The organism is Candidatus Nitronauta litoralis (assembly GCA_015698285.1).
Lineage (GTDB): Bacteria > Nitrospinota > Nitrospinia > Nitrospinales > Nitrospinaceae > Nitronauta > Nitronauta litoralis.
The window spans coordinates 1384116-1441786 of sequence record CP048685.1 but is presented as its reverse complement, the minus strand read 5'-3'; the positions used below and the strand labels follow the sequence as shown (position 1 = coordinate 1441786).

General features: G+C 47.2%; 53 protein-coding genes and 1 tRNA gene (2 of these 54 cut by a window edge). 29 read left to right on the top strand and 25 right to left on the bottom strand.

Annotation, left to right across the window (positions count from 1 at the left end; all coding sequences use genetic code 11):
• Positions 1–1741, bottom strand: the beginning of a protein-coding gene (smc, locus tag G3M70_06495) for a chromosome segregation protein SMC (protein ID QPJ61553.1). It extends 1820 nt beyond the left edge of the window; only the first 1741 of its 3561 coding nucleotides appear in the window; its start codon is at positions 1739–1741; its stop codon lies off the left edge, out of view.
• Between the two features lie 821 nt (positions 1742–2562).
• Here smc and G3M70_06490 point away from each other — a divergent pair.
• From G3M70_06490 to G3M70_06455, 8 genes are all read left to right on the top strand, one after another.
• Entirely contained in the window at positions 2563–3126 is a 564-nt protein-coding gene (locus G3M70_06490) for a hypothetical protein (protein ID QPJ61552.1), read from the top strand.
• A 2-nt stretch (positions 3127–3128) separates the two neighbouring features.
• Positions 3129–3473: an arsenate reductase family protein gene (locus tag G3M70_06485; GenBank protein QPJ63731.1), complete on the top strand. Its 345-nt coding sequence runs from the start codon at positions 3129–3131 to the stop codon at positions 3471–3473.
• Positions 3474–3630: 157 nt separating this feature from the next.
• The gene (locus G3M70_06480; GenBank protein ID QPJ61551.1) at positions 3631–4179 is read left to right on the top strand and encodes a CoA pyrophosphatase; all 549 of its coding nucleotides are present in this window, start codon (positions 3631–3633) and stop codon (positions 4177–4179) included.
• Positions 4180–4187: 8 nt separating this feature from the next.
• Positions 4188–5138 (top strand): ATP-grasp domain-containing protein, encoded by a 951-nt coding sequence (locus tag G3M70_06475; protein ID QPJ61550.1) that lies wholly within the window; start codon positions 4188–4190, stop codon positions 5136–5138.
• Positions 5139–5204: 66 nt separating this feature from the next.
• The gene (gene pyrF, locus G3M70_06470; protein ID QPJ61549.1) at positions 5205–5933 is read left to right on the top strand and encodes an orotidine-5'-phosphate decarboxylase; all 729 of its coding nucleotides are present in this window, start codon (positions 5205–5207) and stop codon (positions 5931–5933) included.
• Positions 5934–5939: 6 nt separating this feature from the next.
• Positions 5940–6395, top strand: coding sequence for a DUF4149 domain-containing protein (locus tag G3M70_06465; protein QPJ61548.1), 456 nt, complete (start codon positions 5940–5942; stop codon positions 6393–6395).
• Between the two features lie 112 nt (positions 6396–6507).
• Positions 6508–7698 (top strand): phosphonate ABC transporter, permease protein PhnE, encoded by a 1191-nt coding sequence (gene phnE, locus G3M70_06460; protein QPJ61547.1) that lies wholly within the window; start codon positions 6508–6510, stop codon positions 7696–7698.
• 37 nt (positions 7699–7735) lie between these two features.
• Positions 7736–8770: a hypothetical protein gene (locus G3M70_06455; protein ID QPJ61546.1), complete on the top strand. Its 1035-nt coding sequence runs from the start codon at positions 7736–7738 to the stop codon at positions 8768–8770.
• Positions 8771–8825: 55 nt separating this feature from the next.
• Here G3M70_06455 and G3M70_06450 read toward each other — a convergent pair whose 3' ends face one another.
• The gene (locus tag G3M70_06450; GenBank protein QPJ61545.1) at positions 8826–9170 is read right to left on the bottom strand and encodes a HupE/UreJ family protein; all 345 of its coding nucleotides are present in this window, start codon (positions 9168–9170) and stop codon (positions 8826–8828) included.
• 334 nt (positions 9171–9504) lie between these two features.
• On the bottom strand, positions 9505–10377 hold the full coding sequence (locus G3M70_06445) for a lipid-binding SYLF domain-containing protein (GenBank protein QPJ63730.1): 873 nt from the start codon (positions 10375–10377) through the stop codon (positions 9505–9507).
• Between the two features lie 274 nt (positions 10378–10651).
• Here G3M70_06445 and G3M70_06440 point away from each other — a divergent pair, with 274 nt between their 5' ends.
• From G3M70_06440 to G3M70_06400, 9 genes are all read left to right on the top strand, one after another.
• A complete protein-coding gene (locus tag G3M70_06440) occupies positions 10652–12637 on the top strand; it encodes an ATP-dependent DNA helicase (GenBank protein QPJ63729.1) in 1986 nt (661 codons plus the stop codon).
• Between the two features lie 459 nt (positions 12638–13096).
• Entirely contained in the window at positions 13097–13948 is an 852-nt protein-coding gene (locus tag G3M70_06435; GenBank protein QPJ61544.1) for an endonuclease/exonuclease/phosphatase family protein, read from the top strand.
• 41 nt (positions 13949–13989) lie between these two features.
• Positions 13990–14853: a M23 family metallopeptidase gene (locus G3M70_06430; GenBank protein QPJ61543.1), complete on the top strand. Its 864-nt coding sequence runs from the start codon at positions 13990–13992 to the stop codon at positions 14851–14853.
• A 139-nt stretch (positions 14854–14992) separates the two neighbouring features.
• On the top strand, positions 14993–16171 hold the full coding sequence (locus G3M70_06425) for a hypothetical protein (protein QPJ61542.1): 1179 nt from the start codon (positions 14993–14995) through the stop codon (positions 16169–16171).
• Positions 16172–16311: 140 nt separating this feature from the next.
• Entirely contained in the window at positions 16312–18525 is a 2214-nt protein-coding gene (locus G3M70_06420) for an FdhF/YdeP family oxidoreductase (GenBank protein ID QPJ61541.1), read from the top strand.
• Between the two features lie 296 nt (positions 18526–18821).
• Positions 18822–19535, top strand: coding sequence for a hypothetical protein (locus G3M70_06415; GenBank protein QPJ61540.1), 714 nt, complete (start codon positions 18822–18824; stop codon positions 19533–19535).
• 217 nt (positions 19536–19752) lie between these two features.
• Positions 19753–20064 carry a DUF4258 domain-containing protein gene (locus tag G3M70_06410; GenBank protein ID QPJ61539.1) on the top strand — a complete coding sequence of 104 codons (312 nt, stop codon included), beginning with the start codon at positions 19753–19755 and terminating at the stop codon, positions 20062–20064.
• A 67-nt stretch (positions 20065–20131) separates the two neighbouring features.
• Positions 20132–20581: a transcriptional regulator gene (locus G3M70_06405; protein QPJ61538.1), complete on the top strand. Its 450-nt coding sequence runs from the start codon at positions 20132–20134 to the stop codon at positions 20579–20581.
• A 691-nt stretch (positions 20582–21272) separates the two neighbouring features.
• The gene (locus tag G3M70_06400) at positions 21273–21761 is read left to right on the top strand and encodes a YcxB family protein (protein QPJ61537.1); all 489 of its coding nucleotides are present in this window, start codon (positions 21273–21275) and stop codon (positions 21759–21761) included.
• Between the two features lie 59 nt (positions 21762–21820).
• Here the strand turns inward: G3M70_06400 and G3M70_06395 are convergent, their stop codons facing one another.
• The 9 genes from G3M70_06395 to G3M70_06355 form a co-directional block, all read right to left on the bottom strand.
• Positions 21821–22627 carry a class I SAM-dependent methyltransferase gene (locus G3M70_06395; GenBank protein QPJ61536.1) on the bottom strand — a complete coding sequence of 269 codons (807 nt, stop codon included), beginning with the start codon at positions 22625–22627 and terminating at the stop codon, positions 21821–21823.
• Complete coding sequence (locus tag G3M70_06390) at positions 22624–23472, bottom strand: radical SAM protein (GenBank protein ID QPJ61535.1); 849 nt, start codon at positions 23470–23472, stop codon at positions 22624–22626. Before G3M70_06390 ends, G3M70_06395 begins: the two co-directional genes overlap by 4 nt.
• Positions 23472–24440, bottom strand: coding sequence for a glycosyltransferase (locus G3M70_06385; protein QPJ61534.1), 969 nt, complete (start codon positions 24438–24440; stop codon positions 23472–23474). The genes G3M70_06390 and G3M70_06385 overlap by 1 nt, the downstream gene beginning before the upstream one ends.
• Positions 24441–24461: 21 nt before the next feature.
• On the bottom strand, positions 24462–25904 hold the full coding sequence (locus tag G3M70_06380) for a B12-binding domain-containing radical SAM protein (protein QPJ61533.1): 1443 nt from the start codon (positions 25902–25904) through the stop codon (positions 24462–24464).
• 50 nt (positions 25905–25954) lie between these two features.
• Positions 25955–27052, bottom strand: coding sequence for a radical SAM protein (locus G3M70_06375; protein ID QPJ63728.1), 1098 nt, complete (start codon positions 27050–27052; stop codon positions 25955–25957).
• Positions 27052–27768: a WbqC family protein gene (locus G3M70_06370; protein ID QPJ61532.1), complete on the bottom strand. Its 717-nt coding sequence runs from the start codon at positions 27766–27768 to the stop codon at positions 27052–27054. The genes G3M70_06375 and G3M70_06370 overlap by 1 nt, the downstream gene beginning before the upstream one ends.
• 4 nt (positions 27769–27772) lie before the next feature.
• Positions 27773–28798, bottom strand: a complete 1026-nt coding sequence (locus tag G3M70_06365) for an NAD-dependent epimerase/dehydratase family protein (protein QPJ61531.1) — start codon at positions 28796–28798, stop codon at positions 27773–27775.
• A 249-nt stretch (positions 28799–29047) separates the two neighbouring features.
• On the bottom strand, positions 29048–29710 hold the full coding sequence (gene elbB, locus G3M70_06360; protein ID QPJ61530.1) for an isoprenoid biosynthesis glyoxalase ElbB: 663 nt from the start codon (positions 29708–29710) through the stop codon (positions 29048–29050).
• 135 nt (positions 29711–29845) lie between these two features.
• Positions 29846–30604, bottom strand: a complete 759-nt coding sequence (locus G3M70_06355; GenBank protein QPJ63727.1) for an FKBP-type peptidyl-prolyl cis-trans isomerase — start codon at positions 30602–30604, stop codon at positions 29846–29848.
• Between the two features lie 222 nt (positions 30605–30826).
• On the opposite strand from G3M70_06355, the gene G3M70_06350 reads away from it, so the two are divergent.
• The 7 genes from G3M70_06350 (at position 30827) to G3M70_06320 (ending at position 36244) form a co-directional block, all read left to right on the top strand.
• Positions 30827–31309 (top strand): hypothetical protein, encoded by a 483-nt coding sequence (locus G3M70_06350; protein ID QPJ61529.1) that lies wholly within the window; start codon positions 30827–30829, stop codon positions 31307–31309.
• Positions 31310–31331: 22 nt separating this feature from the next.
• Entirely contained in the window at positions 31332–31781 is a 450-nt protein-coding gene (locus tag G3M70_06345) for a CBS domain-containing protein (protein QPJ61528.1), read from the top strand.
• Between the two features lie 82 nt (positions 31782–31863).
• Positions 31864–32718, top strand: a complete 855-nt coding sequence (locus G3M70_06340; GenBank protein QPJ61527.1) for a hypothetical protein — start codon at positions 31864–31866, stop codon at positions 32716–32718.
• 96 nt (positions 32719–32814) lie between these two features.
• A complete protein-coding gene (locus tag G3M70_06335; GenBank protein ID QPJ61526.1) occupies positions 32815–33015 on the top strand; it encodes a hypothetical protein in 201 nt (66 codons plus the stop codon).
• 132 nt (positions 33016–33147) lie between these two features.
• Positions 33148–35268 (top strand): hypothetical protein, encoded by a 2121-nt coding sequence (locus G3M70_06330; protein QPJ61525.1) that lies wholly within the window; start codon positions 33148–33150, stop codon positions 35266–35268.
• 36 nt (positions 35269–35304) lie between these two features.
• The gene (locus tag G3M70_06325) at positions 35305–36102 is read left to right on the top strand and encodes a UDP-N-acetylglucosamine diphosphorylase (GenBank protein ID QPJ61524.1); all 798 of its coding nucleotides are present in this window, start codon (positions 35305–35307) and stop codon (positions 36100–36102) included.
• A 62-nt stretch (positions 36103–36164) separates the two neighbouring features.
• A tRNA-Leu gene (locus G3M70_06320) sits at positions 36165–36244 on the top strand.
• 282 nt (positions 36245–36526) lie between these two features.
• On the opposite strand, the gene G3M70_06315 is transcribed toward G3M70_06320, so the two are convergent.
• The 5 genes from G3M70_06315 to G3M70_06295 all read right to left on the bottom strand — a co-directional run bounded on the left by G3M70_06315 (position 36527) and on the right by G3M70_06295 (position 43510).
• Complete coding sequence (locus G3M70_06315; protein QPJ61523.1) at positions 36527–36982, bottom strand: hypothetical protein; 456 nt, start codon at positions 36980–36982, stop codon at positions 36527–36529.
• A 13-nt stretch (positions 36983–36995) separates the two neighbouring features.
• Positions 36996–37775 (bottom strand): hypothetical protein, encoded by a 780-nt coding sequence (locus tag G3M70_06310; protein ID QPJ61522.1) that lies wholly within the window; start codon positions 37773–37775, stop codon positions 36996–36998.
• 116 nt (positions 37776–37891) lie between these two features.
• On the bottom strand, positions 37892–42256 hold the full coding sequence (locus G3M70_06305; protein ID QPJ61521.1) for a hypothetical protein: 4365 nt from the start codon (positions 42254–42256) through the stop codon (positions 37892–37894).
• 285 nt (positions 42257–42541) lie between these two features.
• Positions 42542–43030 carry a hypothetical protein gene (locus G3M70_06300; protein QPJ61520.1) on the bottom strand — a complete coding sequence of 163 codons (489 nt, stop codon included), beginning with the start codon at positions 43028–43030 and terminating at the stop codon, positions 42542–42544.
• Positions 43031–43321: 291 nt separating this feature from the next.
• On the bottom strand, positions 43322–43510 hold the full coding sequence (locus G3M70_06295) for a hypothetical protein (protein ID QPJ61519.1): 189 nt from the start codon (positions 43508–43510) through the stop codon (positions 43322–43324).
• Positions 43511–43769: 259 nt separating this feature from the next.
• On the opposite strand from G3M70_06295, the gene tig reads away from it, so the two are divergent.
• The 5 genes from tig (at position 43770) to G3M70_06270 (ending at position 51311) form a co-directional block, all read left to right on the top strand.
• The gene (gene tig / locus G3M70_06290; protein QPJ61518.1) at positions 43770–45122 is read left to right on the top strand and encodes a trigger factor; all 1353 of its coding nucleotides are present in this window, start codon (positions 43770–43772) and stop codon (positions 45120–45122) included.
• A gap of 118 nt (positions 45123–45240) precedes the next feature.
• Positions 45241–45891 (top strand): ATP-dependent Clp endopeptidase proteolytic subunit ClpP, encoded by a 651-nt coding sequence (gene clpP, locus G3M70_06285; GenBank protein ID QPJ61517.1) that lies wholly within the window; start codon positions 45241–45243, stop codon positions 45889–45891.
• A 34-nt stretch (positions 45892–45925) separates the two neighbouring features.
• Entirely contained in the window at positions 45926–47173 is a 1248-nt protein-coding gene (gene clpX / locus G3M70_06280) for an ATP-dependent Clp protease ATP-binding subunit ClpX (GenBank protein QPJ61516.1), read from the top strand.
• A gap of 2 nt (positions 47174–47175) precedes the next feature.
• Complete coding sequence (gene lon, locus G3M70_06275; GenBank protein QPJ61515.1) at positions 47176–49590, top strand: endopeptidase La; 2415 nt, start codon at positions 47176–47178, stop codon at positions 49588–49590.
• A 422-nt stretch (positions 49591–50012) separates the two neighbouring features.
• Entirely contained in the window at positions 50013–51311 is a 1299-nt protein-coding gene (locus tag G3M70_06270) for a hypothetical protein (GenBank protein QPJ61514.1), read from the top strand.
• Positions 51312–51407: 96 nt separating this feature from the next.
• Here G3M70_06270 and G3M70_06265 read toward each other — a convergent pair whose 3' ends face one another.
• The 8 genes from G3M70_06265 to G3M70_06230 form a co-directional block, all read right to left on the bottom strand.
• On the bottom strand, positions 51408–51779 hold the full coding sequence (locus tag G3M70_06265) for a hypothetical protein (GenBank protein QPJ61513.1): 372 nt from the start codon (positions 51777–51779) through the stop codon (positions 51408–51410).
• A gap of 141 nt (positions 51780–51920) precedes the next feature.
• The gene (locus G3M70_06260; GenBank protein QPJ61512.1) at positions 51921–52631 is read right to left on the bottom strand and encodes a porin family protein; all 711 of its coding nucleotides are present in this window, start codon (positions 52629–52631) and stop codon (positions 51921–51923) included.
• 17 nt (positions 52632–52648) lie between these two features.
• Positions 52649–53605 (bottom strand): curlin, encoded by a 957-nt coding sequence (locus G3M70_06255; protein ID QPJ61511.1) that lies wholly within the window; start codon positions 53603–53605, stop codon positions 52649–52651.
• A 23-nt stretch (positions 53606–53628) separates the two neighbouring features.
• Positions 53629–54048 carry a curli production assembly protein CsgF gene (locus G3M70_06250; protein QPJ61510.1) on the bottom strand — a complete coding sequence of 140 codons (420 nt, stop codon included), beginning with the start codon at positions 54046–54048 and terminating at the stop codon, positions 53629–53631.
• A 38-nt stretch (positions 54049–54086) separates the two neighbouring features.
• Positions 54087–54494 (bottom strand): hypothetical protein, encoded by a 408-nt coding sequence (locus G3M70_06245; GenBank protein QPJ61509.1) that lies wholly within the window; start codon positions 54492–54494, stop codon positions 54087–54089.
• Positions 54495–54772: 278 nt separating this feature from the next.
• Positions 54773–55465, bottom strand: a complete 693-nt coding sequence (locus tag G3M70_06240) for a hypothetical protein (GenBank protein QPJ61508.1) — start codon at positions 55463–55465, stop codon at positions 54773–54775.
• 18 nt (positions 55466–55483) lie between these two features.
• Positions 55484–56185 (bottom strand): hypothetical protein, encoded by a 702-nt coding sequence (locus G3M70_06235; GenBank protein QPJ61507.1) that lies wholly within the window; start codon positions 56183–56185, stop codon positions 55484–55486.
• Positions 56186–56470: 285 nt separating this feature from the next.
• Positions 56471–57671: the 3' portion of a hypothetical protein gene (locus tag G3M70_06230; protein ID QPJ61506.1), read on the bottom strand. The gene runs 68 nt beyond the window's last position; 1201 of the gene's 1269 nt are visible here — the last part of the coding sequence; the start codon falls outside the window, past its right edge; its stop codon occupies positions 56471–56473.

The following is a 57671-nucleotide window of genomic DNA, read 5'->3' as shown; positions in this document are numbered from 1 at the left end:
GCCCCGATTTGTTTTCACTGAGATAGCGAATCGCTTCGGCACTGTCGTTGTAGGAATCGACGATCACGCTGTTGAGCCGGTTACCCAGAACCGCTTCAACGGCCGACTCGTACTCTGCCGGCGCCTTGAGCACATTGCCCAGCACTTCGCGCAATCCCTGCATGCGGTCGCCGTTGCCATTGCCCATTAACGATTGGACACCTTCACCAAAACCCTCGAATTTTTTCCTGAGTTCCGTCAGCGAAGTGAACAACGACTGCTTGCCCATATACGCTTCTTTGGATTGCATCGCCTGGTTGCGCTTTTCCTTGGCGATTTCTTTTTCTTCAACCAACCGCTGTTGTGCCGCTTCATGCTGTTGCTTTAATTGATCAAACGCAGCTTCCTTACTCTGGTTGGAAATACGCGCCTCACCTTCCTGACTTATGGCATCTTCATTCAAAAGACGGGTGTCACTCTCCTCTTTCTCAAGGCTGGCCTCACGGCTTTCCAGGTTTTCCTGCCGCGTGACCAGTGCCGTCACTTCATTTTTCTTTTGCGATGTCCGGTGCCAGAGGTCGAGAACTTTCTTCTCCACTTCTTTTAGCTGCACTTCCGTCACTTGAAGTTTTTCTTTTTGCGCCGATTGCTCCTGGGTACGCGACTCCAGTTGTGTTTCCCGTTCGTTGATCTGCTCGCCAATGGCAGTCAGTTCGTTGCGCTGGGCAATCGTTTCCTGCTCATGCACCTCAATCTCCGTCAACATCTCAGTGATCTCGCGCTTGCCCGATTCAATATCCGTTCGGGCCTGCTCGATCTGCTGCTTCTTTAATTCGATGCGGTGTTCGTTCTTTCCAATAGCCTCGGACAATTCATGTCGTGTTTCTTTTTTGGCGTTGAGTTCGCCAACAAGAGTATCGATGTCGAACTTGAGTTGTTCAATGCGAGTTTCCAGTTCCGACAGCCTGGCCTGTTTGACCGTTTTGGTTTCAGTTTTCTGCTCTACCTCTACACCAATTTCTTCCAGTTCTTTCTGGAACCGGCGGATCTTCTGCGAGAACAGGCGCAGGGAAAGATCCTTCATCTCAATGTGGAATTGCTTATAGCGTTCGGCCTTGGAAGCCTGGCGTTTGAGCGATTCCACCTGCCGCTCCAACTCCTGCACGATATCTGAAATGCGGTCGAGATTCTGGCCCGCGGTGTCGAGTTTGCGCAGGGCTTCGTTTTTTCGCACCTTGAACTTGAGAACGCCCGCCGCCTCTTCAATCCAGATACGCCGGTCTTCCGGCTTGGATGTGACGATGTCCTGAACGTGGTTCTGCTCGATAACCGTCAGTACCTTGGGGCTGATACCCACGTCGAGAAACAGGTCGGTGATGTCTTTCAGTCGGCACGGAACATTATTGATGTAGAACTCACTCTCACCCGAGCGATGGTAGCAGCGCGTTACCTTGATTTCTTCAGAAGCGTTGGGAATGGTGGCAATCCGCAATCCTTCCGGCACATCCGAAAGGGTCATCGTCACTTCAGCCCGATTGACCGGTTTGCGGTGGGCGGTTCCATTGAAAATCAGATCGGCCACGCGGGTGCCGCGCAACTGCTTGGAACTCTGCTCACCAATGACCCAGCGAATGGCGTCCGAAATATTGCTCTTGCCGCAACCATTGGGCCCAACCACAGCGGTGAAGCCCTGGGTGAAATCGAGATGGGTGCCGTCGACGAAGGATTTGAAGCCTGCCAGCTCCAGGTTCTTTAAAATCATAAGGTTAACTCGGTGTGATGGAGGGTGAAAAACGCGCTCAGGTAGCTCTTGCGAGATTATCGCAACCGCAATCCCAAGTAAAGCAAATTATACCATGTGTTGTGGATTTATGAGAACGTACCACTATATATAGGGCTATCTGGGGTATACGAGGCGGCAAAACCCACTACTAATTGATTAATAAGGCGCTAACCCCACAGATGACAAAAACACTGCGGCCGGCCAACAAAAAAATTACAAATCCTCCGTGCTCGGGCCACGAAATTTCTGCGGGATGCAAACCTTGTGGGTTAGCAGTGGGGGTTTTGAAGTCAGCTTTTCCGCTGTCACCCTGAGCTTAGAGGCTGTCCTGAGTTTGCCGAAGGGAAGGGGGCAGTGGATGCTCATCTCGCCTGAGGACCTTGAAAACCCCACGCCAGGGACATTCTGGTCTTTAAAAAACGGCAAATTTTGGATGTCATTCTGAACGCCACTGAAGAATCTCGCCTTTGCTTTATTAAATAATGCCACACTGAGCTTAAAGCCTGTCTTGAGCTTGTTGAGAATGCGGCTGTGGAGATTTGGTAAAAATAACCACCTTGCGCAAACGAAGCGTTACAATCTCCCTGCTTCGCGTCCCTCTTTAAAAGAGGGAATATTAAATCCCCCTTATAAAGAGTCTGTCTTGAGCGCAGTCAAAGGAGGGCTGGGGGATTTTCTTTTAGTTGTTTAAAGGGAGGTGTGGCATTGGGAAAGCCTTTTTCCACCTGTCCCCTATCCAGTTTTTTAATATATAATCAATTCCGTTTTGGGAAAAATGGTGACCGCGAAAAGGGATTCCCATGGATGAAAATTTCAGTCGTGAAGAGTGTATCCTGCTCAAACAGTACGAGGTTTCCATTGAGGATGAGCAGCATTACCGGACCCTGTTCCAGACCCGGGTCCATTTTTTCACTACCATTATTCTGGCTTTTTTCGGTGCCATCTTCCTGGCGGTGGGCCGGGCCGATAAAAATCATATGGTCTACGTGGGCCTGACTCTTGCCAGCGGCCTGTTGGTGATGGTGAGTCGTAACGCCAGCGTGGCCACCTACCGGATCAGTCAGCATTTTATGGAAAGCCTGGATGTTCGAGAAAAAATAGAAGCCATGCTGAAATTGAGACAAGCTGAACCGGAAAAAGGTCAACTGGGCCAATTACCTCAATTGGACTATTGGCAATGGGACCCCTTGTACTCCAAAAAATGGTCGGTGAAGGATCCCAAAAAAACCGGACCGGATGCCCCCTATGCTTCACAATATTATGAACACAGTCGCACGATCTTTAATGCGTTCATGGTCGCAGGGGTGTTCATCTTCCTCGCGATTGTCGTCGACTGGTTAAATTTCTACCGAGGAATTCCATGAGTATAAAGTTCTACGGTTACAATAAGTGCGGCACTTGCCGCAAGGCGAAGAAAGTTCTCGAAGGCACGGGCGTGAAATTCCAGGATATCGACATCACGGAAACACCGCCGCCCAAGACAGTTTTGAAAAAGGCGATGAAGACCCGTGGCATGAAAAAGCTGTTCAACACCAGTGGCGTGCAATACAAGGAACTGAACATGAAGGACAAGATCAAAACGATGACCGAGGCCCAGGCGATCGACCTGCTGGCAGGCAACGGTCGGCTGATCAAGCGTCCCATCACGGTAGACGGCGACCGCATCACGGTCGGGTTCGACGAAAGCGAATTCACTTCCACCTGGGGTTGATCGGTATTCATAGACCCTCTGTTAATTTTAAAAGAGGTGGTGGTTTGGCGAGCCCTCTTACAAGTTCAGAACAGGCTCCACGCCTGCACCTGGCCCGCACCTGTTTTCTTGGCCATGCGCAGGCACTGGCCAGTAATATTTTTTGTGATGTCCTTTTATGAACCTTGAGCTCATCATGTCGCGCCTGGTTTCCGAGCATCCGGTGGAAATCGAGAATTCGGTCACTCCCCACCCGCAACTGGCGGCGGTGCTGGTCACCCTGTTTCATAAGAGCGGTAAACCACACGTGCTGTTGATCCGCCGTTCGGGGAACCTGCGGTCCCACGCTGGAGAAATTTCCTTCCCCGGTGGCGTTTATGAAAATGCCGACGAGTCTTTGCTGAACACGGCTTTGCGCGAAACCCATGAGGAGGTCGGGCTGGAGTTGCAAGAGGAGAATGTGGTCGGGCGTCTGCCAACGGTTTTCACCCTGACCGAGTTTAATGTGTCACCCTTTCTCACGTTCCAGGTTTCACTGCCAAGACTCAAGCCCAACCCCGGGGAGGTCGATGAAATAATTGAAGCCCCGCTCGCGCCTTTGTTCTCGACCATGCAACGCGATGTCGGTTTCAGACCTGAACAGGATATGTGGGAGTGCTGGTTCCGGGAACACCGGATATGGGGCGCAACGGCCCGCATCCTGCGTCACATCTCAGGATACATTTAAGGGCAACTATGAACGAAATCAATATATTGTTTCTGGCTCCGCACTGGCGCGTTACCTTGATGCGTGCGTTTCAGGATTCCTGGTCCAAACGTCAACTTCCGGGCCGACTGCTCGGTGCCGACAGCGACGAACAGGCCGGTGCCTTGCAGGTGCTGACTGAGTCTTTCACGCTACCTGAATTTTCCGATTCCACCTGCCTGGATGAATTACGCGATTTGTGCAAACGGGAAGCGGTGAGCGTTATTTTTCCACTGACCAACAAGGCGGTGGATTTTCTTGACACCAATCGAAAGGTACTAGGAGATTACATCAGCTATATGCCTCCTGCTGAAACGGTTGCCGTCTGTCACGACAAATTCGAAATGGCGGAACGTTTTCAGGAAGCTTCATTAAATGTTCCCCCCACTTTCCTGGCCGATGCCCTCCCGGATGATATTCCTTTTCCCTTGATCACAAAACCACGCCATGGCGAAGGCAGCCAGAATGTTCATCGGGTGGAGTCTGCGGAGGATCTCGAATATTTCCGACAGAAATTTCCGCAACATGTTTTTCAAAAGTTTATCGAAGGAACCGAATTCAGTATCGACTGGTTTGCGAATCGCAAAGGGATACCCCGTTTGATATCCCCGCGTGAACGTCTGACGGTGCGGGGCGGAGAAGTGATGAAAAGCAGAATCGTTCTGCTTCCAAAAATCATTGAGGTCGCACGTGCACTGGGCGATACCCTGTCACTGACCGGCCCGGCTACCCTTCAAGGCATCCTCGACGATGAAGGACGTTTCTGGCTGACCGATATCAACCTGCGTTTTGGGAGTGGATACGTGCATTCCATCCTTGCTGGGGCAGACATCCCGGCGTTGATCCACGGTGAGCTCTCCGGAGTCCCCGATTCAGCCGGAGAATACAGCGTCCGCGATGGGTCGATCATGGTGCGCTATCCCGGCCACCTCATTCTGTGACTCGCGCTTTACAAACCTGACAAGCCATCCTATAGTGGCAGCATACAAATCCCCGGAACACATCTTATGGAACCAAAGGATCGTTTGATTTTTGCTCTGGACGTGCCCGACCTGAACGAAGCGGTGCGCTATGCGAAATTGCTCAATGGAGCGGTGGGATGTTTCAAGGTTGGCCTGCAATTGTTCGTGAGTGAAGGGCCTGCAGTGTTGAAAGCCATTCGCGACCATTCCGATATCGACATATTTCTCGACCTCAAACTGCATGACATCCCCGCGACGGTTCGGTCCGCCGTGAAATCGGCTACCAAGCACAACGTTCAATACCTCACGGTGCATTGTGGAAGCGGCCTCGACATGTTACGCGCCGCGGCCCATGGCGCAACCGGCAGTTCTCTAAAATTGCTGGCAGTGACCGTATTGACCAGTTCAGGCTCGGTTGATGTTTCCGGTCAGGATCCTTCGATCAAGGATATGCAACTTGCCAACCTCGTGCTGGACCGCGCCAGGCAGGCTCAATCCGCAGGGTGCCACGGTGTTGTTTGTTCCGGGCAGGAAGTATCCCATGTTAAAAGCGCCGTGCAGAATAAAATCATTGCCGTGGTTCCAGGCATCAGGCCTGATTGGGTCCATATTTCAAAAGACGACCAGAGCCGTATCACGACCCCGGCACAAGCCATATCCAGCGGAGCCGACATGATCGTTGTAGGCCGCCCCATCCGCGATGCGGACGACCCGAAAGAGGCTGCCTGCCGGATTGTCGATGAAATCGCCGAAGCCAACACACCTGCGAGCTAAATTTCGATGACCACTTTCGCCCAGTTTATTTACCTGCTCTCGTTAGTGATGTGGATTGGTTCGATTATTTTCTTTTCGTTCTTCACAGCTCCCGTCGTGTTCAAACAATTAGAGCGACCCCAGGCCGGCGAACTCATCAGTGCCATTTTCCCCCGGTATTACAAACTTCAGTACGTCTGCGGCATTCTCATGTTTATCTGCCTGTTTATTCTCCAGAGAGGTTCCCTGAATCCGAACTGGTTTTTCCTGGCCATCATGCTGGTCTGTTCGCTTTACGCCGGACAGGTGGTCAATCCCCAGGCCCGCCAATTAAAAGAAAAAATAAAGGCGGCTGGTGGAGAGGATGAAGCTCTTGAGGCAAAGTTTAAATCCCTGCATTCCCTGTCAGTGAAGTTGAACAGCACCGTATTGTTCATGGGACTCGGCATGTTGTGGATTACGGCCATGCATTTAAAAATGTGATCACCAGCCATGACAGGCTAACCGCTAGTGTGCAGACACCACAATTTGAGCGGACTTTAAAATGATTTCTATCAGCCAACCAACACCACCGCACACTGCTCTTTAATCTGCCATGGAAAAGGATTCCGTTTCCTCATCGACTGACCCTCTTCCCCGCATTCGTCCCTTTTACACCACAACCAAATTTTTAATCTGGCTGTTGATCGCCCTTTTTGTTTTTTCTTACGGCTGGCGGGTAACAGAGATCAATCCATCTGCCCTGTTAAAAGATGCGCATCTGGTCCGCCCACTGGTGATCGCCCTGCTACAGCCCGAAATCCTCGTAGCCAAAACCAGTTCGAAACAATGGGAAGTTCCCTTCCACCTCGAGCGGGACATGGCGTTCGGGTTCGGCGCACCGTCTGATCCCATACCTGAGGAAACAACTGAAGTCCTCAGGCTTTCGCCTCCAAGAGGAGCGGTGGGTGATGCGGTCTCTGTGCAAGGGAGTGGATTGAAAGCGAACAGTAAGGGGCAATTGTTCTGGATCAACTCGGTCAACCAGGAGTTCCCCCTGGAAGAAATCACGACCGATGGACAGGGCCATTTCGAAAGTGTGGTCACTGTCCCGCCGATTGCACGCAGTGAAAACCAGAAAGTACGGCTGGTGCTGGCCTGGTCCAGTGGAGGCTGGGCGGTGAGCAAGACGTTGCAGCTCACGCTTGAGAAAATTGTCGAGACGATTTTTCTTGGATTGATGGCAACCACGCTGGCTGTGATTCTTGCGATACCGCTCAGTTTCATGGGTGCGCGCAATTTGATGACAGGAGTACTGCCGCGAGGAATATATTACAGCGTTCGTTTCCTGTTCAATATCCTGCGGTCCGTGGAACCACTGATTATGGCCATTTTGTTTGCCGTGTGGGTGGGGATTGGTCCGTTTGCAGGTGTTTTAGCGCTGGCCGTTCATTCAACGGCAGCGCTGGGTAAATTATTTTCGGAACAAATCGAATCGATTGATCCCGGTCCGGTGGAAGCAATTACCGCCACCGGGGCAAAACCCCTGCAGGTTGTGTTGTATGGCGTGGTGCCGCAGGTGGTGCCGCAGTTTCTGGCATTGATGTTTTATCGCTGGGACATCAATATCCGAATGTCCACCATCATCGGGTTTGTTGGTGGTGGCGGGATCGGGTTTTTACTGCAGCAATGGATCAACCTGTTGCAATACCACAAAGCCGCAACCGCGCTGTGGTCGATAGCCTTGGTCGTCATCACGCTGGACCTCATCAGCGCCCGCATCCGCGAAAAAATCACGACGGTTTAGAGAAGATACTTAGCCTCAACATATCAGGGTATTCATAATGGCCAAAAAAATATTTTCTTTGATTGAACAATTAGATTCATTTGCTACGAAACACAATTTGGACCTATCAACGGAAAATGGTATCAAAAAACTTCCTTCCATACTTGAAAAAGAAACCCGCGAAATAAGAAATAGTCCAACGTTTGTTTATGGAAAAAGGACTGAGAATATTTTTTTTGAAATGGTAAAAGAATTAAAAGCTGTAGCCTTAATACAAAAATTAGACGAAGAAAAATATTTTTCAGCGGACAATATTCAAATACCTGATTTCAAAATAATATTAAAAAATGGGGAAAAATACTTTATCGAGGTTAAAAACTTTTCTCCTAAAACCCAAAACAAAAATGTAAAAACCTTTCAGTATAGTTTTACCAAAAGCTATATTTCAAAAATAAAAACCTATTCAAAAATAACCGGCTCTCCAATTAAAATTGCAATTTACTGGAAAAAATTAGGTAAATGGAGTCTAAACAATCTTGGTGATTTTAAACTTCAACGGGGAAAATATACACTTGAAATGTCTGTAGCCTTCGAAAAAAATCATATGTTTGAGTTAGGCGACAAGGCGGTAGCAACTACAAGTCCCTTAATATTTCGGATAAAAATAAAACCAGAAAATTTAAACATAAACAGAAAAAATGAAAAAGTTTCAGCCAAAATTACTGGAATATATTTAGTTTCTACTGAGGGAATTATTAGGAACAAAGAAATTGAGCGTTTAGCTTTTTATTTGTTCTGGTTCGGTACTTGGAAATCACCAAAAGAAGAACTTTTAATTACAAACGGTAATTTGGTCGGGTGGGATTATATTTCTGTGCCTGAAGAAAAAATTACGGATCAACCTTTTCAAATTATTGCTTATTTAAGCGATCTCTATACAAATATATTTTTTTTCCAAACTGAGGGGCAATCCAACCTTCCTAAAATGACCTCACTAAAAGGCTTACCCTCCTTAGATAAAATTTTGCCTAACGAACCGTTTAACAAGGGCCTGCCCTTGTGGGTTTTTGAAATAACCCCAAAGCAAAGTTAAAATATCCATCGCACAAAATGTCATCACTTACCCTATAAATGTTGATTAAAACCACCTATTCAGGATCCACCAGATATTCGCTGCCGGGGAGAGGAGTGGTGGGTGTGACAACGTCCATGGCTTCATGGGCATGAAAATGGTTCTCTTCCGGGAAACCAAACTCATCGGGATTCATCGTGTGCTCGTAGCCATGCATCTGCATCAGGAAAAAAAACACGCCTGCGGCAGTGATGGCGTGGTTGGATGCGAAACTGATCTGCAAAAAGGATTTGGCACGTCTCCATTTATACAAGAGGGCCAACAGGATACAAAGCTCGCCGATCTGGCCGAGTTTTATGCCGAAATTAAATAACAGAATTCTGAGGATGATGCCTTCATCGCCCAAGGGCAATTGCTGCAATCAGGCTTTTAAAAAAGAGAACTTTCGTAAATACAAAAAATAAAAGCCAAGGCGAGATTCTTCGTGGAGTTTATTCTGAGCTAAGGCGAAAGATTCTGAATGGCTAAATGGCATTTTAGTAACTGCAAAGCCTCAAATCCCCCTGCTACGCGTCCCCCTTCGTGGAAGGGGGAATATTGGATAAGAGGTAAAGTTTTCAAGAATCGCTGTCACGTCTTTTAAGAATAATTATTCGCGTTCTTGAATGCGACACTTTAAATCAAAGAAATGTCATTCTGAGCGAAGAGAAGAATCTCGCCTTGGACCTTTGTTGTAGGAATTATGCAAAGCTCTCTTACCAGAGAGGTTCCTGTTTTTTCGATTTGGCTTGAACAGGCGGTTTCGGGTGCGACGGTTCAACTCGACGCGACATCACCGGTGGCGCTGCTTGTGGCGCACGAACCGGGTTGGCAGGTTTGGCAACCTGTGCAGGAATCGGCTGAGAGGGTGCTTCGTTTTGCGCCAGTTTTTCACCCTGGTACGGGTTTTGAAAAGGCGGGGCGACTTTGTTCATCGACCCAATAAAATCCATCGCAGTTTTGGGAATGCGTTTGAGTTTGCCTCCCATCAGGATCTGGTCGGCATTCATTGTAGTTCCATAGTAGGACCGGTTCTTGTCTTCATTCGGCTGGACAACCGTTCCTTTTAAGGACACGCCACCAAACAAACCTTTACTGCGCGAGTAGGAATAGATTTCGCCCTGCATGAGGATGTCTGCTCCTGCTTCGGCATAGCGTCCGACGGGGCCGGCAGTAAGCGCGATGTCGCCACCGAGCGTAAAATTATCCTTCAACAATCCCTTGATACCGCGCTCGGACATCACCAGAAGAACCAGATCGATGGCCTGGGCTCCTGCCTGAAAACCAAAGCTGGCTCCAGCGGATGTGATGAAAGAAGGCGGACCCCATTTACCGGTATATGGATTTCGAACTGTGGCGATTCCTTCACCATAGCGGGCACCCAGCATGAAACCGCCCTTCAGCAAAGTCGGGATGACCACGATGGCTTTCGCTTTCTGGAGGAGTTTAGTAGGGATAGCCACGTCAGGGGCATCCTGCATATCCTTCAGGACCTCGACCGCCTCATTAAGTAATTCGTGCTTCTCCGTGTGCCAGGCGGAGGCAGTGGAGGTGAATAGCAAAACGAATAACAATGTGAGTGCGGACAAGCGCATGACCCATCTCCTTGACATTACGGGGAACAGCTCCCCCAGATTAGTATTTTACCTAGAATACAGCATTAGATATTAAAAAACAATAAGTTATGGGATTTATTGCGAAGTTTAATTTCAATAAATTTAAACAAATTAACAAGCTGGTGCAGGTTGATAAAATTCCCAGGATAAAAATTTAAAAAGCACTCCAGGCGGAGCCAGCTGGTTTTTGGAGAATCCCATCAGTTGTCCCTTGTTCCCTGCAACAATCCGCCGTATTCTGCACCTCATGAAAGTCGAAGATGTCACATCCTATTTTGCAGAAGACGGACGCCTGGCCCAGCGCATGTCCAATTTCGAAAGCCGTTCGGAACAGGTGGCCATGTCTGAATCCGTCATGCGTTCCCTGATGGAGGGGGAACACCTGATGGTTGAGGCAGGGACCGGGACGGGCAAGAGCCTGGCCTATCTGGTTCCGGCTATTCTCTGGGCTGTCGCGAACGATAAAAAGGTCGTGGTCTCCACCTACACCAAAACCTTGCAGGAACAAATTCTCAATCACGACATTCCCCTGCTCAGGGAAACCTTGCCGATTCCGTTTCGTTACGCCCTGTGTCTGGGTAACGAAAATTATCTGTCCCTTCGCAGAATGAAACGCGCCGCTCAAACGGGATTGTTCAACCGTTCTGAAGAAGACGAGCAACTCGACGACTTGTTCAGTTGGTCGCGGATTACCAAAAATGGCATCAAAAGTGAACTCCCTTTTGAACCGCTGCCCTCTGTATGGGAGGAAGTCGGGCGGCAAAAGGATTTGTGCCAGGGGAAAAACTGCGAAACCTATCAACAGTGTTTTTATTTTCGCGAGCGACGGCGGTGGTACAGCGCGCACCTGCTCGTGGTGAACCATTCCCTGTTCTTCGCCAATGTGGCTAATTCCGGTGCCGTGTTGCCCCGGTTTGATGCGGTGATCTTCGATGAAGCCCAGAATCTTGAAGAAGTCGGCACCAACTTCCTTGGCCTTGAAGTTTCCAATGCCTCACTCAATTATTTTCTGGACCGGTTGTACAACCCACGCACCAAACGCGGACGCGTCACCCACCTCCCCGACCGTTTAACTGTTGAAATCCGTAAACAGGTGATCAAGGTGAGACAGGCGGTAGATGCCTTCTTCGAAAACCTGTTCGACCAGTTCGGGCGCGGTGATCGCACCCTGCGCTTCCATCAGAAACCACAGATCAACAACACCCTGTTTCTTCCCCTGAAAGACCTGTACGAAATGTTCAAGGCGATCGAGCCGGAACTCGACACGGATGAAGATATACTTGAGGCCACGGCAGCAGCAGAACGATGTTTCGCCTTTAACAACACCCTCACGGCCTGGCTGAATCAGGATCTTGAGGACTACGTGTACTGGCTGGAAATCGCGCAACGCAAACGATACCCGCGGGCAACACTCAAAGGGGTCCCGGTCAATATCAAGGAGGAAATGCAAAAGCAGGTGTTCGATAAAACCGAACGCGTGGTCATGACATCGGCAACGCTTTCAACCAACCGTAATTTTGATTATGTGAAAGAACGACTGGGATTCGAACCTAAAGAGGAATCCATCCTGGATTCACCTTTTGACTACCCGAACCAGGCCATGCTTTACCTGCCAAAAGATCTGCCGGAACCCAATGAAGAGATCAATCTTTACGTCAACACGATGGCCGAGCGGATTGAGACCCTGATCGAAAACACGGGCGGAAAAACCTTCCTGCTGTTTACCAGTTACGATTTACTTAACCGTGTTTTCAAAATACTCGACCCAAAGTTATCGCACTATCCGTTGCTGAAACAGGGAGACCTGTCTCCTTCACGCATGCTGGACCGGTTCAAGCAGGAACCGTCCGTGATCTTCGGCACCAATTCTTTCTGGCAGGGTGTCGACATTCCCGGCGATGCCTTGAGTTCGGTGGTCATCACCAAGCTGCCGTTTGATGTCCCCACAGACCCCCTTGTAGAAGCGCGTGTGGAAGACATGAAAAAACGCCAGATCAATCCCTTCAAACATTTTCAGATTCCAAGGGCGATCATTCAGCTACGTCAGGGGTTTGGGCGGTTGATCCGCACGCGAACCGACCGAGGAGTGGTTTCGATACTCGACTCCCGTATGTCCCGGCGCGGCTACGGGCAACAGTTTCTGGATTCACTGCCCAATTGCTCACGCACCCAGGATATCAATCAAGTGAAACAGTTTCTCAATGGCTCTTTACCAAATGAGGACTCCCTTTAATCAGGAGACCTTTGGATATGTGCTTTCTAAGTGAAAACAATAAGGAGGCCGCACTTCGACAGGCTCAGCGTGACATATAGAATCAAAGCACTGTCATTCTGAGCACTTCGACTTGGCTCAGGATAAACTCCGCGAAGAATCTCGCCTTTGCTTTTGGTTTTAGAGTTATGCAAAGGTCTCCTTTCAAGGGGAAAGAAATAAATAGCTACCGAAAAGTTACGTATAATAAAATTTTTTGGGTTATGCAAAGCTCTCTTTAATTTGAAACTGCCTTTTACAATCACCCCCAATTTATATTTTCTGATACGTTCCGATTTCCTTTCCCTTTTTCTATATCAACGGTAAAATTATTCAGTTAATGACCATCCTCTTTTTTTTATAAAAAATAAATCGTCGGATACACTTTTAAAAAACTTCAAAAGCAAATTTTTTTTAACTTGTCTAATTTGGAGAAACCTTATGAGCAAGCTCAGTATTTTATCCTGGAACCTCGAACATTTTAACGGTCGTGGCGGTATCGATAAAAACAGCCGCCAGAAACGGCAAAACCGTGTCGAACGGGTCTGTAAATTTATTAAAGATAAAAAACCTGATGTTTTTGGACTTTCAGAAGTTGAGGGTAAGGATGTTCATTCCAAAATGACCAAGATTTTATCCGGCTACACTTTCAGTATTACGGAAGGCAGGCAAACCCAGGAACTCCTCATCGGTGTAAAACACGGCATCACTTCATTTTTCACACAACGCAATGAGTTCAAAAGAAGCAATCCAAACCTCCGGCCCGGCGCATTGCTGACGGTTACAATGAATGATCAGCACATTCCCATTCTTTTCACACATCTCAAGAGTATGCCAAGCCCCGAAGGGTTCGGACTACGCGATGCCATGTTCGACAAGGCCTTCAGTCTGAAAAGATCTCTGGACAAATTGGCCAAACACAGTGGGCAAAAGCAATCCAATTTTATTATTCTGGGTGATATGAACACCATGGGAATGAACTATGAAGGCAAACAATTTGATATTCCGGGGCCGCACGAAATAAAGATCGTTGCCAATCGGTTCCGAAGGCGCGGCATGACGCACCTCAGCAAAACACATACGGCTACTTTTAATAATGGATCAAAATCAAGGTATGCACCAGCAGACCTCGACCATGTCTTTGCAGCAGACCACCTGCAGTTCATGAACGCAGGGCAAGGTGCCGATGTTCACGTGGGAGGCTGGGCGGAGTTGTGCTCTGTAAAGGATCAGGACAAGTGGATCCATGAATTTTCCGATCACGCCCCATTGAGTTTGACCCTTAAAATATAGATGTCCATTTTTATCCAGCGTGACCAGGGACGTATTGGCTAATGGGAATTAAACGGGTTTTATTTTTTTGCATTGTGGTCGGGTTGATAATGTTATTAACTCCCCTGCTTTCCCACGCCATACTTTACAAATGGGAGGATCATCGTGGACGATGGCACATCGTCGATTCCATCGAAAAAGTGCCGGAAAAATTTCGCAACCGCGCCGTACCCACGAATCAGAATGATCCGCTGAACGGGGAACCCGAATTCTGGAAATCCCGTTTACTGTCCTGGCCCATCGACTGCACTCCGGGAATAAACTGTCGGATTGGTTTTCCGGATATCGACAACGATGGCCGTACCCCTTACGGGGAGCGCCCCATGTATCGTGGTCACGAAGGCACGGACATCATCGTCAATTTCGACCAGATGGATGACGGAGTCGATGTCTACGCTGCTGCCGATGGCGTTGTTAAATTTGTTTTCGATGACCCCAACCGTTTCGACCGCTGTGTCAGTCCGCGCACCCACCCGGATTGCTCGGTGCCCAATGGAACCGATGTATCAACAGGGTACGGACCCTACTGCCAGACCGGCGGCGAACAGTTTGGCAGTTGTTACTGGGTATTTGGCGGCGGCAATGTGGTCATCATTCTGCACCCGCAAATGCAGGATGTATTTGGAACCCGATACGATCATCTAAAAAGCGGTTCCATTACCGTGAGGCCCGGACAACGGATCAAGGCGGGTCAAAAAATTGGAGAGGTCGGCAGTGCAGGAAGGTCTACCGGCCCTCACCTGCACTTTGAAGTATGGGGACCCGGCGGCTACTACCTGCACGGCCCGGTGGTTGATCCCTGGGACGGCTCCGGTCTGCCGGGGAGGAAAAAATCACTCTGGGCCCACTACCCCCCATGGGAATGACAGTAAAATCCCTTAAAGACATTGAAAATAGCCACTTTAAACGAAAATACCCCTTTTTCGCTGGTTTTTAACCCTATGGCAAGTAGTCCATACAATGAAAGGTGTATACTGAGCCCATAAAATATGATGGTGGCTCAAAATGCACACCCCCATTCCCAAATATCGCAGCTTAGTTTTTATTGGCACCACTTTTATCGCTTCCCTGATTATTCTCGAAGGATTTTCTCAGTTAATTTTCTGGACACGCGAACCCATAAAACAGGCCATTGGTCTTCCCCTCCTGCAAGGCCTGGATATTTATGAGCAAGAGGATCCTGCAAATCCCGGCAGGCTGCTCCTCAAACCAGGACTCTCCCTGAATCTCAATCAGTTGATCCAATCCAAAAAGAAAAACGGTTATCACATAACCGTCAAAATTCTAAATCGTCTCGCGAAAAAGTATCAGTTGAATGAAAATGCCCGAATGTTTCAAATTAACCGGAACGGTTTTAAAGGACCGGAAATTGATCGCGCACATTCCAAAGTTCGAATTCTCTCACTTGGAGATTCCTGCACGTTTGGCACACTTCTCGACAGAATGACCTATCCGCGTGTGATCGAACAGGAATTAAACGAGATGGGCCCATTGGTGGAAGTGATCAATGCCGGCCTTGAAGGAATCGCCCCCCACCATCTTTTGCCACGCCTCGATGAATTTCGAAAACTGGAACCTGAAATCATCACTCTTTATATTGGCTGGAATTCAATTTTTACCGGTGGTGGATCAGGTCCTCAACTTGCGACGGCGTGGCTATTGAGAAATTTAACTATGCAAGTGCAGATGGCCTGGCTCGGACCATCAGCCTACGCAGAGTCTCTTTACAACAAACCCAAAATCCCTGACCCGGATTCTTCTGAACTAAAATCCTATGAAGATTATGTCCCCGGGTTTATCGATGACGTTCGAGACATAGTCGAGGGCCTCCGGGATGGCAACAACAAAGTTGTTCTCATCACGATACCCGGACTGTATCAAATGCAACAGGCGCCCAGCCCAGCCGCTCTGCAAAAAGGGCACCTTCCCGAATTCACACAGAACCCCTACGTCCTAGCAAAAATTACGGAACGCTATAATCTGGGTTTAAAAAACCTGGCCAGGGAAATGGATCTGAAACTGGTCGACCTCGACCTGTGGAGCCAGACCGCCCTGGTTCCACGTGATTCATTTTTTGAAGATTCTATACACCTGACAGCGGAAGGTCAGGAAAAAACAGGGCAATACCTGGCCACCCAACTCGCTCCTTTAATTAAAAAAGAAATTCGGGTCGTCTCGCGTTAATTTATCTACTGCCCCCAAAAATGCGAAACCTCTCTTTCCACTTAAATTTTTTTCACTCTCCTGTTAAGAGCCTTTGCCTTTGTATTCAGACTAGGGGTATGATGAGAATATTTCTTATTCATTTTATTTGCTAAGGTGTTATGTCCCGATCCGCTCCTAAAACTATTGCCGGCTGGCACTCGATTCGCTATTCCCTGAAACTTGCCATGCGTTTCGGTTTCTGGGAAATGTGGCGCAGTCTGTTTTCGAAAAATTCCTGCAAAAGCTGCGCACTGGGGATGGGCGGACAAATGGGCGGCATGAAAGACGAAGCCGGGAAATTTCCCGCAGTCTGCAAAAAATCCATCTACGCCCAGGCATCCGATCTTCAACCCGCTGTCACTCCTGAATTCTTCCGCAAAAACAGCGTCGAGCAATTATCGTCATGGACACCGAGACAACTCGAACATGCGGGACGCCTGTCGACTCCCATGTTCTGCGGTGAAGGCGATAGCCACTACCGTCCTGTTTCCTGGGAAAAAGCTTTTGAACTCATAGTGACCAGATTGAAAGCTGTTGCTTCGGACCGCACTTTTTTCTATGCCAGCGGGCGTTCCTCCAACGAAGCGGGTTATCTCTTGCAATTGTTTGCGCGCAGTCTCGGGACCAACAACGTCAACAACTGTTCCTTCTACTGTCATCAGGCTTCCGGGGTGGGTCTGACTGAAAGCCTCGGCACCGGCACCGCGACCATTGAACTGGAAGACCTGCGTCACACCGACCTGATTTTCCTGATCGGTGCGAATCCCTCATCGAATCATCCACGGTTCATGACCACCTTAATGGATATCCGCAGGCGCGGTGGAAAAGTCATTGTCATCAATCCGGCGCGCGAACCGGGCCTCGAACGATTCCATGTGCCCTCCGATCCGATCAGTCTGGCGTTTGGGTCTCAAATCGCCAGTTCCTATCTACAGCCGAATATCGGAGGCGATGTCGCCCTTGCCGCAGGAATCGCTAAGGCATTATTTGAACTATCGGATACAACTATAAATGTTTTAAACCGTGAGTTCCTCGAAAACTCCACAATGGACTTTGAGAACTATGAACAATTTATTCGTGAAATAAGTTGGGAAGATATCGAAACGCAATCGGGCCTCAGCGAAAAAGACATTCGCAAAGCTGCCATGGAATATTCGAAGGCCGACAAGGTGGTGTTCGCCTGGGCCATGGGGCTCACCCATCACGCCCACGGTGTCGACAATGTACAGTCCTTTGTGAACCTGGCCCTCTTGCGTGGAATGGTGGGCAAACCCCACGCCGGACTTCTCCCGTTGCGCGGTCACAGTAATGTGCAAGGGATCGGTTCCATCGGGGTCACCCCAAAACTGAAACCGGATCTTAAAAAGCAGATGGAAACTCATTATAAAATCCAACTGCCCAACGGCGAAGGATGGGACACCCTCACCTGTATGGAAAATGCCCGGCAAGGGAAAGTGGATTTCGCCTGGAATCTCGGTGGCAATTTATACGGAGCCAACCCTGATTCTGATTTTATGGAAAAAGCGTTCAAGGAAATTGATTTCACCCTTTACATGAACACCACCCTCAACCCTTCGCATTTTCTTGGACGCGGAAAAAACACGCTGCTTCTACCTGTGCTCGCGCGGGATGAAGAACCGGAACCGACCACCCAGGAAAGCATGTTCAGTTACGTCCGCATGAGTGACGGCGGACTGCCTCGTCTTGATGGCCCGCTGAGTGAAATTGAAATCATCTCCACTGTGGCGGAAAAGGTTCTTGGCCAGAAACCGGTTGACTGGAAAGCATTGGCACAGGCCGCCAATGTTCGGCAGGATATCGGTTCGGTTGTCCAGGGCTTCGAAAAATTAAAGGATATAGATCAAACCCGCCAGGAGTTTCACATCGGCGGCCGCATCCTGCATGAACCTCATTTTTCGACAGTCACCGGGAAAGCCAATTTTAAGATTCCCGAAACCATCAACCACGTAGAACCGGCGTCGACGCAGAATCATTTTCAATTGATGACGATCCGTTCAGAAGGACAGTTCAATACCGTGGTCTATGAAAACTTCGACCAGTTCAGAGGCATAAAGTCGCGCGATGTGGTGCTGATCAATCCTGAGGATTTAAAACAACTGGGCTGGAATGAAGGCGACCGCATCACCGTCAAAAATGAAACCGGGAAGCTGACCCGGCAACAATTGATTGCCTATCCGATCAAGGCAGGCAACCTGATGATGTATTACCCCGAAGCCAATGTTCTGGTTCCACGCCAGAAAGATGAGCGCTCCAAAACCCCGCCGTTTAAATCGGTTCCAGTGGTTCTGGAACAGGAAACAAACAACTCCTGAATCGCCTCTTACGGGAGTTATTTGCGATATGCTAGTAGGACTTACAAGTGAAGATGGATGATATATAGCAAAAATATGGCAGGGAAAAGCCATAGAGGGATTGAGTCGATTGAGGGAAAGACCAAATTTATTGTTTAATATTCTCAACTAATTTTTAAATGAAGATGTAAAGCTAAAAACCCTTTATCGACCAGTTGAGATTTCTGCCAAAAGAAGAAACATGGGCTGTAGCAATACAAACTAGACATTGCACCTAAGAGTTGCCAAGTGGTCCCTGCTTGCATCAATTTTCTAATATGGATAAAAGATACCAAGAACGCCGACTGGATTTCGAAGCGATTTTTAAGCTAAGCAATCTCCAAACAAATGAGCGCCAGGAGTTGATATCGCCATCAGGCAACTTTCAATTAACAATTGATATCTATTCCAAAGGCGCTGCAACTTGGGAATACTCTCGAGGTCTTGTTCGTCGCACTGGCGACAATAACGTGGTGGCAGACATTAAGCGAAACATTGATCATTTCTTCCATGCTTGGGTTCAGCATTCAAATGGAAGTGAATACCTGATTTGCGGTGAAGACTATCAAGGCCAAACTGTAGTTAACCTAACCAAAGGGCAGAAAAAAGACTTCTTTCCCGAATCCGGGTATAACGGTGAAGGGTTCTGCTGGGTCAATGCTTGGCAATCTCCAGATTCAACTTTACTTGCCGTCGAAGGTTGCTACTGGGGCTGTCCCTACGAAGTAGTTTTTTTTGACTTCAAGGACCCTGACTTACTGCCTTACAAAGAACTTTTGCGAGTAGACGATCTCGATAACAGCGAGGGTTGGATCAACAACGATACTTTTCGGATGACGCAAGAAGTTCATGTTCGAGCAGCTGACAAGCGTCCCTATAAGCAGCTATCCGAGAAAGAACAGGATGAAATGGACGAGAATGATGAACTTGCTAGCTACGAGAAGCGGGAAGTTATCGTGACTCGGGAGCAAATATTGCAAGGTATTGACTGACCGCTAATGGCCGAATTCAGACGTTGAAAACATTAACCTGATAATCATGACTCTCCTTTGTGGTGAGTCTTTATTTGTGAACGCTTTAAATTACTTGCCCAATTAAAACAACTCGCCCTCTTGGTGGTAAGCCCGCCCCTTAGCAGGCATCAAACCCTATAATATTTATAGCTTTTTTCTTGATATACAAACCTGGAACCTATAATATTTATAGGTAATGACGGAACGAAACCATAGCCCGCAACTGAGTAAGCCGCAAGCTAAAAAGATTTTGGAAGCCGCGGCGGCCGATTCATCCCGAGTCCATTTTTCGGAGCATGCTTTTTTCAGAATGGAAGAACGGGAAATCACAGCAACTCAGGTTTTACGAATCTTAGGAACTGGCCAGATCACGGAAGGTCCGGTATGGAGTGTCCCGCATGGAAGCTGGGAATTAACAGTAAGAGGTTTCGATTCCGGTGCTGTCGTCACCCTGCCAGTCGCAATTGAGCAGGATCAAACGGGCGTCATTATAGTTACTGTTTTTTAAAAAATAACGGGGACATGCGACTTCCTCCCTGATAAAAGCGACTTCCCTGTCGCGCAAGGGGATGCACATGAAAAAGATACGATACCGTGGGGCGGGTCTGCCTAATATCTGGCTGGTGAATGGTTACAAGGAAAGAAAAAGCCCTTACGGCAACACTACTGCCGTTGAGAATGTTAAGGGTTTGCATCGTGCGATCGGCAACGAACTGGTGCACAGCAAACAGAAATTGACCGGGGCGGAGTTCCGGTTTCTTAGAAAAGAATTGGGATTGTCGCAGAAAAAGTTCGGAGAACTCATCGGCCTGGCCGACCAGACCGTCGCCCTTTGGGAAAAAAAGGGGCCGGTACCGGCATACGCTGACCGGTTTCTGCGGGCTCTTTATGTGGAATATAACGAGGGGACTGTTCAATTACGCGAATTGATTGACCGCATCAACGAACTGGACAAGCAGGCAAAGGGGGAAATTGTGTTTAAGGACACCCCTAACGGCTGGAAACCCCAGCCAAAGGCGGCGTGAGCTCTCGGAACCGCGATTAAACTTTTTGACTAAAATTCCGAGAGAACCGGTAACGACACATAAATCCTCTATTTAGTGCAGATACAAATGAGACCATCGACACGAATAATGTACATTGAGCACAAAGGGGATGACGGGCTAGTCGGCCGCGCCAGGATAGGCCGTGTGAATTGTTTTAAATCTGGCTAGTACGTACACTATAAGGGTAAAACTCTTCAAACATTGAGTGGCACTGGCTTTAAGTCTAATTATTTCGACGTTGAAACCGGCGATTACTATTGGATTTCAGGTTGTCACAAAGATGGTCGCGATGCTCTATACAGCACCACGGCCGAAATAGACGACGATGTGCGCGAAGAGTACTGGTTACAAATTCGAGGTATCCCCGAGAATAGCCACCTATCAAGTATCCGGGTGAAGAGTAAATATTGACGCGCAGAAATCGCAGTTGTCGTGGATATTGTGGCTGAAACGGCCCGCACTTCATTCCAACTGCACAAAACTGTCTGAGAGAAGAATCTATTTCGTGCCAACGGCTATATTTCTATTTCCGCTTTTGGCCGAAAAAGGAAAAACGATACTTTTGACCCAAAGCGGTCATCTGCCGAATTGAACCAAAGTGAAACCTCCTTCCTAAATTTGACGCGTTCCACTTTATTTAAGGTGGCACCGCGCTAACTAAAAGACAAATATGGATGTTATAAAACTCAAATACTCGGAGCCATTCATTCGTGAGGCCATACGCACTTACTGGTGGAAACAAATTGGCCCTGTATTTCCAGTAATAACAGTGTTACTAGCGGGCTACCTGATATATATCCTTACAAATGGTGATCGCTCGTGGGTCGCTGGTGCATTAGGCGCAGTTGTTATTCTGGGTATCGGAATAATGGTAATTGGATATTTTGTTCATCTTCACAGAGCACTCCAACGGTTTCGTAGAATGAAAACACCGGAAGCTACTCTTGAGCTAGGGAATGAACATTTCCGAGTAACCTCAGACTCGGGTTCGTCAGAAATAAAATGGTCACAAATAGACCAGGTGTGGTGTTTTAAAAATGCTTGGCTTTTGTCCTTTTCAGCTGGTGAGTTTATGTCTTTGCCAGTCACGGATATTTCACCAGAATCCAAATCATTCATAGCGGCAAAGGCTAAAGCTGGTGGTGCAAAAATCTCATAACAGGATGTGCTCTGGGCAATATCAGGCGCTTTTGCAGCCTTTCGGGGAGTTGCAGAAGTTTAATTCTTTTGGGCGAGGATATTGAACGTGTTGCAGGTGCCGAGAATATTGTTGGCGATCCAGGCGGCCCAGCCAGTGCGGCGGGCGCAATAGGTTTGTGTCTCCAGCACGCGCAGACCCTGACCTTCTATCAACTTAGTCAAACTTTTCGGGCAGATCCCACCGAACTGTCGCTGGTAGTCAGCCACTTCGTAGTCGTCCTGAATGAGAGGAACACCGCGACGGATCATGCCCCGTTCATAAGCGCTTTCGTCGAGACCCCCCAACATTCGATGCAGTTTGAATCGTAGCGGCGATTTTATTTCCTGTTTGAGTGGCTCAAAAAATATTAAAAGCGTTCCGCCAAGCGCAAGGCGCTGGCACAGAAGCTTCACCACCGCTTCGTAATCAAACAAATGATGAAGCAGGGCGGACACAACCACGCCATCGAACTGCTGTGTTGTATTATTAAGGAACGCTTCAATATCATCTGCGACCAGCCGACACGTTTCTTTTTTATTCTCAGGGATCTTCTCTTCAAGCACGTCAAGTAGTGTCGGAGAAAGGTCGACTCCTGTCAGACGAAACCCCCGCTTCATCAAGGGCAGATAAAGATAGCCCGTACCGCACCCTACATCCAGGATTTCAGAATGCGGATTGCCCAAATGATTCGCAAAGTTGTCGAGCGTACTTTTTAAAACCTGTTGCTGAAAACGGTTGGTCTGTTCCGGGTGGCGGGAAAGGTACTCGGCGTTTTCCAGCGAGTGCACGCGGCGGTTTTCTTCCAGAACCTGTTCTTTAAGTTCGGAATCCAGGAGGGCGCTCATGATGAAACGGGCTGTTGGAAAAAGAAACGTTTCTCAGTGACGGGCGTTTCGCATTCCTGACAGTTTTCACAGCGGGTCGGAAATTCCCCATTCAGGTGCTGCTCGCGGAGTTGCTTCATTTCATTAGCCCGCCACAAGTCGGATACTTTTGAATCGTGGGCGTTGCCCAGCTTGAGCGTTGCGTTGTAATCGACACAGCAGGGAATTACCGTGCCATCCCACAGCACCACCAGTTTGCCGTAGTCTTTGCCAAACAATTCCGGGCAGGCATCCACACGCGGTCCTTCAATCAATTTGGGTTGCAGGCGGACGTGATCGACAATCTCACTCCAGTAATCGACATAGGGTTCGGCATCTTCCCAGGTATCTTCTTCAACTGTGAAGACCACACCCATCGAAAGTTCCGGACGGTTTTCCTCTTTCAATTTCTTCAGACGAAGGATGTTGTCTGTAATTTTTTCCAGCTCGACCCCGCGTACCCGTTTAAATGTTTCGGCTGAACCATCGATTGAAAACCGGATAATCGAAAGGGGACTGTCCACAATTTTCTTTATCATCTTCGAAGTCAGTAAAGTTCCGTTGGTGTTCATCACCAGCCACGGCACACCGGCGTTGTGGGCATAGTCGAACATTTCGAAAATTTGTTTGTGCAGCAACGGCTCACCCCAGTTGTGCATGCACAGGTGTTCCAGGTCCGGGCAGTCATCGACCACTTTTTTGAACAGGTCAAGGTCCATAAAACCTTCGGGACGTTCCATACCTTCGGTGACATAGCAAAACGTGCAACGCAGGTTGCAGGTGTTGGTCGGTTCAATGATGAGGGACGTGAGTTTTTTGATATCCATCAGTCCAGCACCTTTTCAATGATGTAATCCGGACGGTTCTGCACCTGCAGGTAAACGCGGCCCAGGTACTCACCCAGAATTCCAATGGAGAACAATTGCACTCCTGCGAAGAATGCAAACACGGCACACATGACCACAAGCCCATCCACCAGAATTCCATTGACGAACCGTTGGTACAGAAGAAACAGAGTGAGACAAAAACCAATAACGGCACCGGTAATTCCCATATAGGTGACCAGTCGAAGCGGCATGTTGGAATAACCCGTGATGAGGTCCCAGGCCAGTTTCACCAGATTGAGGAATGGATATTTTGTATCGCCTGATGGACGCGGGTGGTGATCCACTTCAATTTCGACCGAAGGCACTGCCATCCAGCTCATGAGGACAGCAAGGTAACGCGAACGATCCGTGCAGGATTCAATTTTTTCCAGCACGTTGCGGCGGAACGCGCGAAACGAACTGAGATTCAATTCAAAACGATTACCCGACACCATTTTCCCGAGCCACAGCAACAGGCGCGAACCCAGAATACGCATGAGTCCGTCTTTTCTTTTCCGGGTTACGGTCGTGACCAGATCAACGTCGTCTGTCATCGCGTCGAGTAGTTTTGGGATTTCCTCGGGCGGATTCTGAAGGTCGGAATCGATCTGCACCATCACCGGTCCGGTGCTTTCACGAAAACCGGCCAGGACAGCCGCCTGTTGCCCAAAGTTTCGAGTGAACCGCACCACTTTGACGCGCTCATCGTCCTCGCGAAATTTTTTTAAGGCATCATAGGAACCATCCGTGCTTCCGTCATCTACGAAAACCAGTTCGTAATACGGTTCACGCTGTTTCATAACCTTCGTCAAGCGTTCATACAATTCCTTCAGAATTCCCACTTCGTTGAATACAGGAACCACTACGGACACCTTCACCGGTGTCAGTTTTTCTCCGCGTAAGGTCAATCGTGTCGAAGGTTTGGTCATGTCATTCACTTGTCAATTTCACTAATGTTGAATTTGGGAATCGTGGCCGGTCGGTGCATTAGTCGGCGCGATTGCGTTTCGCCACAACAAAGCGAACGGCGTTTTAAACATGGAACGCACCAGCCATTTAGGCTCAATGGCCTCAAGAACATGCCGGACCCGCTTGCCTGAAAAATAGAATCGACGATTGGCTTCGCGTTTCAGTTCTATCAATTCTTCATCAGCCACCTGTGAGGCGTTGCACTCGGCGGCATCAAATGAGTAGTCTGAAAATCCGTCTTCCGCCAATTCCATTTCTTCAATAAAAGAATCGCGCAATTCCGTTCCGGGATTGGGAATGACCAGTGAAAAGTTCGCGGTGGTCAATCCCAGTTTGCAGGCAAAGTCTATCGTTCCTTCCATTTCCTCCCGGGTCTCCGTTGGAAATCCGAGCATGAAAAATCCGTGTACACTGATGTGCGCCTTGCTGAGTTTTTTCACCACGCCTGGAAGGATCGAAATATCGAGGTCCTTCTTTATATTGTCCTGAATCCGCTGCGACCCTGACTCGATCCCGAGTGCAAGACGATAGGCTCCAGCCTTTTCCATTTTTTCAATCAACTCATCATCAAAAAAATCAGCGCGCAATCCATTCGGGAACGAGAGATGGACCTTGAGTCCGCGCTCCAGGATCAGGTCCATGATGCGCTTGGCGCGTTTCATATTAAGATTGAATGTATCGTCAACGATGTGAAACTCTTCGATGCCGTATTTATTGACCAGCATTTCCATTTCATCGACCACCACCTCCGCGGTTCGGTACTGGATCGACTTCGCAAAAATATCGTGACAGTAAGTGCATTTGAACGGGCATCCACGCGAAGTCACCAGCGGAATAAACCGGGGGCTGCGATAGACCGGAAAGAAATCCATGGAGCATTTAAAATTGAAGTACGCTTCCATGTCGATCAGGTCGTACTCCTGTTCGTAGTCATCCAGGTTGCGGATGATGGGGCGCGCTTCAGTGGTGACATATTCATCATCGCGTCGGAATGCAATACCCGCAATCGTGTCCAGGGGGTGCCCTGCTTCCATCGCATTGATCAATTCAACAATCGTCACGTCCCCCTCGCCGACAACCATGACATCGATTTGCTTGTGATTGAGAATGTATTGCGGTTCATGCTTGCAATGGGGTCCGCCAAGAATTACCGGGACTCCCGGAGCCAATTGTTTGACTTTGGCAGCATCGATGAAACCGTATTTGCTCTCAATGGTCATCACACCGATACCCACTGCATCCGGTTTAAAACTGGAGAGTGTGTTTTGTAATTCCTGGTCCGGGTCTTCACTGATACGCAAATCGAGGATGCGCGGTTCGTGACCTGCACGTTTTAATACGGAGGCAATGGCGAGCAACCCGAGGGGCATGCAACGCGCCATGGACTTTTTCTCCGCCGCAGGTCTTAGCAACAAAACTTTCATGATCTATTTTCCTTATCAACGGGCAGGCAGTGTGCCGGCACCGGTGTTATTTAATCAGAACCCGTGTACTCGGACTGGCAGCACCCAAGGCAACCGGGAAAGATTTTTTCCTCTTTCAATTGCTGTCGAAACTGTTTGGCCTTTTCTCCATACCACGGCAGTTCCCCGCCGTTATCATGGATCGATCCCAGAGGAACATGGGGACAACTGAAGGCATCTCCATAGGCTGAAACAGCAACCTTGGTCCAGGGGATCAGACAGCGATAATCCTGGTAAGAACTTTTGTTCGAGTAATACCGAACAATTTCGCTTGTCGTGATGTAGTTCGGTGAAAACCGTAAACGGGTTGCCACTTGTTTGGATTTATCTTCCAGTTGATCCAGGACATCCCGAAGTAACTTGGGTGCGATTTCTTCCACTTGCGGTGCCGGATTTCGGAGTTGGTCTGCATCGTCATAGCCTTCGTGATGGTTGTAGGTCGCTGGGTTTTTTACCGCAAAATTCATGACCTCAACACCGAGTCCGCTGACATATTCATACAATGGCACCAGGTCCTGCACATTATCTTTTCCAATCACACAGGTAACGTGGATGAGTGGAAATTTGTTTTTCCCGCGCGCTTTAATTAACCGCTCCAGTCCTTCTCTCGTTTTTCTGAACGAACCCGGAACCTGGGTGATCTTGTCATGCAATGCTTCGTGTCCTTCAAGGGAAACCCCAAGGTAGAACATTCCCGGTTTCCACCAACGCTTCACCCGATTGGACACCAGAAATTCCACCGTGCTTTCACCAAGCGTGGTGCCGTTGGTGATGACATGCACCTTGTGCCGTTGCGTTGCGTGTTTCAGGATTTCCAGAAATTCCGCTTTCATAAAAGCTTCCCCACCTGTGAAGGTGATGAGACTGAAACCGGGAAGCCGGTCAATGGCCTGTTTGACCTGGTCCGTTGAAAGCTCCTGCTGATATTTCCGATTGTTTTCCGTATCCTCAATGATCTCCAGGTAATGACACATGTCGCAACGCAGGTTGCAGCGATAAGTCACTTCGAAAAACGCATGCGCAGGCGGAAGAGCATAACGGGTCGCCAGGTGTTGCGGAAAAAATGAATACAGGCGCGGAAGCCATTTTTGTAGATTCTTGAAAGTCATCATGAGGCGGTCAACACCTCCTCTTTTTCAGAACACTTCCCTGTCAAAATTTCAAGACTGCGTGGCCCCTCATTGAACAGTAGGTCTACTATCGATAGGTGACTGTAAAATTCCGGATGCAGTTGCCTGTATTCCGGATGGTCGTAGTTCTGGTAGTTGAGGGAAATATTCTGGTTTTTGAATTCCTCCGCATCCAGATAATCTTTTGCGAGATCGCCGGTGAGGTATTCATCTGCATTCATTACTTTACAGATTGAAAGAATTTTGTCAGCCTTTTGACCCTCAATATCCAATTCGGAAGAACGGTACGTGATCGGTTGCAGGCCCAGCAGTTTGTTTGCTACTGCCAACAGCTCAAGGCATAAATCCACGAGCATGGCCGACTCTTTTTTATAAACGTTTTCCAACTCAGGAAACACGAGATCGAAGTAGGGCGCCCGTGCGTAATTATGGCGAAGAGCCTGCAGGTGTTTTGCCCGCCAGTCTGTTGAGTGATCGATACGGGTTTCGAGGAGGGATTGATCAAACTTGCCGCGTGTCTGGACCGGCACGGTGAGCCACATCCAGCCCGAAGGCGTGCGGATTCGGTTTCGGTTGCGCCAGTCTCTCCGCGTGTACTGAACGTCGTCCAGAAAAACAAACGCGTCCGTTCGGGCTATTTGATCAAAATAGCCGAGCCAGGGAATAAACGAAGGCTGAAGAATGGCGATCTGCATTGATTTAATCTGACCGGTTGCGAACCAGCTCGTGTTTGGGTTTCCACGCGTCTTTCATCCAGAGGAAACGTTCCCACCAACTCCGGTTATCACGGTAGAATTCAACGGTGCGCGCCAGCCCGTCTTTCAGGTTTACAGTATGCTTCCAGTCTAACAGAGCCTGCGCCTTTGCCGTCGAAGAAATGTGCCGCGTCACCTGCCCGGGTCTGTCTGATGTAAATTCTATTCGATCACTCGGCTTGTTGGTCAACTCCAGAACCAGCCGTGCAATATCTAGAACAGAAGTATCGCTACCTGTACCGAGGTTGATGGTTTGTCCGGAAACCGTGTCAATAGGTGCGTGCATGACAGCATCCAGCCCCCGGCAGGTATCTTCAACAAACATCCAGTCACGCGAAGCTTCTCCCATGCCGTGAACTGTTAAAGGCTGATCGAGCAAGGCGCTGACAATAAAATTCGGGACGGCTTTTTCCAGGTGCTGACACGGACCGTAATTGTTAAAGGGTCGAATGATGACAGCCGGAATGTCGTAGGTTTGTCTGTAGGCATAGACCAACCGGTCCGCTCCTGCTTTAGCCGCAGCGTAAGGGGTCATAGGATTGAGCGGATGGTTTTCATCCATCGGCTCGGTCAATGCCGTTCCATAAACTTCCGAGGTTGAGATATGAATAAACCGTTCCACCGGATACTTTGCAATTGCATCGGCAATGACATGGGTACCGATGACATCCGTCTCGAAAAAAATGGAATTGTCGTAAATGGATTTCGCGACGTGTGACTCGGCAGCAAAGTGGATCACCACATCGGACCGTTGTACCAGTTTTTGCACCAGCTCAGATTGCGTTATGTTGCCCTGAAAAAATTCAAACTGCCCACTATGCTTCAGCGATTCTGGAATGTTGTCCAGATTGCCGGCATAGGTCAGTGCATCCAGAAGGAGAATTTGATATTCGGGATATCGCTGGTGAAGGTGGCGGAGGAAATTGCTTCCGATAAACCCGGCACCGCCGGTGACAAGAACAGTTTTCATAAAAAAACTTCCTCGGGTGATGGGACGGATGTAGCGCTTGATTCCTTTTCGGAAATTTGAAGAAAATCCTTTAGAAAAAAGGTTTTAGGCTGGAAAAGGGACCCTTTAAAAAGGGCTCTAACGACCAGGAGCGGGGGATGAAAAAAGAAGGAATAAGCTGGATGAGCATATTGTGAGCTCAATCCAACAAAAGACCGCGAGCCGTCTGGCTTGCTATAAGATTGAGGGGGGATCTGCTAACCCCTTATATCAAAGGAGTTTCATCAAATCCGCGACGGTTTTTTCAATGCCCTGGGCCACCTCGCCGATGGATTGGCCCAGCATATAGGCCGGATTGCTGACAATCTTGTTTTCGGCATCGACCACGGTTTCGGTGACTGCGGCATTCTGGTGACGACTGCCCATCGCTTCAATTTTTCCACTGGTTCCTTCATCATTTCCAATGGTGAGGACCGGATGGGCATCCGTTCCCTCATAAATCTTTGCCATTAAAGTGGGTGCGATGCACATGGCAGCCTGCGGTTTCTGCTTGTCCTTGAACTCCCTTACCAGGCGCAGGACTTCGGGGTGCACGTTACAGTTTTCACCGTTCACTGCAAAATCGCAGAGGTTCTTGGCCGCGCCAAACCCACCGGGAAATATCAGGGCGTCAATGTCTTCTGCCTTGACGGTGGCAATGTCTTTGATATCACCCCGGGCGATCCGTGATGCTTCCACCAGCACATTGCGCTTTTCATCCATTTCATCACCAGTCATGTGGTTAATCACATGTAGCTGATCAACATTGGGTGCCATGCACACAGCTTCGGCACCGGCCCGGTCAATCGCAAGAAGCGTCAAGACCGATTCATGGATTTCGGCTCCGTCATAAACACCACAACCCGACAGCACCACGCCAATCTTCTTTTTCATCGCCTTGTCTCCGCTGGAATCATTGTTCTTTGGAACATTTTAAACCCTGTGATTTTACCATATTTTCGGGAGGCTCTTGCCTTATCAAAGCCGGAACCACAACCAGATTCAGAGCAGAAGGCCCCCCGGAAAGCTTTAATTCTTTGGCTTTACATCCAGAAGCTCTACCTCAAAAACCAGGACAGAATTGGCCGGGATCTTCGGCAACGCCCGTGCGCCATAGCCCAGGTCCGGTGGCAGGAAAAACTTGAACTTCGCCCCTTTACTCATAAGCTGCAAGCCTTCCGTCCAACCCGGGATCACCTGGTTGAGTGGAAACTCCGTTGGTTGTCCACGCTCAACAGAACTGTCGAAAGTGGTGCCATCAATCAATGTTCCAACATAATGAACCTTAACGGTATCAACCGCTTTGGGGAAGTTTTTACCATCGCCTTTGGTGATCACTTCATATTGCAAACCGGATTTGGTTGTCGTCACCCCTTTTTTGCCACCATTCTCTTTCAAAAAAGCATCGCCCGCAGACTTGGCCTCCTTGGCCTCCTCAGCCTGTTTCTTGGCCATCACTTCCTGGATCATTTTCTGATAAGCCATCAACTGTTTCTGGACTTCCTCCTGGGTCATGCTGCTTTTATTATTTATCCCGTCAGTGAAACCCTTTTCCACCAGAGCCTTGTCCAGTTTGATTTCCTCCATGCGTTCGATATCCTTGGCCATCCGCTCCCCCTGCATGGCCCCAATGGCGTAACTGGCTTTTTGTAAATCGGTCTTCATTTCCGGTACCGACCTGGTTTCAGCCTTGGCTTCTGCCGCATTGGCGGGTTTCGCCTGTGCCAGTTTTTCATCAGAAGATTGATTACAAGCAGCCAGGAAACTTAAAACCACAACAATTGCCATTAGTTTTTTCACGGATATTCCCCTAATGTATTTATAATAAGAATAAAACGATCCAACAAAGATTTTAAGCGGAGCCAGCGGGCTTTGCCTTGAGGGTCGTTGTTTGGAACGACACCCGGAAACACATTATCACAAATAGGCCATCATCCGAAAACATCCAAATTGCAGTAAAATTATGACCTTTCCAGAAACCATTTCAAAATCCGCAACTTTAGACCCGAAATGACCCCTGAAAACCCGGTTGCTGCAAGCATCCGTCACTCCATAGAAAAAAACGGCTTTCCTGACAAGGCGGTCAAACTGCCGTTTCGTCCCGTTTATGCCAGTTGCAAGCAACACGGCACGCCACTGGCGGAAGTCCTCACTCAACTAGGGGAAGAAGGAATTATCGGCACCCTGACGGGCGACCATATTCTGTTTCAAACTCCTGAGCTTGCGGCGGAAAGTGCACGTATCAAGCAAACGAAACCCGAGGAAACCGATCCTGAGCCCATTGCCCCTCCTTCTGAAAACCCTGCACCTGACCCGGCAGGATTCACGGGAAATCTTGAAGACCTGACGAAGCTTGCTGGAAATACCATGAGCCAGCTTTCCCCGGAACAGCTAAAAAGCCTTAAGGATAGTTTTGATAACATGAGCCCGGAAGAAAAAATGAAACTCATGCAGTTTTACAGTAACCTGTTCTCCAATCCCGATAAGAAATGAACCCTTAAGGGAGTCTGCAACGATGAAAGTAAAAGAACTGATGAGTCCCAAGGTTTACACCATTGGACCCGAGGATACTCTGGACCGGGTTGTAGTGATGTTCCATTTCAACGCGATCCGTCATTTACCTGTTGTAGAAAAGGGCAAGGTCATCGGTATGGTCAGCGACCGCGACGTAAAAAAAATACTGGGCCCTAAAAAAGCCACCAAACGCAATGAAGCCGGAAAAGAAATTATTGAAGTTCCAAATCGTCTGGTCCGCAATATCATGAACCGCAAACTGACCACCATAGGCCCGGAAGACAAAGCGTCGGATGCAGCAGGAATCATGGCCAAACATAAAATAGGGTGTCTGCCGGTAGTTAAACGTGATCGCTTGCAGGGCATCATTACCTCAACCGACATCCTGCGCGCCTTTGTCAAACTTGCAGAAAAAGTTCAGAAACTGGAAAAACTCATGGGAACTTCATGACGCTCCCTGAAATGCATTAGTCAATTGCTCCTGGCTTTTCAGATAAACAAACCTGATTTTATTTAAGGATTCACACGCAACCATGCTCATTTTTGCAAAAGACATTAGAAAACGTGACCACGTCCATGCGAGGGAAGAATTTGACCCAAAGCTTCGTGAATACATGGAGTACCAGAGAAAACTGTTTCCATACACCATTATCCGGGGGGGTCTCGACTTTGCCTACAAGGAACTGGACGATATCCTCCGATACGTGGACAACGACCATCAACCCCCTCCGGATGTTTCCCGGCAGGACTTTCCGGCTGATGTTTCACAATGGTTTAACCAGCGCTTTCCCTGGACCGCAGCCTTCATGACTATGGAGGACATGCACGGTTTATTGGTGCGACTCATCGGGGCGATGGATTCTTTCAGGACACTCGAGAAACTCACAGCCTGGCATCTCGCCGTCCTATATGATACGACCCACAATATCGTAGAAATTTATAATGGCGCGTTAAAGGACGGCCTCGAAATTTCCCGCGACATCCATCTCAGTGTTGGTGTCCCGGTAGCGTTTGAAGACTTCATCAACAATCACTGGCCGCACCTTGAATTCATGCTGCTTTCAAAACCGGATTATTCTCATACCAAACTCCTTGAACGAAACTTTGTCATAGAAGACTACGTAAAAGCTCAGATGGGCGACGGACTTCATCCACTGGAAGTCCTGAAAATGGCGGATGAAAAGTTCCAATTCAACAGAGGAACCCTGGAATTACTTCGGCGTGATGAAATCACTCCTGAACTTGCAGAACTTGAAACATTAAAAATTGAAGATGATCCATTCGACGCTCTATACCTCCCTCAAAATGGAAACGAATTATCTGTCGTCGATTCGGATTACGAAAGAAATTATCGTGATGCCGGGTCTTTTTTGAATCAATCAAATTAAGGGGTTACTTCCAGGGGAGGATGGCTTTATAATATTGACATAATTATTGAATTCAGCGTGATTAGCCCCTTTCAATTCTTTTTAGGATTATCTGGCATGGACCAGCGCACCGTCGTGCATCAGACCATAAATATGTGCCGGTTTTGTACCAAAGAATTTCCCTCGTGCGAAGCAAATCCTGTCCGGTCGGGAGAATTAAAATTACCTTCAGAGTCAATTGACTCTGATCGATCCGTTGTCGCCTGCGATCGCTACGAAAGTCCTGTTGAAGTTTTAAAGACCAGATTCCACGACTGATTGTTCTTTCCTCCCCTCTCTTTTCCAACACTTCTGAACAGCCTCCCTGAATCCATTACCTGGCTTTTTCGATTCAATCAAATGTGCTAAAGTTTTGCTTTTCATATTTTCAGTCCCAACCCATTCCTTTTCATGACTCAATCCAAAATTTCATCAGACAAATCTGCCTTCCGCTTGCAGGGAACTGACGGTATTCGGCGTGAAGTCGCTTTACAATCCAGGTTTCCTAAACTTTCTCCACAACAGGTATTTCTTAAAAAAGGAATCATCACTGAAGAGTTCATGGAACGATATGTTTATGCCCATGTACGTCTGACGTTAAAAAACAAATTGCATGGAAAAGAGAAAGCCTTTGTGATCGGGTGGGACCCGCGTGACCCAAAAGGCCACTACACCGATGCCGTTATACGAGGCATCCGCAAAGCAGGGGCCGAGGCCTGGGTCATTGGAACCGCTCCAACACCGCTTGTGCCGATGTTCATGCAATTGAAAAATGCCGCAGGTGGGTTCATGGTCACGGCCTCCCACAATCCAAAGGATCAGAACGGGATCAAGATTTTCCTGGCTTATCGCGGATTGAAACTGTTGCCGGAAAACGATGTCGCCCTGACCCATGCGGTTCTGAAACAGGGATCACTAAAATCCACAAAAGTAAAAGGCGGAAAATCGGACTTGGGCAAAGAAGCTCTGAGGTTTTTTGAAGAGTTTCATTTATCTCCATTAAATTCCTGGGCCGACGAACAATCCTTTTCCAAAATTATTTTAGTGGTCGATCCAGCGCGAGGCTCCCTGGCAAAAATCGCGGCGAATGTTTTCAAAAAAATCGGATTCAAAGCAGTCCATGAGGTCAACGCGAAACAGGATGGTGACGTCAACCATTTGTCGGGTGTTGCGGATCTTGAAGGGGTTCCATTAATATCCGCCGACATGATCGATAAGGGTGGCAAGTTTTCACGTCATAAAGCCCCGTTAACGTTATTTGAACTGGGACGCAAATATCGTGACAAAATCAAAAAGGGTTCACTGCGCGTATCGGCGGCGGTGTTCGATGCCGATGGTGATCGGTTCTATCGTATGGATTATGATCCTTTCAACGACCGCATTCTGGTTTTGAGTGGGGATGAAACGGCGTATTTACAGGCCAGGTTTCTCATTAAAAAATTTCCAGACAGACATCTGGCGGACTCGTACATCCATACAGTAGAGAGTGACCTCAATACAGGAGTTGCTGCAGAGGCACTAGGGCTGCAACGGGATTTATCTCCTGTTGGAGATAAATGGATTCTTTGGAAAATTGTTTTAATGAGCAGTTTGAACAGAATCAAAATCCTCACCCATCAAGCAAAATACCAGGGCACCCAAAAAGACCTGAAGGAAATAAAATCCGTATCAAAAAAATGGAAGCTGGCCAGTAAAAAAAATTCCATGGATATTCAAACCCTGACCTCTCTCGACATGGATCTCGATAAAATGGAAGAACGATTGCCCCCACTGGGTCCGGAGTTCGAGATGGAACACGGTATTCCGCTAGCTGTCGGCAGTGAAGAAACCGGTCACAACATCACAACGGGTTATATTGAAAAACAGCCGGGTGACTATTCACCGGTGCATTGCGGTAACGGTCTCAAGAGCGCACTCAACACGTTTGCCGCGACGGAATATCTTTTCAAAACCACTTCTGCTAAGAGTTACTTTGCTCAATTGGGAAAACCGTTCACTCCTGGATTCAAAGGGACTTTCTACGCTTACTATATTGACCAACCGGCTTTTTATAAGGATTCAGGCGTCTGGAAAAAAATAAAAAACCTGCTCAGTCGATATGCCAAAGAAAATGGCTACACCGTGAAACACCGTGTCTTCCCTGCCGACCCGGACATGCTGTATCTGGCGTTGACCTACGGAGAAAAGAGAAGACCTGCCGCCATTTTTGTTCGTAATTCAGGCACCGAAAACAAAATCAGTGTGAACCTGCGCGGTGCCCGTGGCGACAAAAAGTTTCTTTGTCAGGCAGGAGAAGAGGGGGTTCGGCTACTCATGCGGGAAATGAAAGATCCTGAACACCCTCTTTTTAAGGTCGAGCAATCTTTACTCCAAAAATTGAAATCGTCGCTGCTCCCGGAAAACAAGGCGGGGACAGATCCCGCGCCCCGCGTGTTGATGGAGATGGGCAAACAGGGATTTACTACACACTCACAGAACGGGTATCAACTGACCCCGCGTGGAACGTGGTATCTTAAACAATCAAAGTATTAACAAACTTGTATTGGACAAACCTGCGGGGAGTTTCGTGTGATAGATATTTCTGAACTATTTCCACACCTGAAGGATTTTCGTCATCAATCAATTTTCGAAGGTGTATCTGCTCCCTGGGATGTGCTGAAGAAACTGGCACCCTATCTAAAAGAGCAACTCCACCAAATTGGCAACGGTGCAGACCAGCTTGAATCCCACGACGGGCTGACCATCACCGACGGAACACAGGGTTCGGACCCTGGTTTTATCGTGAAGGAGTGGATCTCTCTGGATTCACCCACCTTTTTCCCAAAGCTTGGAATATATTTAGGCGCTGGAACGAAACTGGAACCTTCTGCCATTGTTAAGGGACCCTGCATCATCGGCGATCGATGTGATGTCCGGCAGGGAGCCTACCTCCGTGGCAGTGTGATTGCAGGCGACCGTTGCACACTGGGACACGCGACTGAAATCAAAAACAGCATCCTGATGAACCACACCGAGGTCGGACATTTCAATTACATTGGCGACAGCGTTCTCGGCAGTTTCGTCAATCTTGGGGCCGGGACCAAACTGGCCAACCTCCAGTTTCGAACGGATGAGGAAAAGTTGAAGGAGATCTTTCCTCCAATCCATATGCCAGCCGATAAGGGAGAAATCGAAACGGGATTGAATAAACTGGGCTCCATAATTGGAGACCACTCGGAACTAGGCTGCAATGCCGTGCTCAGTCCGGGTGTGGTATTGGGCGCACATAACTGGGTGTATCCAAACTTTACCCTGCCCAAAGGGATCTACCCTCCGCGGCAGATTTTCCTGCCACGTGACATCAAACCGCGCAATAAAAATCGGTAACCCCTCTACGACCACTTTGGGTTAATATAGGTTAAATTTTCTGGTATAAAACAAATCGAATTGCGAGGGTGGCGGAATTGGCAGACGCGCTGGATTTAGGATCCAGTGGGCAACCGTGGGGGTTCGAGTCCCCCCTCTCGCACTCCTTGCGGAGAGCAACGTACAACCTTTTCGCAAAACAACTGGATTTTTAAAACACCAACTCCCTCGCACCACCTGGCGGTGGAGCCAATGGGCAACTTTTGCCGCCGGACCACCGCGACACTACTACCCGCGATTTGGCGGAATTGGTGAAAAAAAAACTCTAACAAAAACAGGCCAATACAAAAGCACCCGATATTATTTGAAGATCAAAAAATAAACCATTCGCGGCAGTGCGGGTGGTATTACAAATATCATTTGTATAGTTAGTGTATTGAATGTTCTAAAGTAAGATCATCGTTCCTTTAATTTTTTGAGATTTATCAATTTCATTGATTATTATTTTTGTTATTCCTAGGAAATTCTTTGCGGTTCCCGAGACTTTCTCTGCAAATACTTGAACATCTTCTGGTACAAGGTTTTCCCGTGGGAGGATTGTCTCTTCAATATTATCATTAAACAAATCATACAAGCTGTGGGACAAATAATTCCTCTGCATTTTTAAATCTGCGAAATGCATTTCGCCATTTTTGGACAAGTGCTTATTCTTTTTCAAAATATTCACAAGGTTCCCGAGAGTTGCTTTGTTTTCTGGGATATCATGTCCCTGGTTAATTAAAAAGATTCTTAATGTAGATTCAAGCTTGCTAGCCGCCAACATTACTTGCCCGAGTGAATTACAAAATTCTTTATTCTGGTATAGGAGTTCAAAGAACTCCTTTTTGGTAGGAAAATTCATAAATTAATTTCTCTTAGCTTCTTGAGTCAGGAACATGGGGAGCACGTCGAATATATCGAACTCCCTCCCTTTCAAAAACAATATCAGAAACGGGTTCTAAATTAGAACGCCAGAATTCAGGATTCATTTGGTCCTTCATCATTTGGGACATTGATTCCGAAAATTTACTTTGAATAGCCTTTTCTATCAAATCCGAATATTTCCAGGTCTTTGTTTCCCCGATAAAATGGCATCGAGTAATACAAAAAATAAAGGAATCAAATTCGCCTTGGTGATATTCCACCGTAACGCAATAAACGAAATCAATTTGGGAGGAATCTTTTAATGCGCATTTTTTTACCAAGTATTCAAAATTGTCCGAAGTTAAATATTTATATCCATTATTGATTATAAGTAATATGCCTTTGCTTTGAGTGAGGTTCATATCCTCTCGCGTACAACGGATTTGTTTTGAGGCCTTTTTAACTGCTTTCTGGATAGGTTTGGCGATGAGTTTTTCCGCCTCATGACTGATTTCTTCTGGAATAGAGTCAAAATCAATATTTACTTCAGTCGCATTTTTACTTAAATGGCAAAACAAACTTGCTAAGTTATCTTGGCGATAAGCCTTTTCAAGCCCTTCCTCTTCCAAAATTTTAAGTTCTATGATTGAACCCTCGGCAATAAAATCTGCATTTGCACGTCCCTCAATTTGTTCCTTAATATCCAAATACCTTTTCCATCCAAGGGAAATGGCGATTCCCTCAATAAAAGATTCCGAAATTCTGGGTATTGAAAACATCGGCTGGTTCATATTACAAAAATGGAAAAGAGGGGCAAATTAGGAGGCTCTTACCTACAAACTTGGAAGAAAAAAAATTGTCTTTCGCTAAAAAGAAAAGAATCTTTAAATCAACCAAGGCAAGGTATCTAATTTATTTTTCTTTTGGAGCGTTTAGTTAAGTCGATTCCAATAACAACAATTTGTTCAATATTGTTGAAATTGGTGGATATTTTCTCCCAATGTTTCTCAAGCGCTTCTATTAGTTCAGAAAAACCAGCTCTAGAATTTCCATTTGGAATCTTCCAAGAAGTTTTCTTACCACGGTAAACTAACAAGAAAATTCCTCGGCTGGATCGAATGTCACGCAAATAATCTCCGCATAATTGATTTTCCAATCGTTCAAAAATTTCTGGCCCGGTCCAGTTGTCAGCCAATTTTAATTCTACGGGAACGGGGGCATCAAGCCCTGAACCATGGAATCGAAGGTCAGGTTTTTTTCCATCGGCAAGCTCTTCTTCCTGAGGTATTGAGTATTTCCCGACAGCTTTTTCTCTGCACCAATTTCCGATGTATTTTCTAACTTCTTTCTCTTCTCTTATTTTATCTAGGATTGCAGAATTGCTACTGTCACCTTCCTCAAGATCGTCTTGTAAATCCCATAGCCTATGGCAAGCTAATTCAAATAACTCTCTGTGATTTGTGGGTGTGAATTCCAAGGTTTGTTTAAATTCACAAAATTTATTGGCAGACAAAGGCAGATGGTCTGCATCTATTTCTGCGCGCTCCTTAGCGCTATGCATGATCCAAGTTCGATAGGATTCAACTGGGTGGTTCTTTGATAGGTCAACTAAAGCCAGGAATGATTCCTTGCCGGGTATTTGTTTTAATATTGAAAACAATCTATCTCTTGCATCTTGGGCGTTATCTCTCAATTCGGGGGAATAAGCTTCCCCTCCAGTTCTGTCAATGTCATCTTCAACTTTGATATATGCATGCATGAGTAGATAGAGTTTTTTAATATCTTTGGGGTTTTTAAATCCCTCCCTTGCATTTGACCTGCTTCCTCTATCCCCAATCAAATTGACAATCACCTTCATGGCAAGAAGATTGGCCGCAGTTTTATCTTCAAAGCCTTCTAAGCAACTTGACAATTTTTCTAGCGCAGGATTTGGGTCTACTCCTATCCAAACAGCAAACCAAGGCCCTAGGTGATCTGTAGCATCAAGTGATTTACATTTTTCTGAGGCCAGGTCAGCCAGTTCTTTATCTGAAATGGTTGCGCTACTCTGCACAATATTTAATAAATGGTCTAAATTTCGTAGGTTATTTGGTTCATTTTGCAGTTTCTTTAATAAATCTGGGGCTATATCATTCCATACCCATTGGCCACTCGAACTAATGTCGCTGAGTATGTAGTGCTTCTCATGTTCCGGGTCTTCGGCGCCCAACTCCCATTCAATTTCCTTTAATATGCATGAACGGACTATATTCTGATGTTCTTCATAGAGCCGTGGAAACCAGTTGGGAAAACCATTTAACTCACTAAAAGCATATCTACAGGCCAATTTGGTTTCTTCCTCATTAAGACTTTTTGGCCAATCTTTATTTTCATTTGATTCAATTTTTAACCCAGTCAAACCAAATATCACCCTAAATGGGGTACTGTTATTTTCCTCCTTTTCAGAACGAAGGGAAGGCTTATAATTTCTCCAAAAACTTACAACCCCATCTCGGAAGGCCTGAGCGATCTCCTCGCCAAATTTATCAATTAATATTGGCCAGTTCCCCGAAGTCCAAAACATGGAGTTATCACTTTTTTCCCGCATTTCCTCATGTAAATAATATTGAGCAGTGGAAATTGTTCCTTTCTTGGACAATGTTTTATCGCGTAGGTTTTCGGTGTTATCCTTTAACCAGGCCAACCATTTTTGATGATATTTTTGATTTTTTGCTTCTCTCCCTCTATCCTGCCGTTTCCACCGAGCTTCTTCCTTCTTGTATTCTTTATATTCATCTGATTGGACAGAGTTTAATAATTCGTCCAATTTTCCTTTTAAAACATCCTCATTAGCGACAACCTTTTTTAGTTTCTCACGCCAGCTTCTAGGGCGGTTGTTTTCCTTGTAAATTTGAAAAGCCAAAGATAAAGCAACAAGCCTATCATCAAGCTCATCACGTTTGGAAATATCTGACTTTATTCGCTCAAAGTCATCTCTATCAAAACTCCAATACCTTCCAAACAAGGATACTTGACAAACATCCGTTAGCTTTTTATCTTTTTTAGTGTGAAGGGATTTTCTTGTTTCCTCAACATTCTTCCAAAATAAAGCATGGTTCAATTCATCCCATTCGCGAATTAATTTAGAAATATCCTCCGAAATAGATTTAGATTCAAAAGGTACAAAATCTTTGAAAGCTGGCAACTTTATCAGGATAGTCAAGCAGTCAGAATTAAATGAGGCAGGGTTGCGGTCCAAAACCAACCTTTCAATTGTTTGTACAGTTGAACTCATTAACCAGCCAAACCGCTCCGAAATTTCACAGTATCTACGCTCAATTAGAGGCTGTTGATTTATCAATTTGGCTGAAAAGCTAATAAATTGGGGTAATAAATCAGAATCAAGGCGTTTAGAAAAATTTATTAAAGCTTGGCTTAAACCATCAGCGCTATACTTTTTTTTATCTTTTACCTTTTCCAAAGCTTCAAAAACTAATTCCATAGATTCCTCTGAGGCATCCAGACGATCTACGATTTCAGACAGCAACCTTCGGTCAAGTGGTCCATTCTCCGAAATAAAGGAAGTTAGAACTTCTTTGAATTCTTGCTCGTTCCCAATTTCTTTCAAGGCGCGAATTGCGGCAATGCGGGTGTATTTTTCCGTCTGACTGTTCAAAGCAAACCTTTTGGTTTTTGAAAGAGCCTCCTTAATGCGCCCTTGCCAGACCATACGCAGTAAAAATGAAGTAATCTCGGAGTTGTCTTTATATTCTTCGAGTAAGGATTTAATATCATCCGCTATATCAGGGTTGGCAAAGCGTTGCACAGCCGAATAGTCTGTGACCGAATGGCTGGAAGCATGCGAGGCGATTTTTTTGCAGACCGAATTTAATATTTCTCTCCTTATTTCATGAGGTAATCTGCTAGGGTCACCGCCTTCAAAAATAATTTCAGGTTCGATACGACAAACCTTTTGCCTTATTTTTTTATCGAACAGAATTAACCAAGGTAGAATTGGTCTCAGGGAAGGCCTTACAACCTCCATTCCATATTGTTCCCAAAAAAACAAACCTTCAACATTTCTTCGGAAAGCTTCCTTTTTAAGCAGGTCGAATATCCATTCTGCTGTTAAGAATTCCCTGACAGATCGATGATGGAACCGAACGGAACCATATATGGCTTCATCAAATATGGGGCGGCCCAAAAGAGTGAGACATTCTTTGTCATCCCAGTCTGATAGTATTGATTTAGTACAAATTCCATGAGGATTACCACTGCCATCAGGCACCCTAATATTAAACTCATGGATTAATGTTGTAGCCGCCGCAATCAGTTTTACCCCTTCACGGGCTTTTGCATTAGATATAGGTTTTGAGTCGGCTCTATCTTGGTCGCGCTCACTTAATCTGCGCTCAATACTGTTTTGCATTAGTTCTAAGCGTGTACCGATCCTTTTGTTGTCCGTCCAAAACTCTATAAGTTCTTCCAAGTCCTGAGGGCGTGTTGTATAAGCCCAGGCATCGTGCCTTTCAATATCATCCATAAATTTAGAAGTATCATTTATGCCCTTTCCTTGGATGAAGGCTTCAATTTGACTCTTTGATAAATCGGTTAATGAATAAACCTTAAAAGCACCGCTTTCTCCTTTTGATTCTGCTTCATATTGTTTGTTTTCTGGAGCAAGAATTTCATTTTCCGTGGTAAGCTCTTTTTCATGATCTACCTCGTTTTTTTCCTTTTTTGTTGGGCCTGTAAATGGGAGCAACTTTTCACATAGAGCTAAATCGGTTTTTGGTCTCCATGCATTTACTCTTCCAGTAATAATAAGGTTTACTCTTTGCAAGGCGGGAGATAAGTGACCAGAAAGGAATTTTATTGCCCTTTCAAAATCCTTGGGGTCTTTTAGTCGCGCCTCATCGACTGAATCTAAAAGTAGCCAGCCTTCGTCGTTGGAATCCAACCATTTCTGGAAATCTTCATAGCTTCCCTCTTCAAATGAATTCTCTAAGCCAATTGATATATTTTCCAATCGAATAAAAAATGCGGGCTTCCCCTGGGAACGAAGTTTTAATGTGGTGAGTCGTATTTCCTCTGTCTTTCCTGCTCCTGCCTCGGCAAGCAAAATAATCCTATGCTCTTTTAGTAACTCATCCCAGCTTAGAGCCGTTCCAATTCTCAGCCCCAACCCTTCCCTAATATCAAGATCGTCCGTATCCGCAGAATGCGCATAGTCTGACGACAACTGAAAAAAAGTACGGTTTAGTTCAATATGGTTGTTCTGAATCAATTTCATCAGTAGCAATTCCAGTTGTTATTTTTAAAAAATCTAGTCTATCCCGAAACCTTTTCGTTATTGAGACATGTTTTAAATTTGCTATTTAATTACCATCAAGTCTTCACTTTAAAGCGCAAACCTACATATTTTGGAGGGAGGGGATCAGGCCAAGCAGCTTATTGCCTATATAATGCAGGTTGGGCTGAACAAGCTCGTCAGGCTCTAGGATTGTTCAAAGGCACCATAAATTAATAAGATCGAAATTTAAAAAGTCAAGGTATAGCGAATAAAATTCCAAGGTAATTATGAACGGCGATGATCGTGAGAGAGGTATTTTTCCTTCCTTGACCTGTCCTGGTTGGAAACCCTGTCTGCCATTCCCATATACCGGCTGATGTCCTGACGTAGTTCGAATAGCTCCATATTGTGTTCCTTGAAACCGTGGCGGATAAGTTCTTGAAGCTTTCGCCGTTCCTTGAATTGGCGTTCCTGGAGGGTCTGCATTTCCTGCTGATCTCGAACCCGGCATTTCTCGGTTTCACGCTCGTTTAAGCGGCGGATTTTCTGGTATCGTCCGGTAAGGCGGAACCAGATGGCTTTCAATCCTCTGGGCAGTCGTTTTGATCGTTCTATGGTTTCCTGGTTCCAGCGTTCCTCCTGTTTTTGCCTCAAAAGGGAACGGTATTTTCTGTGATGGTCCCGCATGGCTCGTCTGGTTTTGAGTAGGGGTTCTTTTTTCTTCTCTATCTTCTGGTGAACTTCCTTGATATGGAGTTCCAGGATTTGGGTCATGTTTTTGGCGATTTCGGTTTTGACCTGTTCTGTGCCGGGGAGTTTTTTGGGATCGCCCAGCCCGTTTTTTTAGTTCCTTTGCTTTAACGCCCACCCAGCGGCTAAAAGAGAACACTTCTCCCCGGTAATCGACGGCGACAAATCCGCGCCGATCGCCTCGGGACAGATAGAAACCGCGTTCCTTTAAAGCATGGGTAAACGCCTTGCCGCTATCAGATACGGCCCAGCACTCCTCCGCGGAGGGCGATCGGGCTGAACGTTTTGCAGCATGGCCATTCACTGTTGGGAGCATTACGGAGTTTGAAAATTGAGCCGTGTGCCAACACTCCTGAAATCCTGTTGCCACTCGGCCAGTGTAAAGTTTCGTGGATCACGTTTCTTACTATCCATTAACCCGCGTGGAGCCAACGGACAACTTTTGCCGCCGGACCACCGCGGCTCCCAAAACACCACTTCCTGGCTTCTTGTCGGTACCATCATTTTATTGTCTATTTCGGCCCTTCCCCATAGCCTCTAAGCCGCCTTTGGGTTAATATGGTGTTCTCGAGAAATCGGCCCCGGGAACAGGGCGCCCGATCTTCCTCCCAGGAATAAAAAAACACCCCTTTTGAAAATAAAAGGACCCGAACCCATTGCTTTTACCCTGTACCGGTTTTATTTAAGGAAAACAGAACAACATCCCGGATAACTGCGCCTGTTTCTGCAGGTTTCTTAATACCCCGAAATTTTCTGAGAGTTTATGAACATTGACATTGAAACCATCGATTCCTGTAACCGAAAACTGAAGCTGGAAATTCCCCTTAAAAACTACAAAGATGCGCTAAAAATCTATTACAAAAAGCTGGGCAATGAAGTCAACGTTCCGGGTTTCCGCAAGGGCAAGGTCCCACAGGCCATGCTGGAAAAGCGCTTTGGCCCGGAGGTTAAAAAAGAGGTTCTCACACAGCTGGTCTCAGACAGCATTGCCGAAGCTATTGAAGAAAAGGGGCTAAAGGCAATAGGGGAGCCGCGCAGTCTCAATATAGAAGCGGAAGAGGGGACGGACATCACCGTTACAGCCGACCTTGAAATCGTGCCGGAATTTGAAATTCAGGACTTCTCAAAAATCGATATCACTCTGAAAATCCCCAAAGTCACTGAAGAAGATATCGACAAGGTGATCGAGGTTTACCGTGAACGAAATGCGAAATCGATCCCTATCATGGACCGGGGTGTGGAAACCGGTGATCTGGTTAAAATCGATTTTGAAGGCAGTCGGGACGGAAAACCTGTCCCGGGAAGTGCCGCGCAGGATTATGTGATCCAGATCGGCTCCAAAAACCTCATCGAGGGATTCGATGAAAAGCTCATGGGGGCTCAGGTGGGTGAGGTACTCGAGTTCAGCCTCAAACTGCCAGACGAGCATCCGAATACCATGCTGGCTGGAACGGATATGGATTTCCGCGTTAACCTGAAAGGAATCCAGATCAAAGAGCCTCCTGAAATTGATGACGAATTTGCCAAAAAATCTGATCCTTCCAAAAATTACCAGAATGTCGCGGAAATGCGGGCTGGTATTCGAAAGGGTCTGGAAGAGTTCGAGAAAGAACAGGCCCAGAAAAAATGCAGGGTAGATTTAGCAGCACAACTGGGTGCCCTCCACCCCATTGATATTCCTGAACGCCTGGTAAGCGAGCAGATCGGGTTCATGGTCAAAAGAGAACGGGAGAAAGATGCTCCTCAAGGCGGGTCCGGGACCGGACAGGAAGTTGGCAACGATGAGGTGCCCGTTACCCCGCAGGATGAAAAGAAGCATCGGGAGGATGCTGTCAAGCTATTGCAGCAGGAACTGGTTATAGGAAAACTGGCGGAAAACTGGAATCTGGATGTAACCAATAGCGAATTAGATCAGGAAATACAAGGGTTTCTAACCGTTATGGGAGGTGGCGACCTGCAAAAAACAAAGCAGGAGTGGGCCCAAAGCGGGGCGCTTCTCAGGCTCCATACCCGGCTTCGCAGGGAAAAAACCCTGGATGCCTTGTTCGATAAGATCAATGTAAAAGAGGAAATGGTTGACAGGGAATCTGTGAAAGCCGATAATGACAATGTGTGAAACCCTTTATAAAGCTTATATTTAGGCTCCCCCCTGTCCACCTTTTCAGGTGGTATGTGGGGATTTTTTCTTAAGGCTGCAAGGCCACGACTTAAATCCCGGGAGATCGATTGCCTTTATGACTCAACTTCAGGAAATTCATAATCAAATCACCAACCAACTCGTTCCCATTGTGGTTGAACAAACCAGTCGTGGCGAACGTTCCTACGATATTTATTCCCGTCTGCTCAAAGACCGGATCATCTTCATCGGCAGCCAGGTGGAAGACCACATGGCCAATCTCATCATTGCCCAATTGCTGTTTCTCGAATCCGACGAGCCCGATCAGGACATCTATCTTTATGTGAACAGTCCGGGCGGCGTTGTCTCCTCTGGCCTGGCCATATACGACACAATGCAATACATCAAACCGGATGTTCAAACCATCTGCCTCGGTCAGGCAGCAAGCATGGGAGCCTTACTTCTTGCGGCGGGTGCCAAAGGCAAGCGCTATGCCCTGCCCAACTCTCGGATCATGATCCATCAGCCCTCCGGCGGTTTTCAGGGGCAGAGCACGGACATCCAGATTCAAGCTGAAGAAATCAAAAAACTGCGCGACTCTCTCGACGATATTCTGGCCAAGCACACCGGCCAGAAAAAAGAAAAAGTCCGCAAGGATACGGAACGCGACCATTTCATGACGGGTGAAGCCGCAAAAGAATACGGCCTGATCGATAACGTGATCACCAGCCGTGAGGAAGCACCCGGAACAAAGAAAGACAAGGATTAATCCATCCCCCCCCCAACTCACACTGGAGGATCTAATGGCGAAAAAAACCACTACCACAGGTAATTACCGTTGCTCGTTTTGCGGGAAAAGCCAGGAAGAGGTTAAAAAACTGATCGCCGGCCCCACCGTTTACATCTGCGACGAGTGTATTGAACTGTGCAATGAGATTATGGTGGAAGAATGGGCTCAGGAAAAAAGCCAGGACTTCAAACACCTGCTCAAGCCACACGAAATCTTCAAACATCTCGACCAGTACATCATTGGCCAGGACCGCTGCAAGAAAATCCTCTCCGTTGCTGTCCACAACCATTTCAAACGGGTCGATTCTGCTATTGAAATGGAAGATGTCGAGCTGCAGAAGAGCAACGTCCTTCTGATCGGTCCAACGGGTTCAGGTAAAACCCTGATGGCCCAGACTCTGGCGCGCATTATTGATGTCCCGTTCACGATCGTGGATGCCACCACCCTCACCGAAGCCGGGTACGTGGGTGAAGATGTGGAAAATATTATCCTGAAACTATTGCAGGCGGCGGACTACGATGTCGAAAAAGCCGAACGCGGCATCATCTATATTGATGAAGTCGACAAGATCAGCCGCAAGTCTGAAAACCCGTCCATCACTCGTGATGTTTCCGGCGAAGGTGTGCAACAAGCGCTGTTAAAGATCATCGAAGGCACCATGGCCAGCGTACCGCCACAAGGGGGACGCAAGCACCCGCATCAGGAATTCCTGCAGGTCAATACGACCAACATTCTGTTTATCTGCGGCGGTGCCTTTGTCGGCCTCGATAAAATCATCCGCAACCGCATCGGCAAAAAAACCATGGGCTTCGGGCAGGAGCTGGTCTCGACCAAATCCGATGACATGACCGAAATTTTTGAAAAGGTGCAGCCAGAGGACTTGCTTAAATACGGTTTGATTCCCGAATTCGTGGGTCGTCTTTCCGTTATGGCCACCTTACGCGAACTCGATACTGATGCCTTGTTTCAAGTGTTGACCCAACCGAAGAACGCGTTGACAAAGCAATATCGCAAGCTGTTTGAGTTTGAAAATGTAAAACTTAAGTTTACCGACGGAGCAGTTCGGGCGGTAGCGGAAAAAGCATTCACCCGCAAGACGGGTGCACGCGGACTTCGCTCTATCCTCGAAGACATCATGCTCGACATCATGTTTGATCTGCCCTCGCGCGACGATGTTGAAGAAGTGGTCATCTCGGAAGAGGTCATCAATAAACACGAACAACCGCTGGTGGTCTACGCCAACCAGAAACAGGCCAGTTAATTATGTCTGAAGAAGTCAGCCAGAAAGTCAAACTCCCCATGGTTCCCTTGAGGGACATCGTGGTTTTCCCGTTCATGGTTATTCCTCTTTTTGTAGGACGGGAAAAATCCGTCAAGGCCCTCGAAGAATCCATGGCGGAAAATAAGAATATTTTTCTGGCGACTCAAAGAAACGCCGGGCATAACGACCCGTCCCCGACAGATATATACGAAACGGGGACTATCGCCAATATCCTGCAGGTTCTTAAACTCACCGATGGAACCATGAAGGTGCTGGTTGAGGGCGTCCAACGTGCGCGCATCAATGAGTTCACCGAGAAAAGCGAATACGTTGAAGTCGAGGTGATTCGAATTGATGAAAACATCAAGGTCACTGCCGATGTCAAGGCCCTCATGCGCAGCATCGAGACCACTTTTGAGCAGTACGTCAAACTGAACCAGAAAATCCCCCTGGAGTCGGTATCTGCCGTTACCAACATCAAGGAACCGCATCAGTTTGCAGACACCATCGCTTCGTATCTTACCTTTGCCACGCAGGACAAGCAGGATCTCCTCGACACCTACAATCCGACGGATCGACTGAACAAAATCCTGAATTCGCTCAAGTCGGAAATGGAGATCCTCAAGATTGAAAAACGTGTTCACGGCCGGGTTCGCAAACAGATGGAACGGTCGCAACGTGAGTTTTATCTCAACGAGCAGTTAAAGGCGATCCAGAAGGAGCTTGGCAAGCGCGACGAATTCAAAAGCGACATCGATGAGCTGATGGCCAAGGTCAAAAAAGCCAAGATGCCGAAAGACATTCATGAAAAAACCATGAAGGAAATGCGTCGACTGGAAGCCATGCAGCCGATGTCTGCAGAAGCAACCGTTGTCCGGAACTATATCGACTGGCTGGTCGATGTGCCCTGGAAGAAACCCAAAGCCACTAAAATCGACCTAACCGAAGCCCGCAAGGTTCTTGACCAGGACCATTACGGGTTGGAAAAAGTCAAGGAACGGATTGTCGAACACTTGGCCGTAATGAAACTGGTCAAAAAGATGAAAGGCCCGATCCTTTGTCTTGTCGGACCACCCGGTGTCGGAAAAACTTCACTGGGGAAATCCATCGCCCGTGCAACGGGCCGACCTTTCGTCCGGGTATCGCTTGGTGGAGTGCGAGATGAAGCCGAAATCCGTGGACACCGGCGCACCTATATTGGAGCCCTTCCCGGAAAAATCATTCAGGGAATGAAAAAAGCCGAAGCACTCAATCCGGTTTTTCTGCTGGATGAAGTCGACAAAATGAGCATGGACTTCAGAGGAGATCCCTCGGCGGCTCTTCTGGAAGTGCTCGATCCCGAACAAAACTGTAATTTCAACGACCACTTTCTTGAAATAGATTACGATCTTTCCCAGGTTCTTTTCGTCTGTACCGCAAATGTGCTGGAAGCTATCCCGCAACCACTTAAAGACCGGATGGAAGTTATTCGCCTGCCCGGTTATACAGAGCCGGAAAAACTTTCGATTGCGGAAAAGTTTTTACTCCCGAAAAAAATCGAAGACCATGGCCTGACATCCAAGAACCTTGAGCTCAGTTCCAAAGCTCTTAAGGAAGTTATCCGAAAATACACACGAGAATCCGGTGTAAGAAACCTGGAACGCGAGATCGGAACCCTGTGCCGGAAAGTTGCCATGGAGGTGGTTAATAAAGGCAAAAAAACAACGGTCGATATTAAACCCAAACAACTTTCAAAATTTCTGGGCGTACCCAAATTCGCGGACGACCTGGAAAGAGAAGAGCCTGAAATCGGCGTTGTGACCGGGCTTGCCTGGACTGAGTTCGGAGGAGAGCTGCTCTCGATTGAGGTGGTGTTGACTCCCGGCAAAGGCCAACTGGTGCTCACCGGAAAACTGGGTGATGTGATGAAAGAATCTGCCCACGCCGCGCTCAGTTATGTTCGCAAACGCTACAAACAATTCAAATTGACCAAAGATTTTTACCAGAAGATCGACATTCATATTCACATTCCAGAAGGTGCAATACCCAAGGATGGACCTTCTGCAGGAATCACGATGGCGGTGGCACTGATCTCAGCCCTTACCGACAACCCGGCTCGTAACGATTTGACCATGACCGGTGAAGTGACCCTCACCGGGCGCGTACTGGCTATTGGTGGACTCAAGGAAAAATCGCTGGCGGCCAATCGTATCGGTATTAAAGATGTGATCATTCCGGCGGAGAATGAAAAAGATCTCCCTGAAATTCCCGAATCAATTCGAAAACAAATTAATTTTCATCCTGTAAAAAACATGGACGAGGTTATCGCCTTGTCATTCACCAAACCCTTTAAGAAACCCAAAAAGAAAACTCCTCCAAAAAAATCAGGATCCTCAAAATCTTCCGGTCGACGCCCTTCCGTTTCCCACCTGAATTGACGCAACCTTGTTTCTTTAACAGCGGCTGTAATTATTTTTGACACCCCCCCTTCATCTATTGAAATCAGGTGGGATAAGCCCCTTCCAGCACAAAGCAAAATATTTTTATTTGTCCCTCAAGCGACTTTTAAAATTTCTCCTGCCGGTATTCTCTCCAGTTGAATTATAATTTTAAAGTGACCTCCTTATGGGATGAAAGCTTTGCATAAGCGGAATGTTTTCAAACAAAGTATTCATCATTTCATGGAGTGGTAGCAACGAAGCAATTCAGTCGGGCAACCCCTGGAAGAAATAGGAAACCCTTCTGGATCTATCCTTTCGGGCCTCGAGAGTTTAAGAATTTTTCTTCCGACAGACCAACGAAAAACCGATTTACTTTTCGAGCCTGAAAGACTGTAACCATTTTTAAGACGTACTAAAAAATGAGCTTGGAATTCGCCGTATTCGATGCCGAAACCACCGGGTTTTTTCCGGAGAAAGACGATCGTCTGATTGAAGTCGCCATTCTGCGCCTGGATACCCGGGGGAAAATTCTCCGCACATTTCATACCCTCATTCATCCCGATCGAGAGCTGCCTCCATCACGAAATCGGAAATGGAATGATGAAGACTTTAAGAAGGCACCTGAATTTGGAGACATCGCCGGCGAAATGATTGATTTCCTGGCTGGAGCCGTGCTCATAAGCCACAATGTGGTGTTTGATCTTTTATTTATCAAAGAGGAATTCAACCGCCTGGGACACACACTCCCAAAATTGTCTTCCATCTGCACACTGGAACTTGCCAGAAGACTGGTACCCGAACCCAAGAGTCGTCGCTTGCCGGATGTGTGTCGTGAACTTGGCTTATCGTACGGAGGAACCCGCAGTGCCCTTGAGGAGGCAAAAGCCACCCGACTAGTGTTTTTACAAGGTCTCAAGCAACTCAAAATCCAGTCGATCAAAGATCTTGGTATCACGGGTCAACCTCCCGAAAAAAACCAATGGCCGGATATTGCCAAAAAGGGCGCAGCGTTTATTCCGGAGGCACCATTTCCCGCGGCAGATCCCCCACCAAAACAGGAAACCCCTCCTCAACATACAGAAACAATGCACAACCTTGTTGAACGGGCCGACGCAAAGCACCAGGAAACGGCAAATCTGGATCAATATCTTATTTTACTCGATCAGATACTCGAAGACCGTATCATCACCGAGGATGAAACTGAAGCACTCAACAAACTTTCGATGGAATTAAACCTGTTCAAAACAGAAATCGAAAATGCCCATAAGGCTTACATGAAAGAACTATTCATTGCGGCCTGGCGGGATGGCAAAATAACCCAGGGTGAAAAAGAGGATCTTGAAATCGTTAGAAAACTACTTTCGATTTCCTTTCAGGATTATGCGGAATTGATGCAGACCGCTAAAAAGGAAGCCCAGGCTTCTCCTGAACCTGCCGGGTTTTTAATCTCGAAGGAAAAAATTCAAGGGATGTCAGTCTGTTTTGCGGGACCGCCTCAATGCAAAGTACGCGGCATGATTCCCTCAGAGATGTTTGCCCAATCTATTGCCATGGAAAACGGTTTGACCGTTGTCTCCCAATTGACTTCTGATCTGGATTTTCTGGTTGTCCCCAACCGCGACGACAGTGAAATCGACCTGGAAGATGCCCAGGAAATGGGGGTAAGAATACTTGCCGAGCCTGTTTTCTGGAGGATGATCGGTCTGGATATTCAATAACTAATTTTTTTACTTAATTTTTCAAGCAATCAAAACTATAACATCTAATGAATTGCACAGGCTTTAATTTATCCTGCGTGGGTCTATCATGATTGATCAATCACCGTCATCTTCGTTACCGTAAAATTCTTTCAGACTCTGGTTGAGTTGATTTTTGCTGAGCACTCCATCCTCCACCAAAACTTCACCCAGCAAAAAATTGGATTCGGACTGGGAAGCCACAAGACCATCAACCTGTTCCATTGTCAGAATTTCCAATTCCAGTGCAATGAGACCAAAACTTTTATCCTTTGACTCAGTTTTTCTTTGCTCGGTAAGAATTTTGAACAGATCTTTTTTGTTGATCAATCCGGATTTCAAGGCTATTTGCCCCAAAGGTCTTTTTTGCTGGCGTTGCTGATCGAGAGCGATCACCAGAGCTTCCTCATCAACCAGACCTTTTTTTACCAGATATTCGCCAAAGAGCATTGAGCCATCTCCCAATTTATCCCCCCCGGGTAAGAATAGATTAAAGGCATTATACTGAAAAACCAGCCTCTTTAGCGATTACAGACAAAAAAAAACCACAACCCAAAGGGCTGTGGTGGAGTTGCTGTACGGAAGAAAGCGTCAGTTGATCCAGTCTTCGATATAGAACTTCAGACCTAATTCGAAATTGTGGATGTCCAAGCGGTCGAAAGCTATTGCATCAAAGTCAGGGTTTACGGCTGTTACGAAACGATAGCCTAATACAATATCCATGTCGTCTGCCACTTCCAGATTGACACCCATTTTAGCCTGAACAGCAGGGGTTACTTGAAATTGCTCACTGATTGCTGGAATGACTGGAAGGTTGCTAAAACCTTCAATCGTTACTTCGTGCAATGCCGCCCCAAGACCTACTTCCAAATAAGGAGTGATGAATGAGTCACTGCGGAAATCGTAGCCACCATTAATAAAAAATGTTTGCGTATTCCATTCCCCAGTTACAGGTTGAGCATTTCCTGTAGCAAACCCATCCGCCAAATCAAAAGCCCTGTGGCCTAACTCCACTTCATAATGCCAGTTGGAATCGTAAAGCCAGCCAAAGGCACCGGTAACGCCCCAGCCTACTTCAAAGTCAAGGCTCGCATCCCGCGCCGTTAAGATCCCACCATTAGGAAAACCAATTGCAGACTCTACATCTATTGCATCAGGGGAAACGACTTGGGCTGACAAGCTAAAATAGGGCTGACCAGAACTTCCATAATCACCAGCCTGGGCTGGAGATATAAGACAAAAAGATAGAACCAACCCTAGGGCTAGAGTAACCTTTGGAAAATTTTGTATGATTTTTTTCATAGATTTCATAATTTCACTTATCTTCGGCGCGGACCTTTGCGCTTAAATTTTTTGCCATATTTTGGATTGGAAGGATCTCTTACCGCTATGAGATTCCCTTTCTGATCGAACTCTGCTGTGACGATTGCTGATTTTTCCCGAAGATACTTTTTCATCAATTTCGCCTGAATCTTGGGATCCTTGAATTTCCAGAGACCCTCGTTCACCCCTTCCATGATGAGGCTGTAGGCTGCTTTTTCAATCGCTTCCAGAACGGCCATCTGTGGTGGTTCATTGGTTGTAAACCCAGCTTCAACTTCCAAGAGTTCCTGGAAACCGACGAACTTGAAAACACCGGCATCCATTCCCATGGAAAATATCGTTTTATTGGTGGTGACCGATTTTAATACCAGACCCTTTTTGACCGAAATGGCTCGCAGGTATATGGTGACCATATCCCGCTGGTATTTGGTATTCGCACCAATTCCAAGGTAACGTGCGCCAAGACCGCCGGTTATCAAATTGCTTTCATAAGCAATGATACCGCCTTCCAACATGATGGGAGCAAAGAGAAGGGGCGGTAACTTTTGAACTCTGGCACCCTTCGTTTTAGCGTCGTATTCTTTACGGGTCTGCCGGATTATTTTACGTTCGTTGAGTAGATTCGGCAGGGATTCGCGTTCCAGAACAGTGAACCATTTGCCATCGCCCGCATCCTGCAGGGCTTTGATGAGCATGGAGGTTGCACCCTGAGTAACCGCTGTCGACCAACCTGTAGTCCCGGTCCCCGGCTTGTACTGGCCGGTCTGGTCCCGGAACTTGTAGACCACGACAATGATGGGTTGCGCCGGCTCGGGAAGGGCTCTCAGTTCAAGATGAGATTGTGTTTTGTAACCCAGTTGCGCCTTGGCAGATTTGACAGGCTGGATTTTGTGACTGCACCCACCAAGAAGTAATAAAGAACCCAGAATGGAAGCGGTAATTAGTTTTAACATCAATGAGTTTCCAGTCATTAAATTCAAGGAACAATAGGAATTGTAATGTTTGTTGTTTCGCCTGTAATTAAATTGGTCACTGTAACAACGGTTGCACCACCCGATTGAGATACCACAATTGTATTTACCCCAGTAGAAAATTCACCCGTATTGATACTCCCATCCTCTGCAATAATGTCGGATGTTAATGCACGGGAAAGTCTACTAAGAATGGTTCGGTCCAGCCTTTCTACAAAATCTGCTGCCGAATCGCGTGCATCACGGGGCGGGGCTTCAAAACCATTCTGTTGTCCAGCATTGCTTAATAAGTAGGCTCCATTGAAAGGACTTCCGCCAAAGTTCGGATTAACTGGAGTGTAAACAATTTCTCCTGCCCAAACCTGTGTGCTGAAAAAACCTACAGCCAGCATTCCCAAAATTGTCTTTTGTATTGTTCTTTTCATCCTGCGACTCCCGTTATTCAACGGATTTATTTCTTCTATTAAGGCGCTCCGTCCAGTTCATTGCTGGTGAAGAGTCTTTTTACCAGTATGTATCGTGTTCTTTGTACTGCCAGCTTGGCAGCTTCTTCAATTGCATCGGTCCGTGGATTTAGTCTTTGAAAATAAATCTGTTTTTCGTTAATCGAAATTTTGATGAAACTACCACGCGCCCGATCCGGCTGCTCCGCAATATGAATGGTGTACTCTACCCCTTTTACAGCTCGCCAGTTGATGGTGAAAAAATCGTAAAAGTCGTGCCCGCCTTTTGTCTTGGTCTCGTCCAGAATAAGGCCGGTAATTCCCAACCCTTCATCACTGGCCATCTGCCCGTGGGCTGTTGAAGCGAAAATCAGGACCAGTGCCAACCCTGGTAAGAGCAACCAATTAAAGGTTGAGGACTTTTTCATTTTATTCATCCACAAAACCTGGGCTCAACAGGATTTTTAACACCGATCTATCGCCGGTAAAGCATTAGGCAGTGCGCTCCATCATATTTTCAATTACAATTTCTGTCAACATGAAAAACCGCAAAACCTTTGAAATTTATTGACCTACAAACACGCTTAGGGTCAAAAAAAACAGGACGAAGGGGACCTTTTCCCTCATCGGCCTGTTTTATTAAAAATCCACTTATTTTCTGATTCCAACTCTGAATTTTCCTGTTTTCAGGAAGAGGAGTCGGGAATTATCTTTCCTGACCCTGAGTTTCCAGTGCCTGTTGATTAATGAGGGTTGTGTTGAAGCTACCGTGTTGTTCTGCAGTGGCGAAATTCTTGACGTCCGACCGGTCTCCTCCATTACAACAAACAGTCTGGTTGATCTCGATAGAGTTTCCGGCACCACCGGTCTGGGCGGCAATAGCGGTATCTTCGTTTTTAAACTGGTTGATCACCACAGTATTGGGGTTTTCACTGGTACCCGTTCCCGTCTGGTCCACCTCTGCATTATTGGTGTCATACTGGTTCACAGTCGATTGGTTATATTTCCCGCGCTGGGTAACATCCGCAGTATTGCCGCTGGAGTATGCCCGACCAAGGTTGTTGGTGTTCGCGTCCTGATTGATGGTTGACGTGTTGTGGTTTCCCCCCTGATCCACCATCGCCGTGTTGCCGGTTTCCTGGTTGATCGTGGAAATATTATGTTCGCCAGCCTGTTTGACGGTCGATTTATTGGCGAAATCAATCTGATTGATGGTCGAGGTCAGGTGGTTGCCGTTTTGAGTGACCTTGCCATCCTGATTATCCCCACTCTGATTAATCGTCGAAACATTGTGGTCGCCAGTGCTTTCAGATTCAGCAATGTTATCCGCGAAGACCGGAGTCGAACAAAAACCGATTAAAGCTGTTCCCGCTAATGCTTTTAAAATCGTTTGTTTCATTTTTCTGGTCCTCCTGGTTTATCGTTTACCGGTCGGTTTTCCGGCCTGATCAATCCTGGACCTGTTTCCTCTACCGGACTGAAACACCGTTGCTGTGTTTTGGGAAGTGCCATCGCCACCATCCTGGAAAATTTCAGATTCGTTTAATTCTCCAAATTGTTCGACACTGGCAGAATTGTTTGGGCCTTGCTGAACTACCATCGAAACATTGTCGATGCCATCCTGGAAAACCGTTACCTGGCGAAAACCGTGCTGGCGTCGGCCGGTGGGTATGCCTTCGGCTTGCACCACTGTCGAAAGATTTCCATCACCCATCTGCACAACGTTTGCCTCGTTGTCATCAGCCAAATCGACACTGCCCTGCTGAACATCCGATTCGTTTCCGGCACCTGTTTGTTCGACATCTGCGGTGTTGTTCGGACCGTTTTGTTCAACCCTGGACTGGTTGTCATCACCGGTCTGTGCCACGTTAGCACTGCGCGGCCCGTGTTGCCTTATTCCAGTACTTTTACCCTGCCCGACTTCTGAACTATTCCTATCACCAGACTGGACAATTAAAGCTTCACTCGCACCGGTAACATCATCACCAGCCTGATCAATCGTTGAAAGGTTTCCATCTCCTGTAGTTCTGGAGTCCGCGATGTTGTCCGCGACAGCCGGGGTAGAAAAAAAACCTATCAGGGCTGCACTGAAGCACGCTTTTAAAAACAATTGGCTCATGGAATCCACCTTCATTTGTTCCGACCCGTTCCTGAACATCAGTTCACCACCCCGGGTCCGGTAAAACTTAAATTTAGAAACCCCAGGCCCTGGAGAAAACTCCAGGAGCCCGGGGCTAAATGGCCTTGAAAGCATGGCCTACCATGCTGCCCAACCTGGGGGAGTGTGCGACAACATGATATTTTTACTAGAACCCTCATGCCCCTGGAATGACTTGGGGATACGACGTTGATTCGCTTAAATTTTGGCCGTCTCCGCATGGACATAAAGCTCCTGATTTTCGAACTAGAACAATCCGCCACCCGGAGGAGGGCTGTCCCTCAACTGGATGATGGTGGTTGAGTTGTTGTTGCCAGCCTGCAGAGCGTCAGCAAAGTTGTTGGCACCCGTTGGAGGCGTGCTGGAACAACATTGTTCCTGCTCAACCACGATGCTGTTGCCTTCGCCGATGAGCTGGGTTGCAGTGGCAGTATCCCCATCGTTGAACTGGCTGATATCAACCGTATTGGGGTTAACATCCGTACCCACACCACTCTGGTCTACAAACGCAGTGTTATTGTCATCCTGGGAAACGTTGGCTACGTTCCATTCACCGGACTGGTTGACGTTAGCTGCATTGCCAATAGAAGGTGCGTTGCCGATATTGCCGTCCTGCAGAATGGTAGATGAGTTGGCAAAACCGGACTGGTCAACCAAAGCACTGTTGTCTGTCTGTTGCCGAACGAGGGAACTATTCAACGTTCCACTCTGGCTGACATTGGCTCCGTTGTTATCACCAAACTGTTCAACGGTAGAACCATTTGCCTGGCCACTCTGGTTGACACTGGCCTGGTTCAAGTCGCCACTCTGGTCAACAGTGGAAATATTCAAGTCACCACTCTGGTCAACATCCGCGGTGTTGTCATCGCCAGATTGCTGAACGTCAGAACCGTTGAAATCAAATCCAACAAAGCCGATCTGATCTACAGTTGCAGAGTTGCCATCACCAGTCTGGTTGATGTTGGATTCATTGAAATCATCCTGACGAACGATTGCATCGTTGTCATTACCCGACTGATCAATGGTGGAAATGTTGGCGTAGTTGACTGGATCCGGGTTACCAAGCTGACCGACAAATGCCGTGTTGCCATCACCACTCTGGTCTACATCAGAGCTGTTGGCAATTTCCTGAATAACGGTTGCATCGTTTTCGTTACCGGACTGGTTGATCGTTGAGGTGTCGGTTGAAAACTGGAGGACATTGGCGTTATTTCCACCACCGCCGCCTTGCTCTTCTTCATTACCATTCCCACTTTGGACAACCACGGAGACACTGTCGTTATCCAACTGCTGAACCGTTGCAGTGTTATCAAAAGCGCTCTGGTCAACATCGGAATCATTATTATCACCGTTCTGAGTAACATCGGCATTATGACCGTCACCACTCTGGTCGATGGTGGAGGCATTGCCCGTACCCGTTGTGTTGGACGTGGCGTTGTTGTCGGCT

Coding starts and splice junctions, on each gene's coding strand:
- G3M70_06490 (QPJ61552.1), top strand. CDS start 2,563: ATGGATGAAAATTTCAGTCGTGAAGAGTGTATCCTGCTCAAACAGTAC.
- G3M70_06480 (QPJ61551.1), top strand. CDS start 3,631: ATGAACCTTGAGCTCATCATGTCGCGCCTGGTTTCCGAGCATCCGGTG.
- G3M70_06475 (QPJ61550.1), top strand. CDS start 4,188: ATGAACGAAATCAATATATTGTTTCTGGCTCCGCACTGGCGCGTTACC.
- pyrF (QPJ61549.1), top strand. CDS start 5,205: ATGGAACCAAAGGATCGTTTGATTTTTGCTCTGGACGTGCCCGACCTG.
- G3M70_06465 (QPJ61548.1), top strand. CDS start 5,940: ATGACCACTTTCGCCCAGTTTATTTACCTGCTCTCGTTAGTGATGTGG.
- phnE (QPJ61547.1), top strand. CDS start 6,508: ATGGAAAAGGATTCCGTTTCCTCATCGACTGACCCTCTTCCCCGCATT.
- G3M70_06455 (QPJ61546.1), top strand. CDS start 7,736: ATGGCCAAAAAAATATTTTCTTTGATTGAACAATTAGATTCATTTGCT.
- G3M70_06440 (QPJ63729.1), top strand. CDS start 10,652: ATGAAAGTCGAAGATGTCACATCCTATTTTGCAGAAGACGGACGCCTG.
- G3M70_06435 (QPJ61544.1), top strand. CDS start 13,097: ATGAGCAAGCTCAGTATTTTATCCTGGAACCTCGAACATTTTAACGGT.
- G3M70_06430 (QPJ61543.1), top strand. CDS start 13,990: ATGGGAATTAAACGGGTTTTATTTTTTTGCATTGTGGTCGGGTTGATA.
- G3M70_06425 (QPJ61542.1), top strand. CDS start 14,993: ATGCACACCCCCATTCCCAAATATCGCAGCTTAGTTTTTATTGGCACC.
- G3M70_06420 (QPJ61541.1), top strand. CDS start 16,312: ATGTCCCGATCCGCTCCTAAAACTATTGCCGGCTGGCACTCGATTCGC.
- G3M70_06415 (QPJ61540.1), top strand. CDS start 18,822: ATGGATAAAAGATACCAAGAACGCCGACTGGATTTCGAAGCGATTTTT.
- G3M70_06410 (QPJ61539.1), top strand. CDS start 19,753: ATGACGGAACGAAACCATAGCCCGCAACTGAGTAAGCCGCAAGCTAAA.
- G3M70_06405 (QPJ61538.1), top strand. CDS start 20,132: ATGAAAAAGATACGATACCGTGGGGCGGGTCTGCCTAATATCTGGCTG.
- G3M70_06400 (QPJ61537.1), top strand. CDS start 21,273: ATGGATGTTATAAAACTCAAATACTCGGAGCCATTCATTCGTGAGGCC.
- G3M70_06395 (QPJ61536.1), bottom strand. CDS start 22,627: ATGAGCGCCCTCCTGGATTCCGAACTTAAAGAACAGGTTCTGGAAGAA.
- G3M70_06390 (QPJ61535.1), bottom strand. CDS start 23,472: ATGGATATCAAAAAACTCACGTCCCTCATCATTGAACCGACCAACACC.
- G3M70_06385 (QPJ61534.1), bottom strand. CDS start 24,440: ATGACCAAACCTTCGACACGATTGACCTTACGCGGAGAAAAACTGACA.
- G3M70_06380 (QPJ61533.1), bottom strand. CDS start 25,904: ATGAAAGTTTTGTTGCTAAGACCTGCGGCGGAGAAAAAGTCCATGGCG.
- G3M70_06375 (QPJ63728.1), bottom strand. CDS start 27,052: ATGACTTTCAAGAATCTACAAAAATGGCTTCCGCGCCTGTATTCATTT.
- G3M70_06370 (QPJ61532.1), bottom strand. CDS start 27,768: ATGCAGATCGCCATTCTTCAGCCTTCGTTTATTCCCTGGCTCGGCTAT.
- G3M70_06365 (QPJ61531.1), bottom strand. CDS start 28,798: ATGAAAACTGTTCTTGTCACCGGCGGTGCCGGGTTTATCGGAAGCAAT.
- elbB (QPJ61530.1), bottom strand. CDS start 29,710: ATGAAAAAGAAGATTGGCGTGGTGCTGTCGGGTTGTGGTGTTTATGAC.
- G3M70_06355 (QPJ63727.1), bottom strand. CDS start 30,604: ATGGCAATTGTTGTGGTTTTAAGTTTCCTGGCTGCTTGTAATCAATCT.
- G3M70_06350 (QPJ61529.1), top strand. CDS start 30,827: ATGACCCCTGAAAACCCGGTTGCTGCAAGCATCCGTCACTCCATAGAA.
- G3M70_06345 (QPJ61528.1), top strand. CDS start 31,332: ATGAAAGTAAAAGAACTGATGAGTCCCAAGGTTTACACCATTGGACCC.
- G3M70_06340 (QPJ61527.1), top strand. CDS start 31,864: ATGCTCATTTTTGCAAAAGACATTAGAAAACGTGACCACGTCCATGCG.
- G3M70_06335 (QPJ61526.1), top strand. CDS start 32,815: ATGGACCAGCGCACCGTCGTGCATCAGACCATAAATATGTGCCGGTTT.
- G3M70_06330 (QPJ61525.1), top strand. CDS start 33,148: ATGACTCAATCCAAAATTTCATCAGACAAATCTGCCTTCCGCTTGCAG.
- G3M70_06315 (QPJ61523.1), bottom strand. CDS start 36,982: ATGAATTTTCCTACCAAAAAGGAGTTCTTTGAACTCCTATACCAGAAT.
- G3M70_06310 (QPJ61522.1), bottom strand. CDS start 37,775: ATGAACCAGCCGATGTTTTCAATACCCAGAATTTCGGAATCTTTTATT.
- G3M70_06305 (QPJ61521.1), bottom strand. CDS start 42,256: ATGAAATTGATTCAGAACAACCATATTGAACTAAACCGTACTTTTTTT.
- G3M70_06300 (QPJ61520.1), bottom strand. CDS start 43,030: ATGACCCAAATCCTGGAACTCCATATCAAGGAAGTTCACCAGAAGATA.
- G3M70_06295 (QPJ61519.1), bottom strand. CDS start 43,510: ATGATGGTACCGACAAGAAGCCAGGAAGTGGTGTTTTGGGAGCCGCGG.
- tig (QPJ61518.1), top strand. CDS start 43,770: ATGAACATTGACATTGAAACCATCGATTCCTGTAACCGAAAACTGAAG.
- clpP (QPJ61517.1), top strand. CDS start 45,241: ATGACTCAACTTCAGGAAATTCATAATCAAATCACCAACCAACTCGTT.
- clpX (QPJ61516.1), top strand. CDS start 45,926: ATGGCGAAAAAAACCACTACCACAGGTAATTACCGTTGCTCGTTTTGC.
- lon (QPJ61515.1), top strand. CDS start 47,176: ATGTCTGAAGAAGTCAGCCAGAAAGTCAAACTCCCCATGGTTCCCTTG.
- G3M70_06270 (QPJ61514.1), top strand. CDS start 50,013: ATGAGCTTGGAATTCGCCGTATTCGATGCCGAAACCACCGGGTTTTTT.
- G3M70_06265 (QPJ61513.1), bottom strand. CDS start 51,779: ATGCTCTTTGGCGAATATCTGGTAAAAAAAGGTCTGGTTGATGAGGAA.
- G3M70_06260 (QPJ61512.1), bottom strand. CDS start 52,631: ATGAAAAAAATCATACAAAATTTTCCAAAGGTTACTCTAGCCCTAGGG.
- G3M70_06255 (QPJ61511.1), bottom strand. CDS start 53,605: ATGTTAAAACTAATTACCGCTTCCATTCTGGGTTCTTTATTACTTCTT.
- G3M70_06250 (QPJ61510.1), bottom strand. CDS start 54,048: ATGAAAAGAACAATACAAAAGACAATTTTGGGAATGCTGGCTGTAGGT.
- G3M70_06245 (QPJ61509.1), bottom strand. CDS start 54,494: ATGAAAAAGTCCTCAACCTTTAATTGGTTGCTCTTACCAGGGTTGGCA.
- G3M70_06240 (QPJ61508.1), bottom strand. CDS start 55,465: ATGAAACAAACGATTTTAAAAGCATTAGCGGGAACAGCTTTAATCGGT.
- G3M70_06235 (QPJ61507.1), bottom strand. CDS start 56,185: ATGAGCCAATTGTTTTTAAAAGCGTGCTTCAGTGCAGCCCTGATAGGT.